The organism is Chromobacterium sp. LK11 (assembly GCF_001043705.1).
GTDB lineage: Bacteria > Pseudomonadota > Gammaproteobacteria > Burkholderiales > Chromobacteriaceae > Chromobacterium > Chromobacterium alkanivorans.
This window is the reverse complement of record NZ_LDUR01000005.1, coordinates 1-56,200: the sequence shown is the minus strand read 5'-3', so window position 1 is coordinate 56,200 and position 56,200 is coordinate 1. Positions and strand designations below refer to the sequence as shown.

Annotated in this window: 49 protein-coding genes and 1 tRNA gene (1 of these 50 cut by a window edge); 32 read left to right on the top strand and 18 right to left on the bottom strand. The window is 68.3% G+C overall.

Translation table 11 applies throughout. The annotated features are described in order from the left end of the window. On the bottom strand, nt 1–430 hold the 5' portion of the coding sequence (hpnC, locus tag VK98_RS03215; RefSeq protein ID WP_048412666.1) for a squalene synthase HpnC. The gene continues 383 nt to the left of window position 1, outside the view; the window shows 430 of its 813 coding nt (coding positions 1–430); its start codon is at nt 428–430; its stop codon lies beyond the left edge, outside the window. Between the two features lie 177 nt (nt 431–607). Here hpnC and VK98_RS03210 point away from each other — a divergent pair. From VK98_RS03210 to VK98_RS03190, 5 genes are all read left to right on the top strand, one after another. Then, nucleotides 608–683: transfer RNA gene (locus VK98_RS03210), tRNA-Ala, on the top strand. A gap of 166 nt (nt 684–849) precedes the next feature. Next, the gene (locus VK98_RS03205) at nt 850–1,635 is read left to right on the top strand and encodes an ABC transporter substrate-binding protein (RefSeq protein ID WP_053077192.1); all 786 of its coding nucleotides are present in this window, start codon (nt 850–852) and stop codon (nt 1,633–1,635) included. Nucleotides 1,636–1,751: 116 nt separating this feature from the next. Further along, nucleotides 1,752–2,918: an MFS transporter gene (locus tag VK98_RS03200; RefSeq protein ID WP_048412674.1), complete on the top strand. Its 1,167-nt coding sequence runs from the start codon at nt 1,752–1,754 to the stop codon at nt 2,916–2,918. Continuing rightward, nucleotides 2,915–4,027 carry a class II histone deacetylase gene (locus tag VK98_RS03195; RefSeq protein ID WP_048412665.1) on the top strand — a complete coding sequence of 371 codons (1,113 nt, stop codon included), beginning with the start codon at nt 2,915–2,917 and terminating at the stop codon, nt 4,025–4,027. Before VK98_RS03200 ends, VK98_RS03195 begins: the two co-directional genes overlap by 4 nt. 44 nt (nt 4,028–4,071) lie before the next feature. Next, complete coding sequence (locus tag VK98_RS03190) at nt 4,072–4,896, top strand: MoaF C-terminal domain-containing protein (protein WP_048412664.1); 825 nt, start codon at nt 4,072–4,074, stop codon at nt 4,894–4,896. 16 nt (nt 4,897–4,912) lie between these two features. Here the strand turns inward: VK98_RS03190 and VK98_RS03185 are convergent, their stop codons facing one another. Next, complete coding sequence (locus tag VK98_RS03185; protein ID WP_048412663.1) at nt 4,913–5,707, bottom strand: SDR family NAD(P)-dependent oxidoreductase; 795 nt, start codon at nt 5,705–5,707, stop codon at nt 4,913–4,915. A gap of 133 nt (nt 5,708–5,840) precedes the next feature. On the opposite strand from VK98_RS03185, the gene hpaR reads away from it, so the two are divergent. Continuing rightward, nucleotides 5,841–6,281: a homoprotocatechuate degradation operon regulator HpaR gene (hpaR, locus tag VK98_RS03180; protein ID WP_048412662.1), complete on the top strand. Its 441-nt coding sequence runs from the start codon at nt 5,841–5,843 to the stop codon at nt 6,279–6,281. Nucleotides 6,282–6,447: 166 nt separating this feature from the next. On the opposite strand, the gene VK98_RS03175 is transcribed toward hpaR, so the two are convergent. From VK98_RS03175 to VK98_RS03160, 4 genes are all read right to left on the bottom strand, one after another. Further along, nucleotides 6,448–7,038, bottom strand: coding sequence for a DUF3156 family protein (locus tag VK98_RS03175; protein WP_048412661.1), 591 nt, complete (start codon nt 7,036–7,038; stop codon nt 6,448–6,450). Beyond that, nucleotides 7,019–8,524, bottom strand: coding sequence for an APC family permease (locus tag VK98_RS03170; protein ID WP_048412660.1), 1,506 nt, complete (start codon nt 8,522–8,524; stop codon nt 7,019–7,021). The genes VK98_RS03175 and VK98_RS03170 overlap by 20 nt, the downstream gene beginning before the upstream one ends. 101 nt (nt 8,525–8,625) lie before the next feature. Next, a complete protein-coding gene (locus VK98_RS03165; RefSeq protein WP_048412659.1) occupies nt 8,626–9,957 on the bottom strand; it encodes an aspartate aminotransferase family protein in 1,332 nt (443 codons plus the stop codon). A 37-nt stretch (nt 9,958–9,994) separates the two neighbouring features. Then, nucleotides 9,995–11,494 carry an aldehyde dehydrogenase gene (locus VK98_RS03160; RefSeq protein WP_048412673.1) on the bottom strand — a complete coding sequence of 500 codons (1,500 nt, stop codon included), beginning with the start codon at nt 11,492–11,494 and terminating at the stop codon, nt 9,995–9,997. A gap of 284 nt (nt 11,495–11,778) precedes the next feature. Between VK98_RS03160 and VK98_RS03155 the strand changes: the two genes are divergently transcribed. Next, entirely contained in the window at nt 11,779–12,786 is a 1,008-nt protein-coding gene (locus VK98_RS03155; RefSeq protein WP_048412658.1) for a helix-turn-helix domain-containing protein, read from the top strand. A gap of 11 nt (nt 12,787–12,797) precedes the next feature. Here the strand turns inward: VK98_RS03155 and hpaA are convergent, their stop codons facing one another. Next, nucleotides 12,798–13,700, bottom strand: a complete 903-nt coding sequence (gene hpaA, locus VK98_RS03150) for a 4-hydroxyphenylacetate catabolism regulatory protein HpaA (protein WP_048412657.1) — start codon at nt 13,698–13,700, stop codon at nt 12,798–12,800. A gap of 254 nt (nt 13,701–13,954) precedes the next feature. Here hpaA and VK98_RS03145 point away from each other — a divergent pair, with 254 nt between their 5' ends. The 11 genes from VK98_RS03145 to VK98_RS03095 all read left to right on the top strand — a co-directional run bounded on the left by VK98_RS03145 (nt 13,955) and on the right by VK98_RS03095 (nt 25,467). Further along, on the top strand, nt 13,955–14,626 hold the full coding sequence (locus VK98_RS03145; protein WP_048412656.1) for a fumarylacetoacetate hydrolase family protein: 672 nt from the start codon (nt 13,955–13,957) through the stop codon (nt 14,624–14,626). Further along, nucleotides 14,623–15,393: a fumarylacetoacetate hydrolase family protein gene (locus VK98_RS03140; protein ID WP_048412655.1), complete on the top strand. Its 771-nt coding sequence runs from the start codon at nt 14,623–14,625 to the stop codon at nt 15,391–15,393. Before VK98_RS03145 ends, VK98_RS03140 begins: the two co-directional genes overlap by 4 nt. Before the next feature lie 9 nt (nt 15,394–15,402). Further along, the gene (gene hpaE / locus VK98_RS03135; RefSeq protein WP_048412654.1) at nt 15,403–16,872 is read left to right on the top strand and encodes a 5-carboxymethyl-2-hydroxymuconate semialdehyde dehydrogenase; all 1,470 of its coding nucleotides are present in this window, start codon (nt 15,403–15,405) and stop codon (nt 16,870–16,872) included. An 87-nt stretch (nt 16,873–16,959) separates the two neighbouring features. Beyond that, nucleotides 16,960–17,844: a 3,4-dihydroxyphenylacetate 2,3-dioxygenase gene (gene hpaD, locus VK98_RS03130; RefSeq protein ID WP_048412653.1), complete on the top strand. Its 885-nt coding sequence runs from the start codon at nt 16,960–16,962 to the stop codon at nt 17,842–17,844. Beyond that, nucleotides 17,825–18,214: a 5-carboxymethyl-2-hydroxymuconate Delta-isomerase gene (locus tag VK98_RS03125; protein ID WP_048412652.1), complete on the top strand. Its 390-nt coding sequence runs from the start codon at nt 17,825–17,827 to the stop codon at nt 18,212–18,214. Before hpaD ends, VK98_RS03125 begins: the two co-directional genes overlap by 20 nt. 9 nt (nt 18,215–18,223) lie before the next feature. Further along, nucleotides 18,224–19,027 (top strand): 2-oxo-hept-4-ene-1,7-dioate hydratase, encoded by an 804-nt coding sequence (hpaH, locus tag VK98_RS03120; RefSeq protein ID WP_048412651.1) that lies wholly within the window; start codon nt 18,224–18,226, stop codon nt 19,025–19,027. A gap of 19 nt (nt 19,028–19,046) precedes the next feature. Then, a complete protein-coding gene (gene hpaI / locus VK98_RS03115; protein ID WP_048412650.1) occupies nt 19,047–19,850 on the top strand; it encodes a 4-hydroxy-2-oxoheptanedioate aldolase in 804 nt (267 codons plus the stop codon). Between the two features lie 70 nt (nt 19,851–19,920). Then, on the top strand, nt 19,921–21,306 hold the full coding sequence (locus tag VK98_RS03110; RefSeq protein WP_048412649.1) for an MFS transporter: 1,386 nt from the start codon (nt 19,921–19,923) through the stop codon (nt 21,304–21,306). 288 nt (nt 21,307–21,594) lie between these two features. Then, nucleotides 21,595–22,764: a p-hydroxyphenylacetate 3-hydroxylase oxygenase component gene (locus VK98_RS03105; RefSeq protein ID WP_048412648.1), complete on the top strand. Its 1,170-nt coding sequence runs from the start codon at nt 21,595–21,597 to the stop codon at nt 22,762–22,764. 68 nt (nt 22,765–22,832) lie between these two features. Continuing rightward, nucleotides 22,833–23,750 carry a p-hydroxyphenylacetate 3-hydroxylase reductase component gene (locus VK98_RS03100; RefSeq protein WP_048412647.1) on the top strand — a complete coding sequence of 306 codons (918 nt, stop codon included), beginning with the start codon at nt 22,833–22,835 and terminating at the stop codon, nt 23,748–23,750. 133 nt (nt 23,751–23,883) lie between these two features. Further along, complete coding sequence (locus VK98_RS03095; protein WP_048412646.1) at nt 23,884–25,467, top strand: GMC family oxidoreductase; 1,584 nt, start codon at nt 23,884–23,886, stop codon at nt 25,465–25,467. 70 nt (nt 25,468–25,537) lie between these two features. Here the strand turns inward: VK98_RS03095 and VK98_RS03090 are convergent, their stop codons facing one another. From VK98_RS03090 to VK98_RS03070, 5 genes are all read right to left on the bottom strand, one after another. Next, nucleotides 25,538–26,425, bottom strand: a complete 888-nt coding sequence (locus tag VK98_RS03090; protein ID WP_048412645.1) for a DMT family transporter — start codon at nt 26,423–26,425, stop codon at nt 25,538–25,540. A 302-nt stretch (nt 26,426–26,727) separates the two neighbouring features. Further along, a complete protein-coding gene (locus VK98_RS03085) occupies nt 26,728–27,621 on the bottom strand; it encodes a transporter (protein ID WP_048412644.1) in 894 nt (297 codons plus the stop codon). A gap of 62 nt (nt 27,622–27,683) precedes the next feature. Next, nucleotides 27,684–28,907 carry an MFS transporter gene (locus VK98_RS03080; protein WP_048412643.1) on the bottom strand — a complete coding sequence of 408 codons (1,224 nt, stop codon included), beginning with the start codon at nt 28,905–28,907 and terminating at the stop codon, nt 27,684–27,686. A 148-nt stretch (nt 28,908–29,055) separates the two neighbouring features. Next, a complete protein-coding gene (locus VK98_RS03075; RefSeq protein ID WP_048412642.1) occupies nt 29,056–30,033 on the bottom strand; it encodes a helix-turn-helix domain-containing protein in 978 nt (325 codons plus the stop codon). 155 nt (nt 30,034–30,188) lie between these two features. Continuing rightward, nucleotides 30,189–31,175 carry a LacI family DNA-binding transcriptional regulator gene (locus tag VK98_RS03070; protein ID WP_048412641.1) on the bottom strand — a complete coding sequence of 329 codons (987 nt, stop codon included), beginning with the start codon at nt 31,173–31,175 and terminating at the stop codon, nt 30,189–30,191. Nucleotides 31,176–31,488: 313 nt separating this feature from the next. Here VK98_RS03070 and ptsP point away from each other — a divergent pair, with 313 nt between their 5' ends. From ptsP to VK98_RS03055, 3 genes are all read left to right on the top strand, one after another. Then, nucleotides 31,489–34,005 carry a phosphoenolpyruvate--protein phosphotransferase gene (ptsP, locus tag VK98_RS03065; RefSeq protein ID WP_048412640.1) on the top strand — a complete coding sequence of 839 codons (2,517 nt, stop codon included), beginning with the start codon at nt 31,489–31,491 and terminating at the stop codon, nt 34,003–34,005. Beyond that, nucleotides 34,002–34,949 carry a 1-phosphofructokinase gene (gene pfkB / locus VK98_RS03060; protein ID WP_048412639.1) on the top strand — a complete coding sequence of 316 codons (948 nt, stop codon included), beginning with the start codon at nt 34,002–34,004 and terminating at the stop codon, nt 34,947–34,949. The genes ptsP and pfkB overlap by 4 nt, the downstream gene beginning before the upstream one ends. A gap of 109 nt (nt 34,950–35,058) precedes the next feature. Further along, nucleotides 35,059–36,738: a PTS fructose transporter subunit IIC gene (locus tag VK98_RS03055; protein WP_048412638.1), complete on the top strand. Its 1,680-nt coding sequence runs from the start codon at nt 35,059–35,061 to the stop codon at nt 36,736–36,738. Nucleotides 36,739–36,833: 95 nt separating this feature from the next. On the opposite strand, the gene VK98_RS03050 is transcribed toward VK98_RS03055, so the two are convergent. Then, nucleotides 36,834–38,102 (bottom strand): hypothetical protein, encoded by a 1,269-nt coding sequence (locus VK98_RS03050; RefSeq protein WP_048412637.1) that lies wholly within the window; start codon nt 38,100–38,102, stop codon nt 36,834–36,836. A gap of 169 nt (nt 38,103–38,271) precedes the next feature. Between VK98_RS03050 and VK98_RS03045 the strand changes: the two genes are divergently transcribed. Further along, entirely contained in the window at nt 38,272–38,997 is a 726-nt protein-coding gene (locus VK98_RS03045) for an ABC transporter substrate-binding protein (protein WP_048412636.1), read from the top strand. Between the two features lie 67 nt (nt 38,998–39,064). On the opposite strand, the gene VK98_RS03040 is transcribed toward VK98_RS03045, so the two are convergent. Further along, nucleotides 39,065–39,622, bottom strand: a complete 558-nt coding sequence (locus VK98_RS03040; protein ID WP_048412635.1) for a GNAT family N-acetyltransferase — start codon at nt 39,620–39,622, stop codon at nt 39,065–39,067. A 145-nt stretch (nt 39,623–39,767) separates the two neighbouring features. On the opposite strand from VK98_RS03040, the gene VK98_RS03035 reads away from it, so the two are divergent. From VK98_RS03035 to VK98_RS03005, 7 genes are all read left to right on the top strand, one after another. Further along, nucleotides 39,768–40,814, top strand: coding sequence for a hypothetical protein (locus VK98_RS03035; RefSeq protein WP_156187744.1), 1,047 nt, complete (start codon nt 39,768–39,770; stop codon nt 40,812–40,814). 335 nt (nt 40,815–41,149) lie between these two features. Then, a complete protein-coding gene (locus tag VK98_RS03030) occupies nt 41,150–41,566 on the top strand; it encodes a hypothetical protein (RefSeq protein ID WP_048412633.1) in 417 nt (138 codons plus the stop codon). A gap of 255 nt (nt 41,567–41,821) precedes the next feature. Next, the gene (locus tag VK98_RS03025; RefSeq protein WP_048412632.1) at nt 41,822–42,796 is read left to right on the top strand and encodes an ABC transporter substrate-binding protein; all 975 of its coding nucleotides are present in this window, start codon (nt 41,822–41,824) and stop codon (nt 42,794–42,796) included. A 19-nt stretch (nt 42,797–42,815) separates the two neighbouring features. Then, on the top strand, nt 42,816–43,646 hold the full coding sequence (locus VK98_RS03020; protein ID WP_048412631.1) for an ABC transporter permease: 831 nt from the start codon (nt 42,816–42,818) through the stop codon (nt 43,644–43,646). Nucleotides 43,647–43,802: 156 nt separating this feature from the next. Continuing rightward, nucleotides 43,803–44,594, top strand: a complete 792-nt coding sequence (locus tag VK98_RS03015; RefSeq protein ID WP_048412630.1) for an ABC transporter ATP-binding protein — start codon at nt 43,803–43,805, stop codon at nt 44,592–44,594. Between the two features lie 27 nt (nt 44,595–44,621). Continuing rightward, nucleotides 44,622–46,457, top strand: a complete 1,836-nt coding sequence (locus VK98_RS03010; protein ID WP_048412629.1) for an ATP-binding protein — start codon at nt 44,622–44,624, stop codon at nt 46,455–46,457. Continuing rightward, a complete protein-coding gene (locus VK98_RS03005; protein ID WP_048412628.1) occupies nt 46,454–47,797 on the top strand; it encodes a sigma-54 dependent transcriptional regulator in 1,344 nt (447 codons plus the stop codon). The genes VK98_RS03010 and VK98_RS03005 overlap by 4 nt, the downstream gene beginning before the upstream one ends. A 174-nt stretch (nt 47,798–47,971) precedes the next feature. Here VK98_RS03005 and VK98_RS03000 read toward each other — a convergent pair whose 3' ends face one another. From VK98_RS03000 to VK98_RS02985, 4 genes are all read right to left on the bottom strand, one after another. Further along, on the bottom strand, nt 47,972–48,634 hold the full coding sequence (locus VK98_RS03000; protein ID WP_197082947.1) for a DUF6348 family protein: 663 nt from the start codon (nt 48,632–48,634) through the stop codon (nt 47,972–47,974). A gap of 196 nt (nt 48,635–48,830) precedes the next feature. Next, complete coding sequence (locus VK98_RS02995) at nt 48,831–50,441, bottom strand: methyl-accepting chemotaxis protein (RefSeq protein ID WP_048412626.1); 1,611 nt, start codon at nt 50,439–50,441, stop codon at nt 48,831–48,833. Nucleotides 50,442–50,631: 190 nt separating this feature from the next. Next, nucleotides 50,632–52,401: an ABC transporter transmembrane domain-containing protein gene (locus tag VK98_RS02990; RefSeq protein ID WP_048412625.1), complete on the bottom strand. Its 1,770-nt coding sequence runs from the start codon at nt 52,399–52,401 to the stop codon at nt 50,632–50,634. A gap of 126 nt (nt 52,402–52,527) precedes the next feature. Then, nucleotides 52,528–53,808: an OmpP1/FadL family transporter gene (locus tag VK98_RS02985; RefSeq protein ID WP_048412624.1), complete on the bottom strand. Its 1,281-nt coding sequence runs from the start codon at nt 53,806–53,808 to the stop codon at nt 52,528–52,530. Nucleotides 53,809–54,053: 245 nt separating this feature from the next. Here VK98_RS02985 and VK98_RS02980 point away from each other — a divergent pair, with 245 nt between their 5' ends. The 3 genes from VK98_RS02980 to VK98_RS02970 all read left to right on the top strand — a co-directional run bounded on the left by VK98_RS02980 (nt 54,054) and on the right by VK98_RS02970 (nt 56,107). After that, a complete protein-coding gene (locus VK98_RS02980) occupies nt 54,054–54,611 on the top strand; it encodes a peptidylprolyl isomerase (protein ID WP_048412623.1) in 558 nt (185 codons plus the stop codon). 201 nt (nt 54,612–54,812) lie between these two features. Continuing rightward, on the top strand, nt 54,813–55,304 hold the full coding sequence (locus VK98_RS02975; protein WP_048412622.1) for a peptidylprolyl isomerase: 492 nt from the start codon (nt 54,813–54,815) through the stop codon (nt 55,302–55,304). 86 nt (nt 55,305–55,390) lie between these two features. Beyond that, complete coding sequence (locus VK98_RS02970; protein WP_048412621.1) at nt 55,391–56,107, top strand: UDP-2,3-diacylglucosamine diphosphatase; 717 nt, start codon at nt 55,391–55,393, stop codon at nt 56,105–56,107. The last annotated feature ends 93 nt before the right edge of the window (nt 56,108–56,200 follow it).

Sequence of the window (56,200 nt, the reverse complement as noted above, 5' to 3'; positions counted from 1 at the left end):
CGTCCGACATCGCCAGCGAGCGCCTATCGTTCTCGCCGTACAGGGCCAGCATCAGCCGGCCCACCGGGTTGGCGGAGCGGCGGCAGTAGTCCGCCAGCTCCGCGTAATCGCGATAGCGGGTTTTTTCCACGTCCTGGCGGAAAGCCGCCAGCAGATCGTGAAACGGCTGCAAATCCAGGCCGTGCTCGGCGATCGCCGCCGCCAGATTGCGCATCAACGGCGTATCCGGCGTCTGGCCGGCGCCGATGCGCTCCAGCTCCGCGCCCAGCCGGTCCAGTTCGGCCAGCCTCCGCTCGGGAGCGTCGTCGCCCTCGTCCGCCACATCGTCGGCGTAGCGCGCGAAATGGTAGATCGCATGCACGGCGCGGCGCATCCTGCGCGGCAGCAGGACGGAGCCCACCGGGAAATTCTCGTAATGCCCAACCGACATCGGCTTGCTTCCTGTTGTATGGCCGGCGAATCGGCGATTATAACCGAGCATCCCGGCGCGCTCCTATGCCGCCGGCCGCGCCGCCTCCAGAAAATTATCCAAAAAAAGTGAAGCCGGCTATTTACAAGCCAAGGGCCCTGCCATATACTGCGCAGCACTGTGAAACGCAGCCGGTGCGGGGGTATAGCTCAGTTGGGAGAGCGCTTGCATGGCATGCAAGAGGTCAGCGGTTCGATCCCGCTTACCTCCACCAAAAACTGCGCCACAGCAAGACGCCGCTCGATGCGGCGCGCAGCGAAAGCCGATTCCGAGGAATCGGCTTTTTGCATTTCTCCCCCGCCTTTTCCCGCTTGCCTTTTTTTGTTGCGGCGCAAATAACTAAAGCAAGTTCATTCCGCCTCCCGTCGCGGAGCCTCCGTATGCCGCGAGTCCGCCTGATCTTCCTGCTGCTGTCGCTGTGCGCGCCCGTCGTCGCGGCCGAGCCGCGCCCGGCCGCCCTGCGGCTGTGCACCGAGGACATGGACTCGCCGCCGTGGCGCAGCCAGAACGGCCCCAGCCTGAGCCTGCTGATGCTGAAGGCCGCCGCCCAGAAAACCAATATCAAGCTGGAAATCCGGGAGATGGCCTGGATACGCTGCCTGAGCGAGGTGCAAAACAATCAGATCGACGGCGTGTTCGAGATCAGCTTCAAGCCGGACCGCCTGCGCATCGGCGTCTACCCGATGAAGGGCGACGCCCCCGATCCGGCGATGCGCATGCATCTGGACGGCTACAGCCTGTACCGGCTGAAGGGTTCGAAACTGGACTGGGACGGCCAGAGCCTCAGCCATCTGGACGGCGCCGTCGGCGCTCAGACCGGCTTCTCGGTGATCGCCCAACTGCAGGCGCTGGGCGCGCCGGTCGACGACAGTTCGCGCAACCCGGAACAGAACCTGAACAAGCTGCTGGCGCGCCGCATCGGCGCCCTGGCCCTGCCCACGCTGACCGGCGACAGCCTGCTGGCGAGCAATCCCCTCTATAAGGACAGGATAGAAAAAGTGGGGCCGGACCTGGTCGCCAAGCCTTACTACCTGATCTTTTCCCGCCGCTTCGCCGACGGCCATCCCAAGCTGACCCGCCAACTCTGGGAGGCCATCGCCCAAACACGGGAATCTCCCGACTACCGCAAAGCCCTGCAAGACGCGCTGCGCCAGCTCAACCGCTGACGCCCCCTGTTGCGCCCCCGCTATCCCAAATCGGCAAAACGCCGCGCGCCCGCTTGCCCTTCCGCGCGAATCTTGCGAGCGTAAGCCTGGTTCACGACTCGCGCCGCGGGGAAAACATGACTGCTCGCCTGCCTGCCCACACCGCCGAGCCCGTCCGCGGCGGCGGCCTGATCGCCCTGATCGCCTTCGCCGCCGTCGCGCCGCTGGTGCTGATGACCGCTCCGGCGCTGGCCAGCCAATTGGCCGGCCAGTTCGGTCTGGGGCCGGAACGGATCGGCCGCCTGTTCGCGGTGGAGCTGGGCGCGATGAGCCTGGCTACGCTGCCGGCCTATCTCTGGCTGCCGCGCGTGGACTGGCGCCGCGCCGCCGCCTGCGCCGGCGGGCTGTTCATCGCCGCCAACCTCGCCTCCTGTTTCGCCGCCACTTACGCCGAACTGCTGCCCTGCAGGCTGCTCAGCGCGCTGGCCGGCGGCTCGCTGATGATTCTGTGCCTGTCCACCGCGGCGGCCAGCGCCAACCCGGACCGCGCCTACGGCCTGTGGGTTTCCGGCCAGCTGGCGCTGGGCGCCTTGGGACTGGCGCTGTTTCCGGCCTGGTTCGCCCGCTACGGCATCGCCGCCTGTTATCTGAGCCTGGCGGCGCTGATGGCCCTGTGCCTGCCGCTGGCCCGCTGCTTCCCGCCCTCGGCGGCCAGGCCCGGCCGGCCGGCCGACGCGGAGGCGCAGCCCTGGCGCCCGGCGCTGGTCGGCGCGGCCGCCACCTTGTGCTTCTACGTCAGCCTGAGCGGCACCTGGACCTTCATCGGCGGCATCGCCGCCCAGGCCGGCCTGACGCCGCGGCAAAGCGGCGATTGGCTGGCGCTGGCCACCTTGATGGGCATCGTCGGCTCGGTCTGCGCCGCGGCGATAGGCGGCCGCGGATCGCGCCGCCGTCTGCTGATCGCCGGCTACGGGCTGATGCTGCTGTCGCTGGCCCTGCTGCTGGGCGCGCCGCGCGTCGGCCGCTTCGCGGCGGCGGCGCTCGTCTTCAAATACGCGTGGACCTTCATCCTGCCCTTCATCCTGGCCACGCTGGCCGCGCTGGACCGCAGCGGCCGGCTGATGAGCACCGTCAATCTGGCCATAGGCGGCGGCCTGGCGCTGGGGCCGGCGCTGGCCGGAGAATTGATGGCCGCCCACGGTCAAAACCCGCAAACCCTGCTGCTCGTTTCAATGGGGCTCGCCGCGCTGTCGCTGGCCCTGTTGCTGACGCTGCGGCCCACAACGATCAGGAGTCCGCAATGACCTCCCGCACCGCGTTTCTCTTTGACGAGCTCTGTTTATGGCATAGCGTCGGCCCGCACGCGCAGATCCTGCCGGTGGGCGGCTGGGTGCAGCCGCCGTCCGGCGGCGGCCACGCCGAATCCCCGGACAGCAAGCGCCGGCTGAAAAGCCTGATGGACGTGTCCGGCCTCAGCGCCCGGCTGCAAGTGCGCGGCGCGCCGCCCTTGGCCGAGGAGGATCTGCTGCGCGTGCACACGCCCGCCTATCTGCAAGGCTTCAAGGCGCTCAGCGACGCCGGCGGCGGCGAGTTGGGGCCGCAGGCGCCGATAGGCCCGGGCAGCTATGAAATCGCCAAATTGTCCGCCGGTCTGGCCTGGGCCGCGGTGAACGCCGTGCTTGCCGGCGAGGCCGACAAGGCTTACGCGCTGTCGCGCCCGCCCGGCCATCACTGCTCGGCGGACGGCGCAATGGGCTTCTGCTTCCTGGCCAACGCCGCCCTCGCCGCGGAACTGGCCATCGCCCGCCACGGCCTGAGCCGCGTCGCCATCGTGGACTGGGACGTGCACCACGGCAACGGCACCCAGTCGATTTTTTACCGACGCGGCGACGTGCTGACCCTGTCCCTGCATCAGGACGGCTGTTACCCGCCCGGTTCCGGCGGCGCCGAGGAGCGCGGCGAGGGCGACGGCCTGGACGCCAATCTGAACATCCCGCTGCTGCCCGGCGGCGGCCACCAGGCCTATCTGGACGCGATGCGGCTGCTGGTCTTGCCGGCGCTGCGACGCTTCCGGCCCGAATTGATCATCGTCGCCTGCGGCTACGACGCCAACGCCGTCGATCCCCTGGCCCGGATGCAGGCGCACAGCGACACCTTCCGCGCCATGACGCGGCAACTGGCCGACTTCGCCGACGCCGAGGCGGGCGGACGGCTGGTCCTGTTGCACGAAGGCGGCTACTCCGAAGCCTACGTGCCCTTCTGCGGCCTGGCCGCGCTGGAGGCGCTGTCCGGCGTCCGCACCGAGGTGGCGGACCCGCTGCTGGAGCTGATCGTCGCGCAACAGCCCGGCGCGCCGATGCGCGAACTGCAGACGCGCTTGCTGGAAGCGCAGGCCGAGCGGCGCGGATTCTGAGCAAACCCGGCGATCACGCCGTCCATCCGATAAGGAACTGCCCCATGTCCAATCCCACCCCCGAGTTCATCCAGGTCGGCGCCCTGGCCGACGGCTTCGCGCCCGACAGCCTGACCCTGCCCCGCTGCGCCGAACTCGACGGTCAAAGCCTGCGGCTGTGCTTCGACGACGACAGCGCCGCGGATTGCCGGCTGGAGCCCGGCGGCGACGCGCGCGTCGTCATCGTCCGGCCGGGGCTGGCCTCGACGCTGGCCGGCGTAGACGGCTGCCACGCCAGCTCCTTGCGGCCCGGCGTCTACTTCCTCGACTTCCGTCACCAGGGCCCGGCCGCGCTGTCGCTCAGCCTGGTCCTGGACCTGGCGCAACGCCGCTTCACCCTGGTCCGGGGCAACTTGCCCGACGCCGCCGCCGCGCGGATCTGCGCCTTCGACCGGGTGGCTCGCCAGCTGGAGCTGACCGGCGTGGACGTCGAATTCCTCCACGGCGCGCTTGATCAGCCCGCCGCGGCCGTCCCGCCGCATCCGCCCAGCCGCGACTTGATCGGCATGCGCAACCGCTACCGCTACAGCCCCACCGAGTGCTACGAGCACATCTACCTGAACGACAGCTTCTACGCCTGGCATTGCCTGGAAGGCGTGGAGCGCGGGCTGGCCGACGTTGACCGCTGCCACTGCCTGCAAGTGGCGGAGCGCCTGTATTTGTTCGTCTGGCGCGAGAAGATCATTCCCACCCTGGGCGTGATCCTGATCGACCTGGAAGGCATGCGCACCGACGGCAAGATCTTCGGCTATCAGGACGGAGACTTCGGCGCCGCCCGCAACTTCCGGGTGGGCGCGCAGGCCAGCATCGTCAACCACACTCGCGCTTGAAGCGCCGCGCCGGCCTTCAGTCCCGTTCCAGCCGCGAATACGCCAGCGTCGGCACATCCACCGCCATCGCGCCACCGTCGGCGGTCAGGCAAGCGCCGCTGACGATCGCGGCCTCGTCGGACAGCAGAAAGCGGCAGATCGCGGCGATCTCCGCCGGCGTCGCCGGCCGGCGCAAAGGCAGGTCGGCGGTGACGCGCCGGTAGGCGGCGTCCAGGTCTTCGCCATGGGCCGCCATCAGCGGCCGCATCTCCTCGTCCGCCATCGGCGTGCGCACCCAGCCCGGGCACAGCGCGTTCACCCGCACCGCCGGCCCGTAGTCGCGCGCCAGCGAGCGGGCCAGCCCCAGCAGGGCGTGCTTGGCCACCACATAGCCGCAGGCTTGCGGCCCGGCCGCCAGCCCGGCGATGGAGGCCATCAACACCATGCTGCCGCCCTGCGAGATCAGGTCCGGCAGGCAGGCGCGGGCGCTGACGAAGGCGGTGTCCAGATTCGCGCGCATCGCGGCGCGCCAGGCCTCGTCGTCGGTTTCCAGCGCCGCGCCCAGGCCCAGGCCGCCGGCGCAGGCCGCCAGCCCGTCCACCCGGCCCCAGCGCGCATGAATGCGCGCCAGGAAATCCTCCCAGGCCGCGGCGTCGGCGGCGTCCCCCGCCAAGGCCAGGCCGCCGGTATCCTCCGCCAGCGCCAGCAACGGACCGGCCCGCCGCCCCACCAGGGCCAGCCGCGCGCCCTCGGCGGCGAAACGGCGCGCGCAGGCCGCGCCGATGCCGGAGCCCGCTCCGGTGATCACAATGGTTTTATCGCGCAAAGACATCGCAGCCTCCTTTGAGCTAACGCTCCTCGAACTCGCCGACGGCAAGCGTCGGCATTATGTTAATATATTCATTTAATGAACCAGACAGCCCAGCCTCCGTTCTCATTCCGCGACTAGAAGCAAAGGAGCCGCCATGACCCCCACGCAACGCCCCTGTCAATATCAACTGCCGCAACGCCTGCTGCGCGCGCGCGAAGCGGTGATGAGCTACTTCCGGCCGGTGCTAAGCCGCCACGGGCTGTCGGAACAACAATGGCGCGTCTTGCGCCTGCTGGCGGAGCACGGCGACATGGAGGCCGGCGACATCGCCCAGCGCGCCGGCATTCATCCGCCCAGCCTCAGCGGCATTCTGATTCGGATGGAAAGAGACGGCCTGGTCTACCGCAACCGCGCCCAGAACGACAATCGCCGCCTGATCGTCTCCTCAAGCCAGCGCGCGATGACGCTGACCCAGAGCATCATCCCCTTGTCCAACGACTGCTACCGCCGGATCGAGGCCCATTTTTCCCCGGCCAAGCTGCAGGCCCTGCTGGCTTTGCTGGACGAGCTGGAAAACCTGCCCGCGCCGTCTTAGAACGTGTTTACGATCTCGCGAGCAAGAGCGAGACAAGGCGAAAACCGCTGAGAAAGCGGAATGTACAAGTGGTACATGAGCATTTCGAAGCGGTTTTTAACGCCGTATCGCCAACGCGCAGCAGATCGTAAACAGGTTCTTAGAACCTGTTTACGATCATTCCCGACTAAGCCCGCCCCGCCTCCGCCGCCAGCAAGACGCGGCGGCAGGCGGCCAGGCTGGCCAGCAGCGCCAGGCCCTGCACTCCGCGCAGGCCGATGTAGCGCCGCAGCGGCGGCAGACGGCAGGCCACCTCGCTGGCGCCGTAAGGCTCCAGGCACACCTGCCAGCCGTCCCGGCCGCCCAGCAGCTCGCAGCGCTTGAAGTCCAGCGGCGACAAGGCGGTGCGCAGATCCGCGTCCGAGCGCAGGCGCTCCAGCAACGGCGCCAGCGCCGCGGCGTCTCCGTCCAGCAAGTCGACGACGATGCCGCTGCGGCGCCAGAAGCCGCCGTGACGCAGGCGGATGCGCGCGCGGCCGGGCTCGCCCGGCACTGTCAGCCGGAACTCGCAGGCCACCAGATGCGCCAGCCAGCCGGCCTCCACCCGCTCCCGCGCCGAAAAGCTCCAGTCCCCGTGCGGAAACCGAAAGCGCCGCTCCTCCTCCGCTTCTGCGGCCAGGCCGTCCAGCTCCGGCCAGTCCAGGCTCAGCCGCGCCAACATCGCGCCCGGGCGATAGCCGTCCGGCCTGCGCCAGGCCTCAACCAGCCGCGGCCACACGTTCCAGCTCCCGCCGCAGGGCCTCGTCGTCCTCGCCCGCGCGCTGCGCGTTCAGAATCTGCTCCAGCGGCACCGGCCGGAAAGGGTTGACCTTTTGCACCAGCAAGGTCCACAGCAGCGCGTACAGCAGGGTCAGCCCCAGCATCCAGCCGAAGGGCACGTAGATGTCGCGCGCCTGCATACCGGGCGGGGTGATGAAACAGATCGCCAGCACGATGCCCAGCGCGGAGCCTATCTGCGGCAGCGGAAACCACGGCGAGCGGTAGGCGCGCGGGAAATCCGGCCGCGTCAGCCGCAACCTCACCACGGACAGGGTCACCAGCAGATAGGCCACGCCCCAGGAACAGACCGCCGCCAGCACCAGAGGCATGATGCGGTCCAGATCGCCCTGGATCAACCAGGCGTGGACACAGGGAATCAGAACCGCCGCCGCGATGCCGCACCACGGCGTGTTGAAGCGCGGATGCAGATAGGCGAAGCAGCGCGGCAAGGCGCCGTCCTGGGCCATGCCGTACAGGATGCGCGGCAGCGCCGCCATCAGGGTGTTGATCGTCGCCGCGCCGGCCAGCAACAAGCCTATCCCCAGCCAGATCTTGCCGAACGGCCCCATCACCCGTTCGGCGAAGGCCGGCAGCGCCATCGGCGTGTCCAGCAGCCGCGGGCCGTCGGGATGAGCCGGGTCCAGCGGGGTATTGGCCACCTGCCGCACCATGGCCGCGCCGTACAGCAGCATGGTGACGGCCACGCCGCTGAGCCCTATCTTCAAGGCCCGCGGAATGGCGCGTCCGGAATCGCGCAGCTCCGGCGCCAGCGGCGTCACCAGCTCCGCGCCGACGAACATGAACATCGCCATGCCCACCAGGCTGAGCAGCAGGCCGGGATCGTCCAGCCGCAGCGGCGCGCCAAACCAGCCGCCCAGATCCACCGCCGGCGCGTGCAGCAGGCCGGCCACGCCAAACACCGTCAGCGTCGCCCACATGCAGAAGGTCAGCGCCACCTCGGCCTTGCCGAACAGCGTCACCCCCAGCGCGTTGAGCGCGCCGAAAACGATGACCAGGCCCACGCCCACCATCCAGGCGCTGCCGCTCTTTTCCAGCATGGTGTTCAGGTGATCGAAATTCACCAGCGCCATGATGCCGGACAGAATGGTCTCGGCGGTGCCGGCGAACACATGCACCAGCAGATAGGCCGACAGGGTGCCGGCGATGGCCAGGCCGCGGCCCAGGCCGGCGCTGATGTAATCGTAGACCGCGCCGGAAGTCGGCAGCATCGCCGCCGCTTCGGCGAAAGTGGTGGCCTGCGCCTGCATCATCAGATAGGCGATCAGCATCGCCAAGGCGAAGGTGCTGCCGGCCATGCCGAAACCGCTGGTGGCGGTCAGTATCACCGGGCTGGCCATCACCACGCCCACCGAGCTGGCCAGCGCCACCGGAAAGCCCACCACGCCGCGGCTCAGGCTGCGGCTCAAACGTTCGCTTACAGACATGCTTCTCCTCCCTCTCCATCCGTCGTCGCGCCGGCCGCCGCTCTTCACGAGCCTGGCGGCGTGCCGGCGCGGCCGGTCGCTCCCCGTTCGGGCCGGCCCGCTCAGGCCTCGGCCAGTCCGGCCTCCAAAGCCGACGCGATGACGTCGGCGTGCTCGCGCTGCAACACCAGCGGCGGCGACAGGATGATCTTGCTGCCCACCGGCCGCACCAGCGCGCCGGCCCGGCGCGCGATCTCCGCCACCTTGTCGGCGTAGCCGCTTTGCGGATCGATGGGCTCCCGGCTGGCCTTGTCCTTGACCAGGTCCAGGGCCAGCATCAAGCCCTTGCCGCGCACCTCGCCCACCGCCGGGTAACGCTCGGCCAGCGGCCGCAGCCGCTCCAGCAGATAGTCGCCCATTTCCGCCGCCCGGGCCGGCAGGTCTTCCTCCTGCACGATGCGCAGATTGGCGAGGGCGGCGGCGCAGGCCACCGGGTGGCCGGCGTAGGTGTAGCCGTGCATGATGACGCCGTCGAAGTCGCCGTTGGCGGCGAAAGCGTCCGCCACCCGCTGGTTGACCACGGTGGCGCCCAGCGGCAGATAGCCGGAGGAAATGCCTTTGGCCAGGCACATCAGGTCCGGCTTCACCCCCCACAGCCGGCTGCCGAACATGGAGCCGGAGCGGCCGAAGCCGGTGACCACCTCGTCGGCGATCAACAACACGCCGTGGCGGTCGCACACCTCGCGCACCCGCGGCCAATAGCTGGCCGGCGGCACGATGACGCCGCCGGCGCCCTGGATGGGCTCGGCGATGAAGGCCGCCACCGTGTCCGGGCTCTGGAACAGGATTTCGCGCTCCAGCATCCGCGCGCAGATCTCGGTCAGCTCCTCCGGATCTTCGGTGAACGGATTGCGGTAGGGCCACGGGGTCTCCACGTGGAAGCAGCCGGGCAGCAGCGGTTCGTAGTTGCGGCGGAACACCGTGTTGCCGTTGACCGAGCCGCCGCCGAAGTGGGTGCCGTGGTAACCCTGTTTCAGCGAGATGAACTTGACCCGGTCCGGCTGGCCCTTGAGCCGCCAGTACTGGCGCGCCAGCTTGAGCGCGGTTTCCACCGCGTCGGAGCCGCCGGAGCTGAACACCACCCGCGCCATGTCCTCCGGCCGCAGCATGTCGATCAGCAGCGCGGACAACTCCTCCGCCCGCGGATGGGAAATGCCGTCGAACAGCTGGAAATACTCCAGTTCGTCCAGTTGCCGGGTGATCGCCTGCTTGATTTCGGGGCGGTTGTGGCCAACGTTGACGTTCCACAGCCCGGCCACGCCGTCCACCAGCTTGCCGCCCTGATCGTCGAACACATGGCAGCCCTCGCCGCGCACGATGCGGATGGGTTGCCGCTCTTTCATCGCGTTGGGATGCAGCATCGGGTGCCAGAAACGGGCCTTGTCGTAAGACATGTCTTTCTCCTGAATCAAAGTGGAAGCGCGTCCGCGCTCAATGGGCGATGCAGACCGACTTGATCTCGGTGAAGCTCTCCACCGCGCCCTTGCCGAATTCGCGGCCCAGGCCGGACTCCTTGTAGCCGCCGAAGGGCATGCCCGGGTCCAGCGGAATATGGCTGTTGACCCAGACCGTGCCCGCCTGCAGCCGCGGCACGATGTCCAGCGCCGCCGACAAATCATTGGTCCACACGCTGGCGGCCAGGCCGTAGCGCGTGTCGTTGGCCAGCGCCACCGCCTCGTCCACCTCGTCGAAAGACATCAGCGCCAACACCGGGCCGAACACCTCCTCGCGCGCCACCGGATTGTCCGGCGCCAGCTCCGTCATCACCGTCGGCCGCACGAAATAGCCGGGCAAATCGGCGGCGCCGCCGCCGGTCAGCACGCGGGCGCCGGCGGCGCGGCCGCGCTCGATCAGCTGGCACACCGCCTGCTGCCGCCGCTGCGACACCAGCGGGTTGACCTGGGCGTCCAGATCCATGCCCGGCCCCAGCCGCATGCCGGCGACGGCGGCGGACAGCGCCTCGGCGAACAGATTGAATTTGCTGCGGTGCACGTACAGCCGCGAGGCGGCGGCGCAAACCTGACCCTGATTGAGAAAACCGCCCAGCAAAGCGCCCCGCACCGCCTGGTCGATGTCGGCGTCGCCCAGCACCAGCATCGGGTTCTTGCCGCCCAGCTCCAGCGCCAGCCGGGTCATATTGTCCAGCGCGGCGTGGCCTACGGCCTTGCCCACCTCGGTGGAGCCGGTGAAGCTGACCTTGCCGATCAGCGGGTGCCCGGCCAGCGCGCGGCCCGCCGCCTCGCCGCGCCCGGTCACCACGTTGAAGACGCCCGGCGGCACCCCTGCCTCCAGCGCCAGCTCCGCCAGGCGCAGCGCGCTCAACGGCGTCTCGCTGGCCGGCTTCAACACCGCCGTGCAGCCGGCCGCCAAGGCCGGCACCGTTTTCCACAAGGCGATCATCAAGGGGAAATTCCACGGCGCGATGCCGGCGGCCACGCCCACCGGCTCGCGCCGGGTGAAGGCGGTGAAGCGCGCGCCCGGCGGCGCCGGAATCGACACGTCCAGGGTTTCGCCGGTGATCTTGGTGGCCCAGCCCGCCATATAGCGCACGTATTCGATGGAGCCGCCCACCTCGATGGCCCGCGCCAGGTGGATGGACTTGCCCTGGTTCAGCGTTTCCAGCTGCGCCAGTTCCTCGGCGTTCGCCTCCAGCAAATCCGCCAGCTTCAACAAGACGCGCTCGCGCTCGGCCGGCCGCAGGCCGGACCAGACGCCGGATTCGAAGGCGCGCCGCGCGCTGGCCACCGCCGCGTCCACATCGGCGGCCTCGCCGTCCGCCACGCTGGCGATCACCGCGCCGCTGGCCGGATTGCGCACCTCCTTGCGCCGGCCCGACAGCGCCGCCCGCGGCTTGCCGTCTATCCACAGCCCGTGTTCCCGTTCCAGAAAAGTCCGCACCGATTCCAGCACCGGCACCAGGTTTTGATCCATCCGCGTCTCCTTTTCGATCAAGCTTGCCGCCGCGTCGGCGCGGCCGGCGATGGCCCAATATACCCAGCGCCGCCGCCGCGGCTGATCCCAAATCGGCAAAGCGCGGTCCGGCCCTTCGCGTTGCGGCGCAGCATGTCGCCAGATGGAAACATTCAGCAAAAACAACAGCTAACCGCGCTGCTAAGGCTGGACATTTCGATTTGAATAACATATTAATCATTTTGCAATCCAGGAAACTGGACTGAGAACAGGCGGACTCCACCCCCACCCACCGGAGAAAGCAGATGATTGCCGCAGCCCGTTGTTTTGACGACGCCCACCTGCACGCCGAGGCCCTGCCCGGCTGGGAGCAGCTGTACAGCCAGATCAGCGGCGGCCGCTTCCGCAGCACCTTGAGCCGGGTGCGCACCGCGCGTCTGGACATTTTCCGCGAGAGCTTCAACCAGCGCGTGGTGCAGCAAGGGCGCGCGCCCGGCGGCATGATCCATTTCGCGCTGCCTATCCGCGCGCCGTCGCCGCTGAGCCTGCAAGGCGTGGCCGTGCCCGACAACGCCCTGATGGCGCTGCGCGGCGGCGAGGACTTCGTGTTCCATCTGCCGCCGGGCGCGGACTCGGTCCAGGTGTCGGTGCCTTACGAGGACCTGGCCGAGTTGACGCCGGCGCTGTGCCGCCCGCTGCGCGAGGCCCGCGGCAAGACGCCGGTGTTCCCGGCCCGGCCGGCCGCGCTGGCGGCGCTGCGCGCGCTGCTGAACGGCGTGTTCGAACAGGCTTTGCTGGACCCGGCGCTACTGTCCTACGCCGGCAACCAGAAAGTGATCCAGCACCAGTTGCTGGACCTGTTGCAAGACGCGCTGGCGGACGGCGCGCTGGGCGAGCGCCGCGGCAACCTGACCTTCGCCACCCATTGCGACATCGTCCGGCGCAGCCAGGCGCTGGCGCTGGCCAAGCCGGACGAGCCGGTGACGGTGCTGGAGTTGTGCAGCCGGCTGCGCGTCAGCCGCCGCACGCTGCAAAACAGCTTTCAGCTGGTGGCGGACACCACTCCGGTCGATTATCTGCGCTCCATCCGCCTGAACGCGGTGCGCCGGATGCTGCTGAACCCGACGCGGCCCGGCCACGGCGTGCGCGACGCCGCCGGCGCCTGGGGCTTTTACCACCTGGGCCATTTCGCCGGCGATTACCGCAAGCTGTTCGGCGAAGCGCCGTCCCACACCCGCGCCCGCGCGCTGGCTCACCTGGACGCGCCTCCCGGCGCGCGCGGCCTGGAGGCGGTCAACGACACGACGAACTAGGCCGCGCGGATTCAGGACTGCCGGCGCGCGCGGTAGTCGCTGGGCGAACGCCCCGCCAGGCGCTGAAAGAAGCGGGAAAAATAAGCCGGGTCCTTGAAGCCCAGGTCGTAGGCGATGGCGTGCACCGAGGCGGCGGAGTAGATCAGCAGACGCTTGGCTTCCTGCAACAGCCTGTCGTGCGCCAGCCGCTTGGACGGCAGGTCCGCCAGCCGGCGGCACACGTCGTTGAGCCGCGCCTCGCTGACGCCCAGTTCGGCCGCGTAGCGGTCCAGGCTCCAGTGTTCTCTGTAGTGCGCCTCGATCAAGCCGTTGAAACGGTGGTAGAGCCGCCACTCGTCGCGGCGCGGCCCCTGCCGCGGCCCCGGCAGGCCGGACAGCCGCAGCACGTCCACCAGCACCAGCTGGGCCAGGGCTTGCCGCGCCAGTTCCGCGCCCGGCGCCTGCGCCTCGCTCTCCCGCTGCAGCTGGGCCAGCCGCTCGGGCAGGCGCCGCGCCATATCGACCCATTCCGCCGGCACCTCGGCCAGTTCCACGCAGAACGGCGCGCTCAGCGCGTCTGGCCCCGCCTCCGCCAGCCAGCCTCGCACCAGCTCCTGGCGCAAGGTCAGCACCTGGCCGTCGGCTTCCGGCCCGGTGATGAAGGCGTGCGGCACCGTCGGCGGGGTCAGGAACAACAGCGGCGCGCGCGCCTGGTAATGATCCTCCTCCAGCTGCAGCCGAATGTCGCCGCTGGCGAGATAGTGCAATTGCAAAAAGCGATCGTGCCGGTGCACCGGCATATTGCGGCCGAAAAAGGCCGCCAGCCGCCCAAAGGATTCGCAATGGATGTCGACGGACTCGTAAGGGCTGTCGTAGGCCTTGCCGATGTCGATATTGGGTATGCGCGCGCCCAGGCCGCGCGGGTTTCTGCTCATCGCCGTCCCTCCCTTGTGACATTTTCGCCATAGTCGGCCGCCCTCGCCGCCCAACCTCGCCAAAAGGCCGCCGCTCAGGGCTCAGCGCCGGATCGGCCGCCCGGGCCGCCGCCGCTCAAGCGCGGCTTCTCGCGGGTTAGCCCGCAACGCAGCATGGATAAACATTGACAGCGGCCCGCCGTCATCGTTATAAACTTTAACATGTTAATGAATATTTGAACAACGGCAATTCATTCAATAACAAGGAGTTAAGCATGAGCCTTGTCCTAGACGCCGCAAACGAGCGGCCGGCGGCCATCTACGGCGCGGCGCTCAACCACCGCCGTCTGCAGGCGGCGCTGGCGGCGGAGTACGAACAGCCGCCCTATCAGCGTCCGCCGCGGGCGCCGGTGCTGTTCGTCAAGCCGCGCAACACCGTCAGCGCCGCCGGCGCGCCGATTCCCTTTCCCGCCGACGCCGACGCCGTCTACGCCGGCGGCGCGCTGGGCGTGCGCATCGCCCGCGACGCCTGCCGCGTCAGCGCCGCCGACGCGCTGTCCCATGTCGGCGGCTACGCGGTGGTCAACGAGGTCAGCCTGGCCGAAACCAGCTTCTACCGGCCGGCGATCCAGGCCAAATGCCGCGACGGCTTCTGCCCCGTCGGTCCCGAGGCCGGCCCCGACTCCATCGACCCGCAGCGGGTGCAGGTGCGCACCTACGTCAACGGCGCGCTGGCCGAAACCAACGACAGCGCCGACTGGCTGCGCGGCGTCGCCCAGCTGATCGCCGACGTCAGCCAGTTCCTGACCCTGTACGCCGGCGACCTGCTGATCGTGGCCACCCCGCCGCGCGGCGCGCGGCTGCGGCCGGGCGACACCGTGGCGGTGGAAATAGACGGCATAGGCCGGCTGGAAAACACCGTCGCGGCCGAGGAGGACATCCGATGAGACAAGCCCGCATCCGCTACCAGGGCCGAACCTGGCGCGCGCAAGCCGACGCCGACGGCGCGCTCTTGCTGCCGGACGGCCGCCGCCTGGACGAAACCGAGGCGGAATGGCTGCCGCCGTGCCAGGGCACGCTGTTCGCGCTGGGCCTCAACTACGCCGACCACGCCACCGAACTGGATTTCAAGCCGCCCAGCGAACCGCTGGTGTTCCTGAAGACCCCGGCCACGCTGACCGGCCACCGGCAACGCTCGATGCGTCCGGACAATGTTGAATATATGCACTACGAGTGCGAACTGGTGGCGGTGATAGGCAAGACCGCGCGCAAGGTCAAGCGCGCCCAGGCGATGGACTACGTCGCCGGCTACACCGTGTGCAACGACTACGCGGTGCGCGACTACCTGGAAAACTACTACCGGCCCAATCTGCGGGTGAAAAACCGCGACGGCCTGACCCCTATCGGCCCGTGGCTGGTGGACCGCGACGAGGTGCCCGACCCGCACGCGCTGGAGCTGGTTACCTACGTCAACGGCCGCCGCGTGCAAAGCGGCAATACCCGCGACATGGTGTTCGACATCCCCTTCCTGATCGAATACCTGTCCGCCTTCATGACGCTGCAGCCGGGCGACATGATCGCCACCGGCACCCCGCAAGGCCTGTCCGACGTGCGCCCCGGCGACGAGGTGACGGTGGAGGTGGAAGGCGTGGGCCGCCTGGTCAATCACATCATCAGCGAAGCGGACTGGCTCGCGCGCCGGAACGCGGAATAAGGAAACCCCATGATCAAACACTGGATAGACGGCCGCGAAGTGGCCAGCCGGGACAGCTTCGTCAACTACAACCCGGCCACTGGCGAAGCGCTGGGAGAAGTGGCCGCCGGCGGCGCCGAGGAAGTCAATCTGGCGGTGGCCGCCGCCAAGGCGGCCTTTCCCAAGTGGGCGGCCACCCCGGCCAAGGAACGCGCGCGGCTGATGCGCAAGCTGGGCGAACTGATACAGCGCGAAGTGCCGCGGCTGGCGGAACTGGAAACCCTGGACACCGGTCTGCCCATCCACCAGACCCGCAATGTGCTGATCCCGCGCGCCTCGCACAACTTCGACTTCTTCGCCGAAGTCTGCACCCGCATGAACGGCCACAGCTATCCGGTGGACGATCAGATGCTCAACTACACGCTGTACCAGCCGGTGGGCGTGTGCGCGCTGGTGTCGCCGTGGAACGTGCCCTTCATGACCGCCACCTGGAAGACCGCGCCCTGCCTGGCGCTGGGCAACACCGCGGTGCTGAAGATGTCCGAACTGTCGCCGCTGACCGCCAACGAGCTGGGCCGGCTGGCGCTGGAGGCCGGCATCCCGCCCGGCGTGTTCAACGTGGTGCAGGGCTACGGCGCCGACGCCGGCGAGGCCCTGGTCAGCCATCCGGACGTGCGCGCGGTGTCCTTCACCGGCGGCACCGCCACCGGGCGGCGCATCATGCAGAACGCCGGCCTGAAGAAATACTCGATGGAGCTGGGCGGCAAATCGCCGGTGCTGGTGTTCGACGACGCCGACTTCGAGCGCGCGCTGGACGCCGCGCTGTTCACCATCTTCTCCCTCAACGGCGAACGCTGCACCGCCGGCAGCCGCATCTTCGTGCAAAACGGCATCTACGATCGCTTCGTCGCCGAATTCTCCGCCCGCGCCCAGCGGCTGATCGTCGGCGATCCGCAGAACCCCGACACCCAGGTGGGTTCGATGATCACCCGCCAGCATTACGACAAGGTCACCGGCTATATCCGCATCGGCCTGGAAGAAGGCGCGCGGCTGACGGCCGGCGGCCTGGAACGTCCGGCCGGCCTGCCGGAGGCGCTGGCTTCCGGTCACTTCATCCGCCCCACCGTGTTCGCCGACGTCGACAACCGCATGCGCATCGCCCAGGAGGAAATCTTCGGCCCGGTGGCCTGCCTGCTGCGCTTTCACGACGAGGCCGAGGCGTTGCGGCTGGCCAACGACGTCGACTACGGCCTGGCCTCCTACATCTGGACCCAGGACATCGGCAAGGCCCACCGGCTGGCGCGCGGCATCGAGGCCGGCATGGTCTTCGTCAACAGTCAGAACGTGCGCGATCTGCGCCAGCCCTTCGGCGGCGTCAAGGCCTCCGGCGTCGGCCGCGAAGGCGGCGAATACAGCTTCGAGGCCTTCGCCGAGGTGAAAAACGTCTGCGTGTCCATGGGCAGCCATTTCATCCCGCGCTGGGGCGTGGAAAGCCACTGACAAGCAAGCCAAGGCCGCCGAGACGGCCGCTTCCGCAAACGGACTTGAACGCGGGCGCCGCGCCCGCGCAGCACAAAGGAGAACGCAATGGGAACCCTAGCCCTGGCGGCCAAGATCACGCATGTGCCGTCCATGTATCTGTCGGAACTGCCCGGCCCGCATCAAGGCTGCCGCCAGGCGGCGATCGACGGCCACAAGGAAATCAGCCGCCGCTGCCGCGAGCTGGGCGTCGACACCATCGTGGTGTTCGACACCCACTGGTTGGTCAACTCCGGCTACCACGTCAACTGCGCGCCGTCCTTCGAAGGCGTGTACACCAGCAACGAACTGCCTCACTTCATCAAGAACATGCCCTACGCCTACCCGGGCAACCCCGCGCTGGGCAAGCTGCTGGCCGAGGCCGCCACCGCCGCCGGCGTGCACACCCGCGCCCACGACGCCACCACGCTGCCGCTGGAATACGGCACCCTGGTGCCGATGCGCTACATGAACGCCGACCGGCATTTCAAGGTGGTGTCGGTGGCCGCGCTGTGCACGGTGCACGATCTGGCCGACAGCGCGCGGCTGGGCGCGGCGATGCGCGAGGCGGTGGAGCGCGATTACGACGGCCGCGTCGCTTTCTTCGCCAGCGGCTCGCTGTCGCACCGCTTCGCCCAGAACGGCACCGCGGACCAATACCTGCACAAGGCCTGGAGCCCCTTCCTGGAAAGCATGGACCAGGAGGTCATCGCCATGTGGCGGGACGGCGACTGGAAAACCTTCTGCGACATGCTGCCGGAGTACGCCGAGAAGTGCCACGGCGAGGGCTTCATGCACGACACCGCGATGTTGCTGGGCGCGCTGGGCTGGGACGGCTACCGCGGCCGCGCCGAAATCATCACCCCCTACTTCGGCAGTTCCGGCACCGGCCAGATCAACGCGGTGCTGCCGGTGGAACCCCAGGGAGAGCGTCGTGCCGCACTTCATCGCTGAATGCACCGACAATCTGCGCGAGCAGGCCGACCTGCCCGGCCTGTTCCGCCAGGTGCACGACTGTCTGGCCGCCAGCGGCCTGTTTCCGCTGGCCGGCATCCGCAGCCGCGCCCACTGGCTGGACACCTGGCGCATGGCGGACGGCGAAGCCGACTACGCCTTCGTCCACTGCACCTTGCAGATCGGCAGCGGCCGCAGCGAGGCCCAGCGCCGCGCCGCCGCCGAGCAGGTGTTCGCGCTGATCCAGCGCCACTTCGAACCGCTGTTCGCCCAGCGCTACCTGGCGCTCAGCTTCGAGCTGACCGAGCTGTCCGCCACGCTCAACTTCAAGCACAACAATGTGCACCAACGTTTCCGCCAGCCCTCCTGAGGAGCCCGCATGCTGAGCCAAGACCAGATTCGCGCCGCCGCGCGCCGCCTGCACGACGCCGAACGGGAGCGCAAACAGATCCGCCAGCTCTCGCTGGACCACCCCGAGATCACCATCGAGGACGCCTACGCCATCCAGCGCTGCTGGGTGGAGATGAAGCTGGCGGAAGGCCGCAAGCTCAAAGGCCACAAGATAGGCCTGACCTCGCGCGCGATGCAGATGTCCTCGCAGATAAACGAGCCGGACTACGGCGCGCTGCTGGACGATATGTTCTTCAACGACGGCGCCGACATCCCGACCTCGCGCTTCATCGTGCCGCGGGTGGAGGTGGAGCTGGCCTTCATCCTGGGCCGCCCGCTGTCCGGCCCCGGCGCCACCCTGTTCGACGTCTACGACGCCGCCGACTACGTGATCCCGGCGCTGGAAATCATCGACGCGCGCAGCCAGTCCATAGACCCGGACAGCCAGCGCCCGCGCAAGGTGTTCGACACCATCGCCGACAACGCCGCCAACGCCGGCGTGGTGATGGGCGGCCGGCCGGTGCGGCCGCGCGAACTGGACCTGCGCTGGGTGGCGGCGATGATGTACCGCAACGGCGTGATCGAGGAATCCGGCGTCGCCGCCGCGGTGCTCAACCACCCAGCCAACGGCGTGGCCTGGCTGGCCAACAAGCTCTCGCCGTTCGACGTCGAACTCAAGGCCGGCCAGGTGATTCTGGCCGGCTCCTTCACCCGGCCGGTGCCGGCGCGCGCCGGCGACACCTTCCACGTCGACTACGGCCCGCTGGGCGCGATCAGCTGCCGCTTCGTCTAAGCCCGTCCAAGGAACCGCCATGCAACTCCCCGCCAACCCCTTCAAGGCCGCGCTGTGCGCCGGCCGCCGCCAGATCGGCCTGTGGCTGGGCCTGGCCAGCCCCTACAGCGCCGAACTGCTGGCCGGAGCCGGCTTCGACTGGCTGCTGATAGACGGCGAACACGCGCCCAATGAACTGAACGACGTGCTGCGGCAACTGCAAGCCATCGCGCCCTATCCCAGCCACCCGGTGGTGCGCGCCGTCAGCAACGACCCGGTGCGCATCAAGCAGTTGCTGGACATCGGCGCGCAAACGCTGATGCTGCCCATGGTGCAAAACGCGGACGAGGCGGCGCGGGCGGTGGCCGCCACCCGCTACCCTCCGCGCGGCGTCCGCGGCGTGGGCAGCGCGCTGGCGCGCGCCTCGCGCTGGAACCGCGTGCCGGACTATCTGACGCGGGCCGACAGCGAAATCTGCGTGCTGGCCCAGGTGGAAACCCGCCAGGCCCTGGCCGCGCTGGACGCCATCGCCGCCACCGACGGCGTGGACGGCGTCTTCATCGGCCCGGCCGACCTGGCCGCCGACATGGGCCACCCGGGGCGGCCGGACCACCCGAACGTGCGCGCGGCGATGGACGACGCCATCCTCCGCATCCGCGCCCAGGGCAAGGCCGCCGGCATTCTGATGGCCAACGAGGCCGAAGCGCGCCGTTTGCTGGAGCTGGGCGCCAACTTCGTCGCCGTCGGCGTCGACACCACCCTGCTGGCGCGCCGCGCCGAAGCGCTGGCGGCGGCCTTCCGTCACGACGCGCCCGGCCAGCCGCCGCCCCCGTCCGCCTACTGAGCCGCGGCGGCCATACAACAACAAGACGCCGCCCGAAGCCGATTCGGCTCCCCCTAGAGGAGAACCCAAGATGAGCCATTCCCCCGCCCGCCCCAGCGCCAACCAGCGCAAAGTCGCCTACGCCACCGTGATCGGCACCGCCATCGAGTGGTACGACTTCTTCATCTACGCCAGCGCCGCCGGCCTGGTGTTCAACAAACTGTTCTTCACCCCGGCCGGCGAGCGCTTCGCCACCCTGATCGCCTTCGCCTCCGTCGGCGTCAGCTTCCTGTTCCGGCCGCTGGGCGCCTTCCTCGCCGGCCACTACGGCGACCGCCTGGGCCGGCGCGCGATGCTGGTGCTGACCCTGGTGCTGATGGGCGCCTCCACCGCGCTGATCGGCGCGCTGCCCACGTATGAGTCCGCCGGCCTGCTGGCGCCGCTGGCGCTGATCCTGCTGCGCATCCTGCAAGGCATTTCCGCCGGCGGCGAATGGGGCGGCGCGGTGCTGATGGCGGTGGAACACGCGCCGCCCGGCCAGCGCGGCCGCTACGGCGCCTTCCCGCAGATAGGCGTGCCGCTGGGCCTGCTGCTGGCTTCCGGCGTGTTCGCGCTGATGAGCGGGGTGATCTCCCCCGGCGACGCCTTCCTGGAATGGGGCTGGCGCGTGCCCTTTTTGTTCAGCGTCGTACTGCTGTTCATCGGCCAGTGGGTGCGCCGTTCGGTGGAGGAAAGCCCGGTATTCGAGGAAATCAAGGCGCGCAAGGCCAGCTCGCGCACCCCGGTGCTGGACCTGTTCCGCCGCCACGCGCCGCTGGTGCTGCTGGCCGCGCTGGTGTTCGCCGGCAACAGCGCCGTCGGCTACATGACCACCGGCGGCTTCATCCAGAACTACACCACCGACCCCGCCGGCGCGCTGCGCATGGAACGCACCCCGGTGCTGCTGGCCGTCGCCTTCGCCTCCGCCTGCTGGATGGCCTTCACCTGGCTGGCCGGCGTCTGGTCTGACCGCATCGGCCGCCGCCGCGTCTACCTCGTCGGCTTCGGCGTGCAGCTGGCCGGCGTGCTGACCCTGTTCCCGCTGGTCAACAGCGCCAGCCTGCCGGCGGTGCTGCTGGCGCTGTGCTGGCTGTCCGTCGGCACCGGCCTGACCTATGGCGCGCAATCGGCGTTCTACGCCGAGCTGTTCCCCGCCTCGGTGCGCTTCTCCGGCGTGTCCATCTCCTACGCGCTGGGCGCCATCCTGGGCGGCGCCTTCGCGCCGATGATAGCCAAGGCGCTGATCGCCCAAACCGGCTCCACCGCCGCGGTGACCGCCTACCTGGGCGGCATGACCCTGATCGGCCTCGCCTCCGCGCTGCTGCTGCGCGACCGCAGCAACATCCCGCTGGGACCGGAGCACGAAGCCGAACAGGCCGCGTCGCCGATACGCTGGCATGCGCCAGCCGCCGCCGGCGTGCGCGCCGAAATGCCATGAAAAGTACCTAAGACAGCTTGAAAGATGCATTCCAGCGCATGGCGTCGCTATCCATAATGCAAATTCGATGAATGTGTTCATTATTAAAGCGCCCACTCAAGGCGCGGATAGCCACTGAGCCTGTTCAAAGGCTGGCGAGCAAAAGCGAGACAAGGCCCGGCGGCCGAGACAGCGGTTTCGGCCAGCTGACGTACGAGCGTTCCGCAAGCGTGCTCGGCGCGCCAAGTCTCACTCAGCGCAGCAGACATTGAACGGGTTTCAGCGTCGTCAAACACAAAGGAGACCGTCATGCGCCACCCCAACCCCTTGCTGGAAACCCTGCTCCCCGTCCTGCCCGCCATCGCCGCCAACGCGGAGCGGGCGGAACGCGAGCGCACCGTGCCGGCGGAAAACATCGCCCTGCTGAAAGGCATGAGCTTTCACCGCGCCTTCCAACCCAAGAAATACGGCGGTCTGGAGATCAGCCTGCCGGAGTTCGCCGACTGCGTGGCGGCGCTGGCCGGCGCCTGCGCCAGCACCGCCTGGGCCGCCAGCCTGCTGGCCACTCACAGCCACCAGATCGCGCTGTTCTCCGCCCGGCTGCAAGAGGAAGTCTGGGGCGAAGACAGCGACGCCACCGCCAGCAGCAGCATCGCGCCGCTGGGCCGGGCCGAAGCCGCGGACGGCGGTGTGCTGCTCAGCGGCGAAATGGGCTGGAGCAGCGGCTGCGACCACGCCGAATGGGCGATACTGGGCTTCCGCCGCCCGGGCCCGGACGGCGAGCCGCAATACTGCTTCGGCGTAGTGCCGCGCGCCGACTATCAAATCCGCGACGACTGGCACGCCGCCGGCATGCAGGGCAGCGGCACCAAGACGCTGCTGGTGGACAAGGTCTTCGTGCCGGAACACCGGATCGAGGCGGCCAAGGACATGATGGAAGGCCGCTCCTCCGGCTTCGGCCTCTACCCGGACAGCAAGATCTTCTACGCGCCGTACCGGCCCTACTTCGCCAGCGGCTTCGCCGCCATCAGCCTGGGCGTGGCCGAGCGCATGCTGCAAGTGTTCAAGGAGCGCAGCCGCAACCGCATCCGCGCCTACACCGGCGCTCAGGTGGGCGCCGCGCTGCCCGCCTATATGCGGCTGGCCGAATCTACCCACCAGGTGCTGGCCGCGCGCGCCTTGCTGGAAGCCAGCTGGCGCGATCACGCCGAGCACGGCGCGGCCAAGCGCTATCCCACGGCGGAGACGCTGGCCTTCTGGCGCACCAACCAGGCCTACGCGGTGAAGATGTGCATCCAGGCGGTGGACCGCCTGTTCGAATCCATGGGCGGCAATTGCTGGCGGCTGGAAAACGAGGCGCAGCGGCTGTTCCGCGACTCCCACATGACCGGCGCCCACGCCTACACCGACTACGACGTCTGCGCCCAGATCCTCGGCCGTTCGCTGCTGGGCCTGGAGCCGGACCCCAGCATGGTTTGAACCCCGCCTCCTCCCGCTCCCACCCGCGCCGCGCCGGCCCCTGCGCCGGGCGGCCTTGAGGACACGCCATGAACGCACCCGCCCCTGCCCACGACGCGCGCGCGCTGCGCCGCGCGCTCGGCAACTTCGCCACCGGCGTCACCGTCGTCACCGCCTCCGCGCCGGACGGCGAACGCGCCGGCGTCACCGCCAACAGCTTCAACTCCGTCTCGCTGGACCCGCCGCTGGTGCTGTGGAGCCTGGACAAACGCTCCGCCAGCAACGCGGTGTTCGACCAGGCCGGCCACTTCGTCGTCCACGTGCTGGCCGCCGACCAGATCGAACTGTCCAACCGCTTCGCCCGCGCCGCCGCCGACAAATTCGCCGGCCTGACGCCGGAAACCGGCCGCGGCGGCGCGCCGCTGCTCGACGGCTGCGCCGCCCGCTTCCACTGTCGGCTGCACCAGCGGCTGGACGGCGGCGACCACTGGATACTGCTGGGTCTGGTAGAAGCCTTCGACGACGGCGGCGCCGCGCCGCTGCTCTACCACCAGGGCATGTACGCCGCCGCGCTGCCGCGCGGCCGGCCGGAGGCTGCGGAACCGCTGCCCGGCTGGCTGGGCGACAACCTGCTCTATCTGCTGACCCAGGCGCTGCAGGCCTACCAGGCCAGCTACCGGCCGCGCCAGCTCGCCGCCGGCCTGGGCGGCGGCGAAGCGCGGGTGCTGCTGGTGCTGGAACAACAGCCCGGCCTTGACGCCTGCGCGCTGCAACGCGAGGCGGCGCTGCCGCCGGGAGAGCTGGAACTGGCGGAAGCGGAACTGCTGCGCAAGGGCCTGCTGACGCGCGACGCGGACGGCTACCGCCTCAGCGCGGCCGGCCGCGAACAGGCCGCCACGCTATGGCGCGTCGCCCAGCGACAGCAGCAAGACATGCAGGCCGGCCTGGACGCTCAGGATCTGGCCGCCTGCAAGCGCGCGCTGCGCGCCTTGATCCGCCAGACCTGAGCCGCCCCCCTCCCGCGTCCGCGGCGGTCAAGACCCGGGGCCTTCCCGGTCAAGGCCGCCGCGCGCGGCCGCCCTATGCTGGAGCGGCCGCCCATCCTCAGTCGGAGGGCGGCGCGACAACAAGGGAGACACCATGCGCGACTACGACTACATCCTCATCGGAGCCGGCTCCGCCGGCTGCGTGCTGACCCACAGGCTGATAGAAGCCGGCAAGCGCGTGCTGCTGCTGGAAGACGGCCCGCCGGACGACAACCCCTACATCCGCATGCCGGCCGCCTTCATCAAGGTGCTGGGCAGCGAACGCACCGTCACCTACCGCAGCGAACCGCAGCCGGAAGCCGCCGGCAGACGCATCCACGTCCCGCAGGGCCGCACCCTGGGCGGCGGCAGCTCGGTCAACGCCATGGTCTATATCCGCGGCCAGGCCGCCGACTACGACGACTGGGCCGTCCAAGGCTGCGCGGGCTGGGATTGGGCCCAAGTGCTGCCCGCCTTCAAGAAGGCGGAAAGCCATATGCGCCTGTCCGAGCCCTATCACGGCGTGGACGGCCCGCTGACAGTCAGCGACACCCGCTACCGTCATCCGCTGAGCCTGGCCTTCGTCCAGGGCGCGCAGGAAACCGGCCTGGCCTACAACGACGACTTCAACGGCCGCCATCAGGCCGGCGTCGGCTTCTACCACACCACCACCGTCGACGGACAGCGCGGCAGCACCGCGGCCACCTATCTGGCCGCGGTCCGGCAACGGCCCGGTCTGGACCTGCGCACCGGCTGCTACGTGCAGAAAATCCTGTTCGACGGCCATCGCGCCTGTCAGGTGGAATGGCGCGACGCCGGCGGCGTCCAGCGCGCGCGCGCCGCGGCGGAAATCGTGCTCTGCGCCGGCGCGCTGTCCAGCCCCAAGCTGCTGATGCTGTCCGGCGTCGGCCCGGCCGCCCAGCTGCGCGAACACGGCGTCGCCGTGCTGCGCGACGCGCCGGCGGTGGGCGCCAATTACCAGGACCACCTGGAAGTGTCGGTCTACGGCCGGACGCGCGCGCCCATCAGCCTGCTGGGCCAGGACCGCGGCCTGGCCGCGCTGCGCCACGGCCTGCAATGGCAGCTGTTCCGCACCGGCTTGCTCAGCTCCAACGTGGTGGAGTCCGGCGGCTTCGTCGACACCGCCGGCGGCGGCCGGCCGGACATCCAGTTCCACGTGCTGCCCACCCTGGTGGGCGACGTGGACCGCGAACCGCTGCCCGGCCACGGCATTTCCATCAATCCCTGCCTGCTGCGCCCCAAATCGCGCGGCAGCGTCGCGCTGGCCGGCGCCGACCCGGCCGCGCCGCTGCGCTTCGACAGCGGCGCGCTGCGCGAGGCCGAGGACCTCGCCGGCCTGTTGCGCGGCGTCAAGCTGGCGCGCCGCATCCTGCGGGCGCCGTCGATGCGCAGGCTGATCGCCGAGGAGCTGCTGCCCTCGCCGGCCGAGGACGCCGACGACGCGCTGCTGGAACAGCACATTCGCCAGTTCGCCAAAACCGTCTACCACCCGGCCGGCACCTGCCGCATGGGCGGCGACGCCGACGCGGTGGTGGACCCGCGGCTGCGCGTCAACGGCGTGGCCGGCCTGCGCGTCTGCGACGCCTCGGTGATGCCCAACATCGTCTCCGGCAACACCAACGCGCCGGTGGTGATGATCGCCGAGCGCTGCGCGGAGTTCATGCTTTCCGGTCAGTAAGCGCCCCCCGCCTTCGTTTCAAGCTCCTGCGACGGCGGGGATGGAGCCATCCAAGCCGCGCAGCGAAGGGTTAATCCGCTCCGGCGCGGCTTGCCTTCAAATGAAACTCCGTGATCAGCATGCCCAGAATAATCAGCCCCGCCCCCAGTAAATTCAAAGGCGACAAGCGGTCGCCGGCCAAAAAATAAGCAAAAACACCGCCAAACAGCGGTTCCAGCACAATGATCAATGCGATTCGATTGGGCGAGGAAGCCACTTGAGCCCGAGTCTGCACATAAAAACCGACTGCCGTTCCCAAGAGGGCGATAGTAAGAATCGCGGCAATCGTCTCGCTTCGAAAGGGCACCGCAAACTCATTCAAGGCCAATGACTGCAGCAAGGACAAGCCTCCCACGACCGCGACCTGGACAAAGGCGATGTTTAATACCCGCGCTGTTTTGCTGACCTTGGACAAAACAACGATGTGCAAAGCGAAGGAAACCGCACAGAGCACAACCAGCATATCTCCCCAATGAATGGCCAGATTTTTCAAGGTCAGCAAAGCAAGCCCAATCGTCGCCGCGGCTGCGCCTAATAGCTGACGTTTTTCCGGGCGCACCTTTAACAGCCAATAAGCGAACAAGGGGGTAAAGACAACGGCCAAGCCCGTAATAAAACTGGCATTGGAAGCCGTGGTGTAAGCCAAGCCTTTGGTTTGGAAAAAGAAGGCCAGGTATAGCGCGACTCCAGCGGCGACTCCTCCGAAAACATCCTGCCGCGAGAATCGACTCCCTTTTACCCGCGCCACGATCCACATCGCCATCGCGGCAATGAGAAACCGGTAGGCGTTAAACGCCGAGTCGCTTAGATGGTTCAGCGCATCGTGAATAGCGACAAACGACCACCCCCATAAGACAGTGACTAAAATCAGCGCGATTTCCCATCCTTGTCTGTGACGGCGTGGATCAAGCTTACTCATGGATTTTTCTTTCCAACTAAGCGACAACGTGCGGGGGAGACGCGCAATAGGCTATCAACTTGCTCCCTATGGCGAATTTGGGACCGGCGGGCAGCGGTCGTCCGGACTTCATCGCGGGGCGGGAAGCGCAGCGGGATTGCACAAGAATCCCAATCATGCGGCATCTCGATGACGGCCCGGTGAAGAAAGAACGAAGAAGAAGCCAAAGCAGAAACTGAAGACGAGTACGCGCAGAAGCGTGGATCCGCCAAGAAAAACCGGGCGCGAGCGCCCGGCCGTGTCGGCGACAAACCGCCCTCCCGCTACAGCGGCGCCACCAGTTTGAGCCACAAGGCGCTGCCTTCCGGCCGGTTGCGCGCCGCGAACTCCTGCAGCCACCTCAGTTCCAGACCGGCCTTGTCGAACTGGTAGCGCACGGCGGGGCCGACGGCGAAAACCTGGCCGCGAAAGCCGTTGCCCGCCACCGCCCGGCCATACTGGGTGTCGTCCGTGGTCTGCTTGATGAAATAGCCGTTCAAGCCCAGCCGCCAGGCCGGGCCGGCCGCGTAGCTCAGCGAGTAATCGAAGTGGAACTGCTGGCCGGACTGGTAATCGATGTCGCGATTCTTGCCGTTGAAGGTGTAGCTGATCTTGGACGACAGCTCCCAGCCGGACGCCGGCAGATAGGAAAAGGCGAACACCGGCCGCAGCGAATAATGATTGGCCCCCAGGTTCAACATCCGATCGCGCTCGTAGCCGCCGGTGGGCAACACGATGTCGGCCGCCAGCGCCGTGTGCAGCGGCCCGGCGTCGCCCCAGGCCAACACCGGCCCCAGCACCGCGTCGCCCAGGCCGCTGCGGCTGTCGTGCGCGCCGCCGGCGTCCAGGCTCAGGCTGGCCAGCGGCGCCAGCGCGAAACCGCCCAGCCGCCCGCCCCACAGCGTCCGGTCCGACATGTACAGCAAGCGCGGCACCAGCACGTCGGCGCGCAGTTTGAAGCCCGGCACGGCGGCGTTGCCGGCGTCGTCGTTGAAACGGTTGGCCTGGTAATGGGTGTAGTAGAACACGCCGTACCAGCCGGCCGGCGGCAAGGCGCCGGCGAGAAAACCCTCGGCGCCGGCGCCTATGGTGTCCGCGCCGGACTGGGTGGCTTGCGCCGTCGCGCAGGCCAGCGCCGCCGACAGCCCGGCCAGCGCCTTGATCCATTTTTTGTGCATGATATTCCCCGTCATGGAGGGCGACGTCCCATCGCGGCGGGACGCGCAATGAGAATGGCGGCTCAGCGCAGCGCCCGTTCGGCTTCCAGCGCGGCCCCGCGCGGCCTCAGCCGCAGCGGCGCGGTTTCGCGCAGGCCCAGCGACAGCAGCGCCGGCAACAAGGCGCCGACCATGGCGATCCACATCACGATGGACAGGCCGTAGCGATCGGCGGCGAAGCCCGCCACCGTGGGCGCGACGAAACCGCCGGCCAGCTCGCCCACCCCCATGATCATGCCCAGCGCGGTGGCGATGCGCCGCGGCGACACGGTTTCCGCCGGAATCGTGGCCATGAACAGGGTGAAGCAGCCCAAGCCGGTGTAGCTGAGAAAGACCAGCGGCAGCAGCCAGGCCATGCGGTCCACCTCCAACAACACCAGCGGGCAGCAGGCGGCGATCAGGGAAAACGCCACCATCGCCGGCTTGCGGCCGATACGGTCAGAAATCGCCGGCACCAGCGCGCCCCACGCCACCCAGGCGAAGCCCAGGCTGCTCATCACCGCCCCCATCGCCTGCGGACTCATGCCCTTGACCTGGATCAGAAAGGTGGGCGTGAACGAGATCAGGATGATGAACCAGGTGATGTAACTGCAGGCTATCAGCACGCACAGCAGAATGTTGCGCTCGCCCAGCAGCTGGACGAAGCCGCCGCCCCGACCGGCCGACGCCGGCGCGGGCGCCGGCTCGCGCACATGCCGCCACGCCAGCCAGGCGATCAGCAGGCCGGGCAGGCAGGACAGGTAGAAGGCGGCGCGCCAGCCGTAGGATTCGGCCAGCGCCACCAGCAGCGGCGGCCCCAGCACCGCGCCCAGCAAGCCAGGCGCGGAGCCGTTGACGATGCCCATATTGAAACCGCGCCGCGCCGGCGTGGACGCCGCCGCCAGCAGCGACTGGGAAATGGGCAGCACCGGTCCTTCGGCCACGCCCATCAGCGCGCGGAACAACAGCAAGGACAGAAAGCCGGCCACCAGACCGGAGGCGGCGGAAAACAGCGAGAACGCCAGCACCGCCGCCACCAGCATCGGCTTCTTCACGCCGCGCCGGTCCGACCACGCGCCCAGGCCCAGTCCGGACAGCGACCAGGTCAGCGCCAGCGCCGACGCCAGCATGCCCAGGTGCGCGGGGCTCAAGCGCAGCTCGGCCGCCATGAAGGGGAATAAAAAGGACAGCGCCAGCCGGTCGAAAAACACGAAGCCGAAACTCAGCGCCAGGATGGCCAGCAGTTTGTTTTCATAAGAGAGGCGCATGGCGGGCCTCTCTTTCGCAAGCGGCGCGCGCGCGGCCGCCCGTTGATGTGCGCATGATGGTGTCTCCTCATTATTAGGTGGGCGTCCGTCGCGCTCGACAGCGCGGCGAACCCGTCCACTCTAACGATGGGGAGAGCGCGAAATTTGCCTAATGAGGACAGTCTTGTTGTCTGGGAAGGACGCGCGCGGCCAAGGCCTCGGCCCGGGTCTGACTCGGCGTTTCGCCGTAACGGCGTTTGTAACTGCGGCAAAAATGGGCGATGTGGTTGAAGCCCCAGCGGAAAGCCAGCTCACTCACCGATAAATGGCGCAAGGCCGGATCGGCCAGGTCCACGCGGCAGCGTTCCAGCCGGCGGCCCCACAGGTGGCGCGTCACCGACTCGCCCTCCTGCTCGAAGATGCGGGCCAGCTGACGCGCGGACACCCCCACCGCGCGGCTGATGCGCTCGCAATCCAGATCGTCCTCGGCCAGATGCCGCTCGATATAAGCCTTGGCCCGCCACAGGCTGCACAAGGTGGAACGGGAGGCAGGCAGGCCCAGGCGCGCGCTCCACAAGGAATGCAGCCATTCCAGCAACTGGCTGGCCAGATGCCGCCGCGCGGCCTCGCCGCCGCTGAGCAGGCGATGGGCGGCCAAGGCGTCCATGCCGGCGGCGCGCTCGATGCGCACCAGGCCGCGCTCGTTCCACACCCCCACCTGCTCCTGGAACAAGGACCGCGGAATGTCCAGCACCGCCATCGCCATATCGGCCGGAAAGCCGTGGCCGTAAGGGCGGGCGGTATCGTACAGCACCACATCGCCCGGGCCGTGGCGGGCGCACTCCACGCCCTGATGGCTGAAGCCCTGCCCCTGCAGCATCAAACAGGCGAAGATGGAGTCTCGGCCGTCCCGGCTCAGGCTATGCCCGCTGCGCGTCACCGCGTGCTGGTTGGCCCGTATCGTGGCCATGCGCAGCAGGCCGAAATCCCGCCAGTCCAGCGAAGCCTCCAGCCGCTCTTCCGGACGGCGGTCGCACTCCACCCGGACCAATAGGCGGTCCACCTCGCTCAGCCAGAAATCCAGCTTGTCGCCGTCCGCCGCCTGGCGGGTGGAAAGATGAATGTCGCCGGCGTAACGCGTGTCCATGGCGGGCCTCCTCCTGACGGCCGCCCGGCTGGGCGGCGATGGCTGAAACGGCATCGGCAAATCATGGCACAATATTTAATACATTAAAAATCAAAACCGCGGCCGCCTTCCGCGCCGGGCCAGGGGCTGTCTCGCCGCCGCCACAAGCGCGGCGGCTAACCGGCGGCCAGGCTGGAGCCCCGCACCACCAAACGGCCGGTCAGCACCACCTTGCGCGTGGGCCGCTGCGGCTGTTCCAGCCGTTCCAGCAGCATCGCCATCGCCGCGCGGCCGATCTCGTCCACCGGCTGCTCGATCACCGTCAGCCCCGGACCGGCCAGCTCGGTCCAGCTGTCGTTGTCGAAACCGGCCAGCGCCAGCTGGCGCGGCAAGGCCAGGCCCAGCGCGCGCACCGCGCGCATCGCCCCCAGCAGCAGCAGGCCGTTGCTGATCACCAGCGCCCGCGGCGCCTCCGCCTCCGTCAGCCAGGCGGACACCGCCTGCTGCGCCCCCTCGGCCGTGGGCGCGACGAAACGCGCCGGCGCGGCCAGCCCGGCCGCCGCCAGCGCCGCGGCGAAGCCGGCGTGCCGCTCCGCGCCGGTGCTGCTGGTATTGCCGAACAGCCCGCCGATGCGGTCATGGCCCTGCTCGCGCAGATGGCCGACCAACAGGCCGGCGGCGGCGGCGTTGTCCAAGACCACCGCGTCGGCCGCGCCGCCGGGCGCGGCCCGGTCGATCAAGACCACCGGAAACCCCAGCGCCTCCGCGTCCAGCGTCTCCGCCGTGGCGCGGGTGGCGGCGAAGATCACCCCGGTGACGCGCTCCTCCTGCATCAGCCTGAGGTACATCGCCTCCTTGTCCGGGTTCTCGTCGGTGTTGCACAGAATCACCCGCATGCCGGCCTGGTAGGCCACATCCTCCACCGCGCGGCTGACCGCGGTGAAGAAGGGGTTGCGGATATCGGACACGATCAGGCCTATGGTGTCGCTATGCCGCGAGCGCAAGCGCCGCGCGGACAAATTGGGCCGATAACCGGTGGCGGCGATGGCCGCCTCCACCTTGGCCTTCAGCGCCGCGCTCACCGGGCCCTTGGCCAGGGCCCGCGACACGGTGGCCACCGACACGCCGGCCGCCAGCGCCACATCCTTGATGCTGACCGTCATATGAAATCGTTTTCTCTCGCCATGATCGACATTGGGTTTCCCCAAGCATACCCCCAAAGCGTAATTTTACAACACTGGCGCTTGAGACAGCACAAAGATGTAGCGGCAGCGCTACGACTATGTTGACAGTAAAAATGTAATCGTTTTCAATTCACTCAGCGCATGGACGGCCCCGCCCCGCCGCAAAGACAGCTGGCGAGCGCGGACCGATCCGCTATACAGAGCCTGTTCGGAGCCCTGCCCCCGCCGCGCGGCGGAGCCTGAACGGATTCCAAGCACAGCGCTGCCACCTGAACCGACTGAAGAGACCGCCATGCACGACACCGGATCGCCCTCCTCCTTGATCCAGCCCGAACTGATCCGGCTGGGCTGTCAGCCCGCAGACAAAGAGGCGGCCATCCGCCTGGCCGGACAATTGCTGGCCGACGCCGGTTGCATAGAACCCGCCTACATCGACAGCCTGCTGCGGCGCGAGGCGGTGGCCAACACCTTCCTGGGCAACGGCCTGGCCATTCCCCACGGCATGGTGGAGGACCGCCAGCTGATCCGCCGCACCGGCATCGCCATCGTGCAGATTCCGGACGGCCTGGAATGGAACCCCGGCCAGCGCACCCGGCTGTTGTTCGCCATCGCCGCCCAGTCCGACGAACACATCACCCTGCTGCGCCGGCTGACCCGGCTGCTACAGGACGAGGCCCGGCTCGAACAATTGTTCAGCGCCCGGGAGCCGGCCCAGGTGCTGGCCCTGCTGGAAGACGCGCCTGCGGCCGCGGCCGGCGACGCCGCCGCCGATCTGGCCGAGCGCGCGCAATGGATAGTCGATTACCCCAACGGCCTGCACGCGCGCCCGGCCGCGCAATGGGTGGAGGCCGCGCGCCGCCACGCCGCCCAGCTGCAAGTGCGTCACGGCCAGGACGCCGCCGACGCCAAAAACCTGATCAGCCTGCTGCAACTGGGCTTGCGCCACGGCGACACCGTCACCGTGTCCGCCCAGGGACCGGACGCCGCCGCCGCGCTGGCCGGCCTGCTGGCCGCGATGCGCGACGCCTCGGCGCAGGAACAGACCGACGCCGCGCTGGCCGCGCAAAAAGCGCAGCTGCTGGCGGCGCAACAGGGCTGGATTCCGCCCGGCCATCCGCTGTCCATCGCCGGCGTCGCCGCCAGCCCCGGCCTCGCCATCGGCCATGTGCGCGTGCTGCACGCCGGCCAGCTGAAAGTACCGGACCGTCCGGTGGCGCTGGGCGAAGGCGGCGACCGCCTGCACGCGGCGCTGAACGCCACCCGCGCCGAACTGAACGAACTGGCCGCGGCCACCGCCAGCCGGCTGGGCAAGGCCGAGGCCGGCATTTTCCAGGCCCAGGCCGAACTGCTGTCCGACACCGATCTGATCACCCTGACCTGCCAGTTGATGGTGGGCGGCCACGGCGTGGAGTGGGCCTGGCACCAGGCGGTGGAACGGATGGCGGAACGGCTGGCCGCGCTGGGCAATCCGCTGCTGGCGGCGCGCGCCGCCGATCTGCGCGACGTGGGCCGCCGCGTGCTGCGCCAGCTGGACCCGGCGCTGAACAGCGCCACCCTGGCCGACATCGACGGCGACGACTGCATTCTGCTGGCCGCCGACCTCACCCCGTCCGACACCGCCACCCTGGACACCGGCCGCATCCGCGCGCTGGCCACCGCCCAGGGCGGCCCCACCTCGCACACCGCCATCCTGGCGCGCACCCTGGGCCTGCCGGCGCTGGTGGCCGGCGGCCCTGCGCTGCTGGACATCGCCGACGGCACCCCGGCCATCCTGGACGGCATCGGCGGCCGGCTCTACCTGAACCCCGGCGAGCAGGATCTGGCCTCGGCCCGCGACTGGCTGCAGGCCCAGCAGCGCACCCAGCAGCAGCAGGCGGAACAGCGGCAGCGCCCGGCGGTGACCCCGGACGGCCACCGCGTGGAAATCGCCGCCAACATCAACCGCCCGGACCAGGTGGCCGCCGCGCTGGACGCCGGCGCCGAGGGCGTGGGCCTGATGCGCACCGAATTCCTGTTCCTGGAGCGCGAGCAGGCGCCCAGCGAGGACGAGCAGTTCCACACCTACAGCGCCATGCTGGACGCGCTGGACGGCCGGCCGCTGATCGTGCGCGCGCTGGACATAGGTGGCGACAAGCAGGTGGATTATCTGAAGCTGCCGGCAGAGGAAAACCCCTTCCTAGGCATGCGCGGCTCGCGCCTGCTGCTGCGCCGCCGCGACCTGCTGGAGCCGCAGCTGCGCGCGCTCTACCGCGCCGCCCGCGGCGGCCAGCCGCTGTCCATCATGTTCCCGATGATCACCTCGCTGAAGGAAATCACCCGGCTCAAGGGCTGGTGCGAAGGCCTGCGCCGCGAACTGGACGCGCCGGCGGTGCCTCTGGGCATCATGGTGGAAGTGCCGGCCGCGGCGCTGCTGGCCGACCAGCTGGCCGAATACGTGGACTTCTTCTCCATCGGCACCAACGACCTGACCCAGTACACGCTGGCGATGGACCGCCAGCACCCGGAGCTGGCGGCCGAGGCCGACAGCCTGCACCCGGCCGTGCTGCGGCTGATCCAGCACACCGTGGCCGGCGCCGCCCGTCATCAACGCTGGGTGGGCGTGTGCGGCGGCATCGCCGGCGACCCTTTCGGCGCCGCGCTGCTGACCGGCCTGGGCGTGGCCGAGCTGTCGATGAGCCCGCGCGACGTGGCCGCGGTCAAGGCCAAGCTGTGCGCCAACGGCCAAGACCGGCTGCGCGAGCTGGCGCAGCAGGCGCTGGCCTGCGACAGCGCCGACGAAGTGCGCATGCTGGCGCGGGAGCTGACATGAGCGCGCGCGTCCACACCGTCACCCTGAATCCGGCGCTGGACCAGACCATCGCCCTGGCCCGGCTGACGCCCGGCGCGGTCAACCTGGCGCAAAGCGCCAGCAGCAACGCCGGCGGCAAGGGCGTCAACGTGGCCAGCTGCCTGGCGGACTGGGGCGCACCGGTCGACGTCTGCGGCCTGCTGGGCCGCAACAACAGCGAGGCCTTCGAACAGCTGTTCCTGGACAAGCGCATCGCCGATCACATGCTGCGCCTGCCCGGCGACACCCGGGTCAACATCAAGCTGGCCGACCTTTCCAGCGGCGACACCACCGACGTCAACCTGCCCGGCATCGCCGCCAGCGAAGCCCAGCTGGAGCAAGTGGGCGCCGAACTGGCCGCCCGGCTGCGCCCCGGCGACATCGTGGCGCTGTGCGGCAGCCTGCCGCCCGGCCTGCCCGCCGACAGCTATCTGCGGCTGTGCCGGCTGCTGCGGCCGCTGGGCGCGCGGCTGCTGCTGGACAGCAGCGGGGAGGCGCTGAGCCAGGCGCTGGACGGCGACGCGCCGCCGCACTGCGTCAAACCCAACCGTCACGAACTGGAGCTCTGGGCCGGCCGCGCGCTGCCCGACACCGCCGCGGTGCTGGCTTGCGCGCGCGGGCTGCTGCAGCGCGGCGTGGAACAGGTGGTGGTGTCGCTGGGTGCGGACGGCGCCTTGTTCGCCGTCCGCGACCGCGCGCTGCTGGCTTCCTTGCCGGCGCAACAGCCGCTGAGCACCGTGGGCGCCGGCGACGCGCTGGTGGCCGGCCTGGCCGCGGCGCGGCTGGACGGGCTGGACCTCGAGGCCGAAGCCCGGCTGGCGGTGGCCTTCGCCGCCGCCAAGCTGGCGCGCGTCGGCCCGCACCTGCCGCCGCCGGAACAGGTGCGCGCCCTGGCGGCGCAAGTCCGACTGCAGAGCCTGGACTAAACGCCGGTTTTCGATCCGCCGCGCATCGGCGGACGAGCCGCGGCCAGACCATCCGGCATCAGGGACTTTGCCTGCGGCTCCAAACCAAAAACACAAGGGAAACAACGCCATGAACCTACTTGCCATCATCGACGCCGGCGAGCGCAGCACCCAGGGCCGGCTGGCCGCGGAAGCGCTGCGCCAGGCCGCCCAAGGGCTCGGGCACTCTCTGAGCCTGGAACTGGACCGCGCGCCGCCGCTGGCCGCGGCCGAACTCGCCGCCGCCCAGGCCGCGCTGTTGATCGGCGTCGCCGCCGATCCGCGCCTGAACGGCCTGCCGGCGCTCAGCCTGAGCCTGGACCAGGCCTTGGCCGACCCGGCCGACGCCGTCCGCCGGGCCGCGGCGCTGAGCGCCCCGGCAGGCAAGGCGCTGCGCATCGTCGCCGTCACCTCCTGCCCCACCGGCATCGCCCACACCTTCATGGCGGCGGAAGGGCTTAGCCAGGCCGCTCAGGCGCTGGGCCACGCCATCCGCGTGGAAACCCAGGGCTCGGTGGGCGCGCAGAGCGCGCTCAGCGCTGGCGAGATCGCCGAGGCCGACCTGGTGCTGATCGCCGCCGACACCCAGGTGGAGTTGAGCCGCTTCCACGGCAAGCGCCTGTTTCAAAGCGGCACCAAGGCCGCCATCAACGACGGCCAGGCGCTGCTGCGCCGCGCCATCGCCGAAGCCGCACCCCATCAGCCGGAAGCGGCCGACGCCGCGCCGGAAAAAGCGGCCAGCGAGCGCAGCGGCCCGTACAAGCACCTGATGACCGGCGTCTCCTTCATGCTGCCCTTCGTCACCGCCGGCGGCATCATGATCGCGCTGGCCTTCGCGCTGGGCGGCATCTACGCCTTCGACGACGCCAACAAGGGCACCCTGGCCTGGGCGCTGTTCCAGATCGGCGCCAAATCCGCCTTCGCGCTGATGGTGCCCATCCTCGCCGGCTACATCGCCTACTCCATCGCCAACCGTCCCGGCATCGCGCCCGGCATGGTGGGCGGCATGCTGGCCGCCAGCCTGGGCTCCGGCTTTCTCGGCGGCATCATCGCCGGCTTCATCGCCGGCTACGGCACCGATTGGCTGAATCGCAAGATCCAGCTGGGCCGCAACCTGGACGGCCTCAAGCCGGTGCTGATCCTGCCGGTGCTGGGCTCGCTGCTGGTGGGCCTGCTGATGATCTACGTGATCGGCGGCCCGGTGGCCGCCTTGCTGGGCATGCTGACCGAGGCGCTGAAGAGCCTGCAGGGCAGCAGCGCGCTGGTCTTGGGCGCCATCATAGGCGCGATGATGGCCTTCGACATGGGCGGCCCGGTCAACAAGGCCGCCTACGCCTTCTCCACCGGCCTGATCGCCAGCCAGGTCTATACGCCGATGGCCGCGGCGATGGCCGCCGGCATGACGCCGCCGCTGGGCATCGCGCTGGCCACCAAGCTGTTCGCCGACCGCTTCAGCGCCGACGAGCGCGAGGCGGGCAAGGCCGCCGGCGTGCTGGGCCTGGCCTTCATCAGCGAAGGCGCCATTCCCTTCGCCGCGCGCGACCCGCTGCGGGTGATCCCGGCGCTGATGCTGGGCTCCGCGGTGGCCGGCGCCATCTCCATGCTGGCCGGGGCGGAACTGAAGGTGCCGCACGGCGGCGTCTTCGTGCTGCCCATCCCCAACGCCGTCAGCCACCTGGGCTTCTACCTGCTGGCGCTGCTGGCCGGCACCGTGATCACCGCGATCGCGCTGCGCGCCTTGAAAAAGCCCGCCCAGGCCGCAGCGGCCTGAGCCGGGCGCCCAAGCAAAAGCCCCTCCCCGCCGTAAGCGGGAGGGGCTTTTCTACGCGGGCTTCAAGACCGCGGCGCCGCGAAGCGTAAATCTCCTCAGAGTCGCAAGCCCACCCCCAACTGCGGCCGCGCCAGCCCGGCCAAGGCCATCTGCACCGAGGCCGAGGCGCGCTCGAACGCCTGATCGATGCGCAGCTCGTCCCCCGGCCCCGCCATCTGCAAATCCGCCTTCAACATCTTGCCGATGCCGGACAGGGTCTCCGTCACCTCCGCGCCGCGCTCGTTGAAACGCTCCAGCAGCTTGTGCAGGGGGTAATGCTTCCTGGCCACCGCCGAATCCTTGCCGGCCAGGTAGTTGCGGCCCACCGTCTCCGCCAGCGAGCAGCCTTCGCGCTTGAACAGGTAATCGATGTCGTTGAAGCGCTCCGCCTCGAACGCCTCGCCGAACTTGGCGCGGCCAAAATCGATGGCCTTCAGAAACACCGCGCCGTCCTCCTTGCGTTCGTGCACCAGCAGGTTCTGCATGTGCAGATCGCGGTGGGACAGCTGATGGCAGTAGAAAGTCCTGGCCATGTCCACCAATTGCGCCGCCACGCTGCGGGCCTGGTCCAGCGACAACAGCGGCAGGCCGACGTCCAGTTCGCGGCTGACGATGACCGCAGGGTCGTACTGCTCGACCCGGGCGTAGGCGAACTTGTCGCTGACGCCCGGCGGCGCGGCGATCTGCTGCTGGGTGGACAGATAATCCCGCAGCGCCGGGCGGGATTCGGCGTACGCCTCCAGCTGGCCTTCGCGGACGAAATCCGCCCGCCCCACCTCGTCCCGCGCCTGCAACACCCCGGTATCGGCGTGAAAGCGCTTGTGCACCCCGCCGGAAGCGAAATCGCCGTCCAGCAGATACATCAGCCCCGGCGAAACGTCCATCCGGTAATCCGCCAGCGACGCCGCCTGCGCCTGCGCCTGTTCGGCGCCCAGCGGCGCGCCCAGGCGCGCCAGAATCACCTCCCGCCCCTCCGGCGACAAGCGCTCCGTTTTCAGCGGCTGGCCGTTGATGCAATAACTGATCTTGCCGCCGCCCTGCTCCGGCGCCACCGCAACCGTGAACAAGGTCCGGTTGCTGGGCGTGGCCAGCTGCGCCAAGCGATTGAAAATATCGAAGGAGCGCGCCGGCGACTGGCTGTCCACCAGCTTGAACAGCGTGTTCAAGGCATCCTGTTTTTTCTCGGCGCGGAACACGTCCTTGAACTTGTCCCACAAGCCCATGTGCGTGGCCGTCTGCCGGTCTCCGCTCATCATGCGGGCCACGCGCTCGTTGCTGAGGGAAAACGCCGGACCGCCGGCGCTGAAACTAATGGAAGAAGACATCGCGGCTTACCTGAATAGTGCGTATGGACTCCGCCGCGCCCTGTAAACGGGGCGGCCCTTGCAGCCATTCTCGGCAAGGCGGCGTCCGGGCGCTTGCAAAAACCGCCCGGCTTGCCGCTCCGCCCCGCTCCGGCTATACCGACGGAAGGCGGCGACGACGGGGGCAACCATGAGGCGTGTGTTGAGCATGCTGTTGTTTTGCGGGGCGGCCTGGGCGGCCCAGCCGGAGACTTGGCGCATCGCCGGCGACATCCAGTTCGCGCCCTACAGCTACCAGAACGAAGCCGGCGCCAAGCCCCAGGGCCTGGACGTGGAGATTGTTCAGGCGGTGATGGCGGAAGCCAGAATCCCCTATCAGCTGCACCTCTATCCCTGGGAACGCGTCAAGCAGATGCTGGGCAACGGCGACGTGGACATGGCCTTCCAGTTCGCCGGCACCGCCGAGCGGCGCGGCCAGTACGAACTGGCCGGCCCGATACGCACCGGCCGCACCGTGTTCATGGTCTTGAAGCAGCACGGCCTGCAAAACTGGAACACCCTGGCCGATCTGGCCCCGCTGACCATAGGCCAGGTCCACGGCTACGCCTACGAATCCGCCTTCGACAAGGCCCAGCTCAAGCGCGACGCCAGCGCCACCAATCCCGAGCAACTGCTGCTGATGCTGCTGGCCGGCCGCATCGACCTGATCGTCGGCGACCGCGGCCAGTTGCTCTACTACGCCCGCCAGCTGCGCGCGCTGCCGCATGTGCGCATCCTGTCCAAGCCGCTGGTGGAAATGCCGCGCTTCGTCGCCTTCGCCAAGGGCGACAGCCGCGCCGCTCAATTCAACGCCGCGCTGGCCCGGCTGCAGCAAAACGGAAAACTGCAAACGATTTACAACCACTGGCAGCAATGAGCGCCCGCCGCACCATGCCGCGGGCGACAAAAAGGCCGCCTGACGGCGGCTGTTCTCCCTCCCAGCTTCACACCTCAGGCGCCGCCGCGCGCCACTCCGCCGCCGACAAGCGATACAGGCAGTGGCGCCGCAGCGGATGCCCGGGCGCCAACGCCGGATGATCGAAATCCCGGCCGCTGTCGCGCATGCCCAGCCGCCGCATCAGCCGCTGCGACGGCAGATTGGGCAAGGCGGTGAAGGACACGATCTCGTCCAGCGCCAACTCGTCGAAACCGAAGGCCAGCGCCCGGCGCGCGGCCTCGCTGGCGTAGCCGCGGCCCCAGGACGCGCGCCGCAGCCGCCAGCCCACCTCCACGCAGGGCATGCACGGCAGTTCCGCGCGCGGCACCGCCAGACCGACGAAACCGATGAAATCGCCGGACGCCTTCTCCTCCACCGCCCAGAACCCCCAACCGCGCTCCGCTATCCATCCGCGCTGGCGCGCCATGCCTTCCGCGCTCTCTTCGGCGCTCAGCAAGGCCGGAAAATAGCGCATCACCTCCGGGTCCCGCCCCATCGCGACGAAGGGCGCCAGATCCTCGTCCCGCCACTGGCGCAGCAATAAACGCTCGGTTTCCATTTCCATCGCGGCTCCTTCCGCTGCGTGCATTTTCGTTCCGGACTCGCCATTATCACGGAACCGTAACCGCCGGCTGAGTAAAATCTGCAAGGCAAACCGCCCGCGCGCCCTTAGCATGCGGCGAATCAACTTTCACTCGCGTCTGCCCACCATGCTCATTCAAGCCTCCCGCGCCGCCGCGTCCCGGCCGGCCGCCGCCGAAACCGAAGCCGCCCGCCCCAAGACCGCGCCCAGCGCGATGCCGACGCGGCTCAGCCAAGCGGAAAACCGCGCCGACGCCCCCGCCTCGTCCCGAACCGCGCCGCGCGCCAACCCGCTGGACGGCCTCTGCGCGCCGCAGACGCTGGAAAGCCTCAAGCCCGAGCCGGCCCGGCAAAGGCTCAAGGACAGCGCCCTGCTCGCCAACTTCCCCTATAGCCGGGACCTGGACAGCCTGCGCGCCACCCAGTGGAGCCCGGACGCCGAACTGGCGCGGCTGCTGGCCAAGGGCAGCAAGCTGGAGTTCCAGCCGCAGCAGGCGCGCCTGATGGACCCGGAAAGCGGCCTGGTGGCCTATGTGTTCCGCAACAAGGCGGCCGGGGAAATCCGCCTGGTCTTCGGCGGCACCACCAGCGGCCGCGGCGTGGGCGGCCTGGCTCAGCGCAATCTGAAAAACCTGGTCAGCGTCGCGCGGCAGTGGCGCGCCAACATCGGCAACGCCGCCTTTGGCGGCCGCCCCGCCTGCTACGCTCAGGCCGCCCAGCTCACCGCCAAGCTGCAAGGGCTGGCCGCCGGCCTGCCGCTGATGCGCGGCGGCGAGCCCGACTACACCGTCAGCACCGGCGGCCATTCGCTGGGCGGCGGCATGGCCGCCTACGCGGCGATGAAGCTGTCCACCCCGCAACGCCCCGTCCACGCCGAATGCTTCAGCAGCGCCCAGTTCGGCCGCGGCCTGCAGCGCGAACTGCTGGCGCGGCACGACAACAATCTGGATCAGGCGCGCGCGGCCTCGGCCCATATCCGCCATTACTGCGTCCAGGGCGATCTGGTGCCGGCGCTGGACGGCCTGCTGCCGGTGCGCCACGTCGGCCAGCTCTATCTGCTGCCGGCCAATCGGCAGGCCGACGACAGCCGCCTGGGCCGCCACGACAAATTCCTGGATCATGTGCAAGACTTCGTCGCCGGCGACTGGCAAGGACAATCGCGGTTTTACGCCTAGACTCCGGAGCCGCCGCCCGGGCAAGGCCGGGCGCCAAGATTGGCGGCCCGCCGGCCGATGCCGCCGTCTTGACCCCCAGATTCCCGCTAGGCACAATCGCAAACGCGCCGCCCCAACCGGCGGCGCCCAGATTGGAGTCTGGCCCCGCCGCCTCGGACCCAGCGCCGCAATCGCCTGGGCCGTGCCCTTGCACCATCAGTCATGCCTAAACGGGCAGGCCGTGGTGGGAGGGTGCTCGCACCCGCCGGGCCGTGGCGCCGGAACTCCAATCCTGCCATGCGCCTGCCATGAGCCTGCCGCCTCGCCGGCAGCCATGAATCAACAGGAGTGCGCGCATGTCAGTCAAATACCCGCCCCGTCGCCATTACCGCCCCAACCTCAAGCCCATCTCCTATCAGGAGCTGCCCTTCGCCGCGCGCTTGCCGGATCGCCCGCGCGTGCATTGCTGGCAAGTGCCGCCGGCCGACGACTATCGCCAGGCCTATTTGCTGGGACGCGAATACGCCGGCCACTTCATCCAGTACGTGCAGGACAATCCCGACGCCCCGGGACGCACCTTGCTGGCGCGCATCGCCGGCGACGTCGATTTCGCGGCGGAAGGTCCTGAACAGGGTTATTGGGCCGGCTTCTTCGCCCTGATCGAACAGGTGCTGGTCTTCCCCATCGACATCTTCGGCTATATAGACCGCATCAAGCTCCGGGAGGAGACGCTGCGTCAGTTGGCGGAAAAACGGCCGGTCAATACTGAATAGATGCATCGTTTTCGCCGCCTAAGGCTGAGCCGATTTTGGCACAGCCGGCGGCGGCGCTGGCTGAATCCGGCCACAACGCCCCTCTTCAACCATTGAAAATCAATGGCTTGGAGAAAAAAACGCCAGGCACGCGCTTTGCCTAATAAGAACCATTGCAAAGCCGCGCAGCGCATCGCCGAGCCGAAAAATGCAAACATCGTATAAATAAAAGATCGCCGCGCTTCGCCCGGCCCCCATCCACAAAGGAGAAACACCATGCAACGCATCCGCACCTGGCTCTGTCTCGCCGCCCTGAGCGGCGGTCTCTCGCTGCCCGCCCTAGCCGCCGACGTGGTGAGGCTGGGCAACCTCAAGTTCGCCCACTACGGCGCCATCAGCTATATGAAGGAGATTGCGCCCAAATACGATCTGAAGATCGAAGAGCGCATGTTCGCCAAGGGCATAGACATCATGCCGGCCATCGTGGCCGGCGAAGTGGACATCGCCGCCAGCGCGGCGGACGCGGCGGTGGCCGGCCGCGCCGGCGGCGCGCCCATCTACGCGGTGGCCGGCTTCGCCAAGGGCGGCGCGCGCATCGTGGCCGCCAAGGACAGCGGCATCAAGAGCGTCAAGGACCTGAAGGGCAAGAAGGTGGGCGTGGCGCGCGGCGGCGCCCAGGAGCTGCTGCTGGCGGCGGAGCTGGCCAAGTACAAGCTCAGCTGGTCCGACAAGCCGGGCAAGGACGTGCAGGTGATCTACATGCCCTTCGCCGACCTGAACCAGGCCTTGATGGGCAAGCAGATCGACGCGATGAGCCAGTCCGAGCCGCAATCCTCGCAAGCCATCAACAAGGGCTTCGGCGTGGAAGTGCTCAAGCCCTACGACACCCCGCTGGGCGAACCGATCCGCACCCTGGTGATGACGGAGAAAATGTACAAGGAACGCCGCGGCGTGGCGGAACGGCTGATCAAGTGCTTTGTGGAAGCCACCAACACCTTCATCAAGAACCCCAAGCTGGCGGAAAAATACGTGCGCGAGAACATGTTCAAGAACCAGATCAGCGCCGACGACTTCCAGGACGCGATCTCCAACTCCCCGTACAGCTACGACCTGAGCGTGGCCCACATCCAGACCACCACCGACATGATGCAGCAGTACGGCATCGGCAAGATGGCCAAGCCGCCCAAGGCGGCGGACTGGGTGAAGCTGGACTTGCTGAGCAAGGCCAAGCAGGACCTCAAGATTAATTGACGGCGGCGGGAGCGAATTCATGCAGCAGACTGTGTTTTCCCGGCTGGGCCAGGCCTGGTCCAGCCTGGCGGTGCCCATCGCCATCGTGTTGATCTGGCAGGCCAGTTCCAGCCTGGGCTGGATCAATCCGCAAATCCTGCCCTCGCCGCTGGCGGTGTTGCAGAAGTGGCTGGCCTACTGGCAGCCGCTGGAGGCCTACGACCCGGCGTCCGGCGCCTACCTGTCCTGGCTGCTGTCCGGCGAGCTGGTCCACGACGTGGCGGCCAGCCTGTGGCGGGTGGTGCTGGGCTTCGCGCTGGGCGGCGGCCTGGGCTTGCTGCTGGGGCTGTTCATGGGCGTCAGCGACCCGGTGTACCGGGCCTTCAACCCCTTGATCCAGTTCCTGCGGCCGATTCCGCCCATCGCCTGGACCCCGCTGTCCATTCTATGGTTCGGCCTGGGCAATCCGCCGGCGGTGTTCCTGATCACCATCGGCGCCTTCTTCCCCATCCTGATGAACACCATCTCCGGCGTGCGCAATGTGGACGGCATCTATATCCGCGCCGCGCGCAACCTCGGCGCCAGCCGCGCCACCCTGTTCCGCCGGGTGATCCTGCCGGCGGCCACGCCCTTCATCTTCACCGGCGCGCGCGTGGGCATGGGCACCGCCTTCATCGTGGTGATCGTCGCGGAAATGATCGCGGTGAACAGCGGCGTCGGCTACCGCATCATGGAGGCGCGCGAGTACTTCTGGACCGACAAGGTCATCGCCGGCATGGTCACCATCGGCATCCTCGGGCTGTTGATCGACGTGCTGATGCAGGGGCTGAACAATCGCCTGCTGAAATGGCATCGCGGCATCGACCAATAAAAACCGCTAACAAAACCGCTGATCCCGCCTTGCGCCTCCTGGTCTACAACGGCTGCTGCCCGCGTCGGCGCGCCTTGGCCCAGTAGGCTGCGCGGTTTTGTTATCGGCTCTAAAAAACTGCTCAAAGCCGCGCTGCGCGGCACGGAAGGATGAAACATGAGCGCCCAGATCGAAGTGCAACAGGTGCAAAAAGTATTCAAGACGCCGGGCGGCGACGTGATCGCCCTGCGCGACATCCAGCTGGACATCCGGCCCGGCGAGTTCGTCTGCCTGCTGGGTCCGTCCGGCTGCGGCAAATCCACGCTGCTCAACGCCATCGCCGGTTTCGCGCCGCCCAGCGGCGGACAGATTCTGGTAGCCGGCCAGCGCGTCGCCGCGCCGGGGCCGGACCGCGGCATGGTGTTCCAGGAATACGCGCTGTTCCCGTGGATGACGGTGGAGCAGAACATAGGCTTCGGCCTGGAGATCCAGAAGCGCGGCCCGGCCGAGATCCGCGCCGCGGTGGAGCCCTTGCTGGACAAGCTGCACCTGCGCGATTTCCGCCACCGCTTCCCCAAGGACCTATCCGGCGGCATGCGCCAGCGGGTGGCCATCGCGCGGGTGCTGGCGCTGGATTCGCCGGTGATGCTGATGGACGAGCCCTTCGGCGCGCTGGACGCGCTGACGCGGCGCTCCTTGCAGGACGAATTGCTGCGCATCTGGCAGGAATCCGGCAAGACCATCATCTTCGTCACCCACAGCATAGAGGAATCCATCTACCTGGCGGACCGGGTGGTGGTGATGACCTACCGCCCGGGCACCATCAAGCGCGATGTGCGGGTGGAGCTGCCGCGCCCGCGCGACCCCAGCGCGCCGGGCTTCAACGACCTGAAGCGGGAGCTGACCCGGCTGGTGATGGAGGAACATTCACGCCACGAAGCCGCGGAACTGCAAGCTGCGGTAGACTGAGGCATCGCCGATTTCCGATCCGCCGCCATGCTCGCACGCGCGTTGCGTTTCCTGCTGAAAAGCCTGCCCTCCCTCTTCTTGCTGGCCTTGGCGCTGGGCGGCGGCTGGGTGCTGGCCAGCCGCATGCTGTTGACCGAAGCGGAGCGCGAGGGCCGGCACCGGGCGGAAATGCACGCCGCCAACCTCGGCGCCACGCTGGAGCAATACCGCTACCTGCCCTATGTGCTGGCGCTGAATCAGGACATCCTCAACCTGCTGGCGGACCCGCGCAATCCGCGGAGGGTGGAGGCGCTGAACCGCTATCTGGAACAGGTGAACCGGCAGTCGCGCACCTCGGCGCTGTTCATCGTCAACGTGGACGGCATCGCGCTGGCGTCCAGCAACTGGATGTCGCCGTACAGCTTCGTCGGCAACAGCTACGCCTTCCGTCCCTATTTCCAGCAAGCGCTGGCCGGCCAGTCCGGCAGTTTTTACGGCATAGGCAGCACCAGCCGCGAACCGGGCTATTTCCTGTCCTGGCCGGTGCTGTCCGGCCGCCGCGTCGTCGGCGTGGCCGTGGTCAAGGTCAGCCTGGCGCCGCTGGAGGCCGCCTGGCGCAAAGGCGCGGAACCGGTGCTGGTCAGCGACCGCCACGGCGTCGCCTTCCTCAGCGCCAACCCGGACTGGAAGTTCGCCACCTGGCAGCCGCTGCCGCCGGCGGTGCGCCGCCAGATCGACGCCACCCGCCAATACCTGGGCGCCAAGCTGCATCCGTTCGCGCTGCTGCAGCCGCACGCGGGCTGGCGAGAGCAAGCCTGGCTGGCGCCGGACAGCGAGCGCAAACTGCTGGCCGGCCGCTATCTGCAAATCCGCCAGACCTTGCCGCAAACCGGCTGGACGCTGACCCTGCTGGTGGACATGCACGGCCGCAACCTGACCCTGCTGGCCATCATGAGCACGCTGCTGGCCAGCGGCCTGGGCCTGCTGACGCTGTGGCACTACTGGCGGTTGCGGCTGCGCCGGCTGCGCGAGCGATTGGCGGCGCAACAGGCCTTGCAGCAGGCGCACGATCAACTGGAACGCAAGGTGGCGGAACGCACCCGCGACCTGGCCTTGAGCAACACCCAGCTGTCGGCGGAAATCCGCGAACGCATCCAGACCGAAAACAGCCTGCGCATCACCCGCGGCCAGTTGGCCGAAGCCAGCAAGCTGGCGGCGCTGGGCCAGATGGCGGCCGGGGTGGCGCACGAGATCAACCAGCCGCTGGCGGCGCTGCGCGCCTTCGCCGACAACGCGGTGACCCTGCTGCAACGCGGCCGCCCCGACGCCGCCAGCGACAATCTGGGCCAGATTTCCCAGCTGGTGGAGCGCATCGCCCACATCACCCGGGACCTGAAAACCTTCGCCCGCCGCCACCGCGGCCCGCTGGGCCAGACCAACCCGCTCGCCGCGCTGCGCGACACGCTGACGCTGCTGCAGCCGGCGCTGCGCGACGCCCGGGTGGAGTTGGAGCTGGATTTGCCGCCGCGCTGCCCGAACATCGCCTGCGACGCCATCGGCCTGGAGCAGGTGTTCACCAATCTGCTGGGCAACGCCATCGACGCGATGCGGCCGCAGGCGGACGGCCGGCTGGAGATCAGCCTGCTGCACAAGGCCGGCATGCTGGAATTCCGTCTGCGCGACCACGGTCCCGGCGTCGCCGACGCCGATCTGCCGCATTTGTTCGAGCCCTTCTACAGCACCAAGCCGCGCGGCCAGGGCCTGGGCCTGGGGCTGGCCATCGTGCAGGAGATCGTCGAACAGTCCGGCGGCCGCATCGAAGCCGGCAACCACCCGGACGGCGGCGCCTGTTTCATCATCAACTGGCCTTGCGAGTCCACATGAAGCCCACCCCCAACGCCCGCGCGGGCGTCATCTACGTTGAAGACGACCCGGACGTGCGCATGGCCACGCTGCAGTCGCTGGAGCTGGCGGGCCTGCCGGTGCAGGCCTACGCCGACGCCGAAAGCGCGCTGACCGCGCTGCGGCGCGACGAGCGCGCCATCCTGCTCAGCGATGTGCGCTTGCCCGGCCTCAGCGGCCTGGAGCTGATGGAGCAGGCGCTGAATCTGGACCGGGAACTGCCGGTGATCCTGGTCACCGGCCACGGCGACATCGCGATGGCGGTGGCGGCCACCCGCGCCGGCGCCTACGACTTCATCGAAAAACCCTATGCGCCGGGCCGCTTGACCGAGACGGTGCAACGCGCGCTGGACAAGCGCCGGCTGACGCTGGAAAACCGCGAGCTGCGCGCCAGCCTGGCGCGCAGCAACGGCCCGGTGCTGATAGGCGGCAGCCCGGCGATGCAGGCGCTGCGCGAGACGCTGGCCAATATCGCCGACACCGACGCCGACGTGCTGATCCACGGCGAAACCGGCACCGGCAAGGAAATGGTGGCGCAGGCGCTGCACGCCTGGAGCCGCCGCCGCGAACGCCATTTCGTGCCGCTGAACTGCGCCGGCCTGCCGGAATCCATTTTCGAGAGCGAGATTTTCGGCCACGAGGCCGGGGCCTTCACCGGCGCGCTCAAGCGCCGCATCGGCAAAATCGAGTACGCCAGCGGCGGCACCCTGTTCCTAGACGAGATCGAAGGCATGCCGCTGTCCTTGCAGGCCAAGCTCTTGCGCGTGCTGCAACAACGGGTGGTGGAGCGGCTGGGCTCCAACAGCCTGATCCCGGTGGACTGCCGGGTGGTGGCCGCCACCAAGGACGATCTGGCGCTGGCCAGCCGGGAGCGGCGCTTCCGCGAGGATCTGTACTATCGGCTCAATGTGGTGTCGCTGCGGCTGCCGCCGCTGCGCGAACGGCGCGAGGACATTCCGGATCTGTTCCAGTGGTTTGTGGAGCAGGCGGCGGCGCGCTTCGACCGCCCGGCGCCGGACACGCCGCCGGCCTTGTTGGGGCGCCTGCAGGCGCAGACCTGGCCGGGCAATGTGCGCGAGCTACGCAACGCGGCGGAACGCTATGTGCTGGGCGTGGCGCCGGACGGCGGGGAAGCGGCGGCCTACGCGCCCAGCGCGCTGGACGCGCGGGTGGACGCTTATGAAAAGCAGTTGATCGAGCAGGCGCTGTCGCGCACCCAGGGCCAGGTGATGCAGGCGGCGGAGCTGCTGGGCATTCCGCGCAAGACGCTGTACAACAAGTTCGCCAAGCATGGCATAGACCCGGACGGCTACCGCGCCTGAGAAGCTGTTCAAACTCTGCTGCACTTCAGCGATACGGCGTTAAAAACCAGCTCGAAATGCTCATGTACCACGAGTACATTCCGCTTTTTCACTCGCAACGCCTTGTCTCGCCCTTGCTCGCGAGACTTTGAGCAGGCTCTGATAGCTGTTCACGATTTACGCTCCGCAGCCGCCTCACACCGCGCGCAGCAGCATGAAATGGCGCAGGCTGTAATAGCCTTGCGCCGCCGGCCACGGCAAGGCGCCCAGCAGGCTCAGGCCCGCTTCCCAACGCTGATTGTCCAGCAGCGCCTCCGAGACGAACTCGCCGTTCAGATTGCAGAAGAACAGCCGGGTCCAATGCGCGTCGCCCGCCAGCGTTTCCGCGCGCAGCGCGGCGGTGGCCTGGCGGAACAGCGCCTCGAACAAAGGCTGTTCCAGCCGCTCAGCCGCGCCGCGCAAGCCGAAGTTGCCGATGTAGGCCATATAATCGCGGCCGGCGATTTCCCAGCGCCGTTCAGTGACCTGGGCCTCGTCGGCGATGCCCCACAGGCCGGCCAGCAGCACGTGCAGCACATTGGCGCTGAAGTTTTCCAGCGCGTCGTTCAGCCCTTCCTGGCCGGCGCCCAGGCCGGCGAAGCTTTCCATTATGCGGATGTCGTTTTCCAGCAGTACATGGACGTCGAGCCGGCCGTTTTTCTCCCCCGGCGTCCAGTGCGCGCCTATCGCCGGCAGCTGGCCGTGCGGCAGCAGCCAGCCTTTGGCCTCCTGGCAAGGCAGGCCGTGGGCGGCCAGCAATTGCGCCAGCAGCGGCGTGGGGTCCAGGGCGGCTTGGGTTTCCGGAGCGTGGGCAGACAAGATGGACATCCTTTTGATTCGATCGCGAGGCCGGCAGTGTACCACCGCCCGCCTTAGAACCTGTTTACGATCTGCTGCGCGTTGGCAATACGGCGTTGAAAACCCCTTCGAAATGCTCATGTACCTTATGTACATTCCGCTTTCTCAGTCGTTTTCGCCTTGTCTCGCCTTAGCTCGCGAGATCGTAAACACGTTCTTATAGCCTGAAGCTGGCCGCCGCCTGCCGCAGCCCGGCGGCCAGCGTCTCCAGCGCCTCCACCTCGGCCTCCGCCGCCAAGGCGGTGGCGCGGGTCTGGCCGGCCAGGCCGGCCACCTGCTCCATATTGCCGGCCACTTCGCGGTTGGCCTCCGCCTGCGCCGCGGCCGCGCCGGCCACCGCGCGAATATTGTCGCGCGCGGACTCCGCGCCGCCGCGTATGCGTTGCAAGGCGTCGGCGGCCTGCCGGGCCATGGCCACGCCGCTGTCCACCCGCGGCCCCACCTCGCCCATGCTGGCCACCACCGAATCGGTGTCCGCCTGGATCGCCTGGATAGTGGCGGCGATCTGGCGCGTGGCTTCGCCGCTGCGGTCCGCCAGCTTGCGCACCTCGTCGGCCACCACCGCGAAGCCGCGTCCCAGCTCGCCGGCCCGCGCCGCTTCGATCGCCGCGTTCAGCGCCAACAGATTGGTCTGATCGGCGATGTCCTTGATCACCGCCGCGGTGACGTCGATCGCGCGGCAGCGTTCGGCCAGCTCGCCTATGCAGCCGGAGGCGGCCACCACCTGGCCGGACACCGCCTGGATCTCCTCGGCCGCGCGGCGCACCAGGCCTTCGCCCTCGTCCGCCAGCGCGCAGGCATTGGCGGAGTCCGACTCGCTTTCGGCGCTGCGGCGCGACACTTCCGCCACGCCGTCCAGCATGCCGGCGGTGGTTTCCGCGGCGCCGGCGGTGGCCGCCGCCGATTGCTCGACCTGGCCGTGAATCTGCTGCATCCGTCCGGACAAGCCGCCCACCGAGCGCTCCAGCTGCGCGGAGCCGTCCTGCAGGCGCTCGATCAACTGACGCAAGCTGCGCTGCATCGCGACGAAGGCCCCCATCAGGCTGCCCTCGCGCGGCGCGCGTTCCAGCGCCTGGCTCAGATCGCCCGCCGCCATCGCCCGCGCGGCGTCGGCCGCCGCCTCCGCCTCGCCGCCTATCAAGCGGAAAATCGAGGCGGCCACGCGCCAGGCCAGCAGGGTCACCACCGCCAGCACCGCCAGGCCGATGCCGGAAAGCTTGAGCGCCAGGCCGTTGAACTGGCGCTCCACATCGTCCATGAACACGCCGGCGCCTATGGTCCAGTTCCAATCCGGTATCCGCATCACCGCATTGAGCTTGGGCAGCACCTCGTTGCCGTTGGGGCGCTTGGTGCGCACCAGCGCGAAGCCGAAATCGCCGTTCGCCAGCGCGTCGCGATAGGCTTGCACCAGGGTGCGGCCGTCCGGCAGCTTGCCCCCGGTGTCCCGCTTGCCCAGCTTGCGCCGGTCCGGGTGCACCAGCACCAGGTCGGAGGCGTCGCGCGCGAACACGTAATTGTCCTTGTCGCGCAGTCCGGACATCGCCTCTATCGCTCGCCGCTGGGCCTCTTCGCGCTTGAGCTTGCCGCTTTGCTCCTGCTTTTGGTACATCGCCACCTGCTGCCCCGCCAGATGCACCAGGCTGCCTATCTGCGCCTTGCGGTCGTCAAGCAGCGTCGTACGCAAGGTGTGCAGGGCGAATCCCGCCACCACGCACAGGCCCAGACCCGCGCACAGCACCACGCCTCCCAAACGGACAGCCAGTTTCATATTCTCGCTCCATCACGTATCGGCGCCGCGCGGCGGCGACCGTTCATTCGTGGAGCATAGACTATTCATTATGCTTAAGCCTCCGCCGTCTCAGAACGTGTTTACGATCTCGCGAGCTAGACGGTGCATGAGCATTTCGAAGACGGTTTCAACGCCGTATCACCGACGCGCAGCGATCGTAAACAGGTTCTCAGCCCTCCCCGCCGGCGGCGAACTGCAAGGCCGCCAGCCGCGCGTACAAGGGCGAGCCCAGCAACAGGCTCTGATGATTGCCCTCGGCCACGATGCGGCCCTGGTCCAGCACCACGATGCGGTCCGCCTGCTTGACCGTGGCCAGGCGGTGGGCGATCACCAGCGTGGTGCGGTTTTGCGCCGCGCGCTCCAAGGCCTGCTGCACCAGCTGCTCGGATTCGGCGTCCAGCGCGCTGGTGGCCTCGTCCAGCAGCAGCAAGGGCGGGTTCTTCAGAATGGCGCGGGCGATGGCGATGCGCTGACGCTGGCCGCCGGACAGGCGCACGCCGCGTTCGCCCAGATAGGTGTCGTAGCCCTGCGGCAGCTTCTCGATGAAGTCCGCCGCGGCGGCGGCCCGGGCCGCGGCTCGCACTTCCTCGTCGCTGGCCTCGGGCTTGCCGTAGCGGATATTCTCCAAGGCGCTGGCGCCGAAAATCACCGAATCCTGCAACACCACGCCCACATGGCCGCGCAAATCGGCGAAAGCCAGTTCGCGCACGTCCACGCCGCCCAGCAGCACCTGCCCTTGCTGCGGGTCGTAGAAACGCAGCAGGAGCTGGAACAAGGTGGACTTGCCGGCGCCGGACGGCCCCACCAGGGCCACGTGCTCGCCGGGGCGCACCTTGAGCCGGACGCCGCTGAGCGAGGGCTGGCCGGGGCGGGACGGATAGGCGAAATCGACGTCGCGCAGCTCCAGGCCGGCGGGCCCCGGCGGCAGCGCGCGCGGCGCGGCCGGCTCCGTCACCGGCGAGCGCAGCGCCAGCAGTTCCATCAAGCGCTCGGTGGCGCCGGCCGCGCGCTGCACATCGCCCCATACTTCCGCCAGCGCGCCGATGGCGCCGGCGGTGACCACCGCGTACAGGATGAATTGACCCAGCTGGCCGGCGCTCATCGCTCCCTCCAGCACCGCGTGCGCGCCCAGCCACAAGACGAAGACGATGGCGCCGAAGATCAGCAGGATCACCGCCGCCGTCAGCCAGGAGCGCGCGCGGATGCGCGCCAGCGCGGCGTCGAAGCCGGTTTCCACCGAAGCGCCGAAACGCCGGCTCTCCCGCGCCTGCTGATTGAAGGCCTGCACCGTGGGAATCGCGTTCAGGGTTTCGCCGGCGATGGCGCTGGAATCGGCGATGCGGTCCTGGCTGGAACGGGACAAGGTTCGCACCCGGCGGCCAAACACCACGATGGGCAAAACCACCAGCAACAGCGTCACCAGGATGTAGGCGGTCAGGCTGGGGCTGGTGGCCATCAGCATGGCCAGGCCGCCCAGCATCAGCAGCGCGTTGCGCAGCCCCATGGACAGGCTGGTGCCGATCACGGTCTGCACCAGGGTGGTGTCGGTGGTCAGCCGGGACAGCACCTCGCCGGTCTGAGTGACTTCGAAGTATTCCGGGCTGACCCGGATCACATGCCGGTAGACCGCGCCGCGGATGTCGGCGGTGACGCGCTCGCCCAGCCAGGACACGCAATAAAAACGCAAGGCGGTGGCCAGGGCCAACACCGCCGCCACGCCGAACAGGCCGAGAAAATAGCGGTTGATGTCCGCCGCCGCGCGCTGACTGAAACCATGGTCGATCAGGAAGCGGAAAGCCACCGGCAGCAGCAGGGTGGCGGCGGCGGCCACGATCAGGGCCAGCAAGGCCAGCCAGGCGCGCAGCCGGTATGGACGCAGATAGGGCAGCAGGCCGGCCAGCGGGCTCAGCCGCAGCAAGGAAGAGGAGGCAGCGGACATGGGAAGGGGCGCTCAATGAAACACAGCGCCCTACTCTAGCCTGCCGCCGGACAAACCGCACCCCCGGACATGAAAAAACCGCCGCGGGCGAGGCCGGCGGCGGCGGGAAAGTCGGGCTTTCCTAGATCAGAACTTGTACTGCATCTGCACGCCCAGCAGGTGGCCGCGGATGGAGCTGTAAGAGCCTTGCAACGTGTCGATATTGTTCCGAGGACTCTCAGCGGTATGATTGACGTCGCGATCGCCGACGCCCATCAGATAGGTGTAGCCGGCGTCCACGGTCAGCTGCTTGCTGGCCTTGTAGCTGGCGCCCAAGCTGAGCCAGACGCGATCGGTGTCCGGAATCAGCGGGTTGCGGTAGCTGGAGTTGCGCACCGGGCTGGTTTCATATCCGACGCCGCTGCGCAGGGTCAACTGATCGTTGTAATTGTAGTCGGCGCCCACCGAGAACAGCCAGCTGGCCTTCCAGTTGTTGTCGATGACGGTCTCGGCCATCGGATTGCCCTTGATCACCAGTTGGTCGAAGCGGCTCCAGTTGGTCCAGCGCGCGGTGGCGCTCAAGGCCCACTTGCTGTTCAGACGGCTGAAGCCGGACAGCAGCAGCGATTCCGGCGTGGTCACGTCGGCGGCGCCGGCATACACGCCATCCAACTTGGGCAAACCAGGGACACCAAGACGATCAAAGCCGCTCGCGGTGTAATCGCCGCGCGCCTTGTGGTGCAGCTTGGAGCGATAGGACAGGCCGACGCGGTTGTCCTGGTTGAACGCGTACATCAGGCCCAGATTGTAGCCGTAGGCCCAGCTGTCGGCGTCGATCTCGCCGGTGGCGCCCGGGAAGAAGGCGCCCTGCTTCAGGTCGGCCTTGGCGTACTGCGCCGACACGCCGGCGCCGAAGCTCCACTTGTCGTCCAGCTTGTAGGCGAAGGACGGGTTGAAGTCCACCGTCATGATGGAACTGGAAATGCCGTGGTTGCGGCCTACCCAGTTGTCGTCATAACTGGCGCCGAGACCGAAGGGCACGGTGATGCCCAGGCCCAGGCGGGCGCGTTCGTTCAGCTGATGCACCAGATAGGCGTTGGGGATGAATTCGGCCTTGGCGCGGCCGTTATCGCTGCCCTGGCGCGCGGCCGGGAAGCCGCCCTTGCCTTCAAACGGCGCGTCGATTTCGGCGTAAGTGAAACCGCCCTGCACCTGGGTGCCTTCAATCAAGGTCATGCCGGCCGGGTTGTAGAAGACGGCGGACAGGTCGTCGCCCACCATGCCGGCGCCGGCGTGGGCGCGGCCCAGGCCGGCCACGCTTTGCTCGGACAATTGGAAGCCGGCGGCGTGAGCCAGCGGCGCGGCGGCCAGCAGGCCGGCCACCAGCGCGGGAATGGCGCGAACAGCGGAAGGTGCGAATGCTTTCATTTTCTTATATCTACCCCGGCGGCGGCTGCCGCCTTTGTTATGGAAACCGGGCTTGCGCGCGGCGATTATGCTATTTAAATAGATAGCGATCACACAATTTTTAGGGGGTGGAGTCTAAATACTATTTTTTAAAAAAACAAGAAGCCCGCATCACGCAAAAAGCATAAGACGGCCGCGCCATGCTCTGAATCAAAAGGCTGTGCTAATATTGGCGGCTCCTCATAACCCTGTTGAATAAAGCAACCATGAAACGAATGCTGAGCATGCTGGCGTTGAGCGCGCTGCCCGCCGTGGCCCTGGCCTCGCCGACAGTGGAAATGATCACCAACAAGGGCAATATCGAGATTGCGCTGGACTCGGCCAAAGCGCCCAAGACCGTGGAAAACTTCGTCGCCTACGCCAAGGCCGGCCACTACAACGGCACCGTGTTCCACCGCGTGATCGACGGCTTCATGATTCAGGGCGGCGGCTTCGACACCAAGCTGAATCAGAAACCCACCCGCGCCGCCATCGCCAACGAGGCGAGCAACGGCCTGAAGAACGGCATCGGCACCATCGCCATGGCCCGCACCGCGGACCCGAATTCCGCCACCGCCCAGTTCTTCATCAATGTGGCCAACAACGACTTCCTCGACTATAAATCCCCGACGCCCCAGGGCGCCGGCTACGCCGTGTTCGGCAAGGTGACCCGCGGCATGGACGTGGTCAACCGCATCGCCAAGACCCGCACCGGCAGCATGAACGGCATGGGCGACGTGCCCTTCGAGCCCATCGTGATCCAGAAAGTCACCATCAAGCCCTAAGAAGCTGTTCGATGTCTGCCGCGCGTCGCGAGACCTTATACGTTGAGCACCGCTTTGAAACGCTCATGTACCCTATGTACATTCCGCTTTCTCGGTCGCAACGCCCCGTCTCGCCCTAGCTCGCAAGACTTGGAACAGGCTCCAAGAACCACTTTCATACCGGCAGGCCGCCTTGCGGCCTGCCGTCATCAAGGAAACACCATGATCAAACTGACCACCAACTTCGGCGCCATCGTGCTGGAACTGTTCGCCGACAAGGCCCCGAAAACCGCAGCCAACTTTGAAGAGTACGTGAAGAGCGGCCATTACGACGGCACCATCTTCCACCGCGTGATCAACGGCTTCATGATCCAGGGCGGTGGCTTCACCGCCGACATGTCGCAAAAGCCGACCAATGCGCCGATCGAGAACGAGGCCAACAACGGTCTGTCCAACAAGACCTACACCGTGGCCATGGCCCGCACCATGGACCCGCACTCGGCGTCCGCCCAGTTCTTCATCAATGTCTCCGACAACGATTTCCTGGACTTCAAATCGGAAAGCGCCCAAGGCTGGGGCTACGCCGTGTTCGGCCAGGTCGTGGAAGGCCAGGACGTGGTGGACAGCATCAAGGCGGTGCGCACCGGCCGCAGCGGCCCGCATCAGGACGTGCCGGCGGAAGCCGTGGTGATCGAGAAAGCCGAGATCGTCTGACGGCCGGCGGCCGCGCCTCCCCGCGCGGCCGCGTCCTTCATGCCAGCCCGGCCGTCCGGCCGGGCTTCAACTTATCCGCACGCGACATGGCCACTCACTTCATTTCCGACCTGCACCTGGCGGACGACACTCCGGCGCTGAACCGCTTGTTCCTGGATGCCTTGCAAGCCTGGCAAGGCCGGATCGACGCGCTCTACATCCTGGGCGATCTGTTCGAATACTGGGTGGGCGACGACGACGACTCCCCGTTCCTGGAGACGCCGCTGGCCGCGATGCGCGCCTTCGCCGCCGTCACCCCGCTGTTCGTGATGCGCGGCAACCGCGACTTCCTGCTGGGCGAGGGCTTTTGCCGACGCAGCGGCGCGCGGCTGCTGGACGACCCCACCCTGATCCAGGCCCACGGCCGCCGCTGCCTGCTCAGCCACGGCGACGTGCTGTGCACCGGCGACCTTGCCTATCAGCAATTCCGGACGATGAGCCGCAATCCGCAATGGCAGCAGGCGATGCTGGCCCGACCGCTGGCCGAACGCCATGCCATCGCGCGCCAGGCGCGCCAGCAAAGCGAGATGGCCAAGCGGCAAAACGGCCTGACCGAGATTTCCGACGTCGCCGCCGACGCCGTCGAGGCGCTGCTGGCCGAACACGGCTGGCCGACGCTGATCCACGGCCATACCCACCGTCCCGCGCTCCATCGTCACGGCGAATCCGAGCGCTGGGTGATCCAGGATTGGCACGACGACCGCGGCGGCTATCTGCGGCTGGACGACGAGGGTATCGTCAGCCTGCCGCTGAGCGCGGCCTAAGAACCTGTTTACGATCTGCTGCGCGTCGGCGATACGGCGTTGAAACCGTCTTCGAAATGCTCATGTACCGTATGTACACTCCGCTTTCTCAGC

Bases quoted from the DNA above. Each gene is read 5' to 3' on its own strand.
- VK98_RS03205 (WP_053077192.1), top strand. From the start codon at position 850: ATGCCGCGAGTCCGCCTGATCTTCCTGCTGCTGTCGCTGTGCGCGCCC.
- VK98_RS02995 (WP_048412626.1), bottom strand. From the start codon at position 50,441: ATGAAACTGGCTGTCCGTTTGGGAGGCGTGGTGCTGTGCGCGGGTCTG.
- VK98_RS03015 (WP_048412630.1), top strand. From the start codon at position 43,803: ATGAGCGCCCAGATCGAAGTGCAACAGGTGCAAAAAGTATTCAAGACG.
- VK98_RS03045 (WP_048412636.1), top strand. From the start codon at position 38,272: ATGAGGCGTGTGTTGAGCATGCTGTTGTTTTGCGGGGCGGCCTGGGCG.
- VK98_RS03025 (WP_048412632.1), top strand. From the start codon at position 41,822: ATGCAACGCATCCGCACCTGGCTCTGTCTCGCCGCCCTGAGCGGCGGT.
- VK98_RS03010 (WP_048412629.1), top strand. From the start codon at position 44,622: ATGCTCGCACGCGCGTTGCGTTTCCTGCTGAAAAGCCTGCCCTCCCTC.
- VK98_RS03070 (WP_048412641.1), bottom strand. From the start codon at position 31,175: ATGACGGTCAGCATCAAGGATGTGGCGCTGGCGGCCGGCGTGTCGGTG.
- hpaR (WP_048412662.1), top strand. From the start codon at position 5,841: ATGACCCCCACGCAACGCCCCTGTCAATATCAACTGCCGCAACGCCTG.
- VK98_RS03050 (WP_048412637.1), bottom strand. From the start codon at position 38,102: ATGTCTTCTTCCATTAGTTTCAGCGCCGGCGGTCCGGCGTTTTCCCTC.
- VK98_RS03095 (WP_048412646.1), top strand. From the start codon at position 23,884: ATGCGCGACTACGACTACATCCTCATCGGAGCCGGCTCCGCCGGCTGC.
- VK98_RS03155 (WP_048412658.1), top strand. From the start codon at position 11,779: ATGATTGCCGCAGCCCGTTGTTTTGACGACGCCCACCTGCACGCCGAG.
- VK98_RS03105 (WP_048412648.1), top strand. From the start codon at position 21,595: ATGCGCCACCCCAACCCCTTGCTGGAAACCCTGCTCCCCGTCCTGCCC.
- VK98_RS03170 (WP_048412660.1), bottom strand. From the start codon at position 8,524: ATGTCTGTAAGCGAACGTTTGAGCCGCAGCCTGAGCCGCGGCGTGGTG.
- VK98_RS03075 (WP_048412642.1), bottom strand. From the start codon at position 30,033: ATGGACACGCGTTACGCCGGCGACATTCATCTTTCCACCCGCCAGGCG.
- VK98_RS03185 (WP_048412663.1), bottom strand. From the start codon at position 5,707: ATGTCTTTGCGCGATAAAACCATTGTGATCACCGGAGCGGGCTCCGGC.
- hpaH (WP_048412651.1), top strand. From the start codon at position 18,224: ATGCTGAGCCAAGACCAGATTCGCGCCGCCGCGCGCCGCCTGCACGAC.
- VK98_RS03145 (WP_048412656.1), top strand. From the start codon at position 13,955: ATGAGCCTTGTCCTAGACGCCGCAAACGAGCGGCCGGCGGCCATCTAC.
- VK98_RS03090 (WP_048412645.1), bottom strand. From the start codon at position 26,425: ATGAGTAAGCTTGATCCACGCCGTCACAGACAAGGATGGGAAATCGCG.
- hpaA (WP_048412657.1), bottom strand. From the start codon at position 13,700: ATGAGCAGAAACCCGCGCGGCCTGGGCGCGCGCATACCCAATATCGAC.
- VK98_RS03035 (WP_156187744.1), top strand. From the start codon at position 39,768: ATGCTCATTCAAGCCTCCCGCGCCGCCGCGTCCCGGCCGGCCGCCGCC.
- VK98_RS03195 (WP_048412665.1), top strand. From the start codon at position 2,915: ATGACCTCCCGCACCGCGTTTCTCTTTGACGAGCTCTGTTTATGGCAT.
- hpaE (WP_048412654.1), top strand. From the start codon at position 15,403: ATGATCAAACACTGGATAGACGGCCGCGAAGTGGCCAGCCGGGACAGC.
- VK98_RS02980 (WP_048412623.1), top strand. From the start codon at position 54,054: ATGAAACGAATGCTGAGCATGCTGGCGTTGAGCGCGCTGCCCGCCGTG.
- VK98_RS03160 (WP_048412673.1), bottom strand. From the start codon at position 11,494: ATGGATCAAAACCTGGTGCCGGTGCTGGAATCGGTGCGGACTTTTCTG.
- VK98_RS03140 (WP_048412655.1), top strand. From the start codon at position 14,623: ATGAGACAAGCCCGCATCCGCTACCAGGGCCGAACCTGGCGCGCGCAA.
- VK98_RS03165 (WP_048412659.1), bottom strand. From the start codon at position 9,957: ATGTCTTACGACAAGGCCCGTTTCTGGCACCCGATGCTGCATCCCAAC.
- ptsP (WP_048412640.1), top strand. From the start codon at position 31,489: ATGCACGACACCGGATCGCCCTCCTCCTTGATCCAGCCCGAACTGATC.
- VK98_RS03040 (WP_048412635.1), bottom strand. From the start codon at position 39,622: ATGGAAATGGAAACCGAGCGTTTATTGCTGCGCCAGTGGCGGGACGAG.
- VK98_RS03100 (WP_048412647.1), top strand. From the start codon at position 22,833: ATGAACGCACCCGCCCCTGCCCACGACGCGCGCGCGCTGCGCCGCGCG.
- VK98_RS03190 (WP_048412664.1), top strand. From the start codon at position 4,072: ATGTCCAATCCCACCCCCGAGTTCATCCAGGTCGGCGCCCTGGCCGAC.
- VK98_RS03085 (WP_048412644.1), bottom strand. From the start codon at position 27,621: ATGCACAAAAAATGGATCAAGGCGCTGGCCGGGCTGTCGGCGGCGCTG.
- VK98_RS03200 (WP_048412674.1), top strand. From the start codon at position 1,752: ATGACTGCTCGCCTGCCTGCCCACACCGCCGAGCCCGTCCGCGGCGGC.
- VK98_RS02990 (WP_048412625.1), bottom strand. From the start codon at position 52,401: ATGTCCGCTGCCTCCTCTTCCTTGCTGCGGCTGAGCCCGCTGGCCGGC.
- VK98_RS03005 (WP_048412628.1), top strand. From the start codon at position 46,454: ATGAAGCCCACCCCCAACGCCCGCGCGGGCGTCATCTACGTTGAAGAC.
- VK98_RS02985 (WP_048412624.1), bottom strand. From the start codon at position 53,808: ATGAAAGCATTCGCACCTTCCGCTGTTCGCGCCATTCCCGCGCTGGTG.
- VK98_RS03080 (WP_048412643.1), bottom strand. From the start codon at position 28,907: ATGCGCCTCTCTTATGAAAACAAACTGCTGGCCATCCTGGCGCTGAGT.
- VK98_RS03020 (WP_048412631.1), top strand. From the start codon at position 42,816: ATGCAGCAGACTGTGTTTTCCCGGCTGGGCCAGGCCTGGTCCAGCCTG.
- hpaI (WP_048412650.1), top strand. From the start codon at position 19,047: ATGCAACTCCCCGCCAACCCCTTCAAGGCCGCGCTGTGCGCCGGCCGC.
- pfkB (WP_048412639.1), top strand. From the start codon at position 34,002: ATGAGCGCGCGCGTCCACACCGTCACCCTGAATCCGGCGCTGGACCAG.
- VK98_RS03030 (WP_048412633.1), top strand. From the start codon at position 41,150: ATGTCAGTCAAATACCCGCCCCGTCGCCATTACCGCCCCAACCTCAAG.
- hpaD (WP_048412653.1), top strand. From the start codon at position 16,960: ATGGGAACCCTAGCCCTGGCGGCCAAGATCACGCATGTGCCGTCCATG.
- VK98_RS03110 (WP_048412649.1), top strand. From the start codon at position 19,921: ATGAGCCATTCCCCCGCCCGCCCCAGCGCCAACCAGCGCAAAGTCGCC.
- VK98_RS02970 (WP_048412621.1), top strand. From the start codon at position 55,391: ATGGCCACTCACTTCATTTCCGACCTGCACCTGGCGGACGACACTCCG.
- VK98_RS02975 (WP_048412622.1), top strand. From the start codon at position 54,813: ATGATCAAACTGACCACCAACTTCGGCGCCATCGTGCTGGAACTGTTC.
- VK98_RS03055 (WP_048412638.1), top strand. From the start codon at position 35,059: ATGAACCTACTTGCCATCATCGACGCCGGCGAGCGCAGCACCCAGGGC.